The sequence below is a fragment of the Sphingobacterium sp. UBA7038 genome, from assembly GCF_002494055.1.
Classification (GTDB): domain Bacteria; phylum Bacteroidota; class Bacteroidia; order Sphingobacteriales; family Sphingobacteriaceae; genus Sphingobacterium; species Sphingobacterium multivorum.
Map to the genome: position 1 here is coordinate 1 of NZ_DLAV01000041.1, position 57,671 is coordinate 57,671.

A 57,671-nucleotide genomic window follows, 5' to 3' on the forward strand; every position below is an offset into this window, starting at 1 on the left:
ACTTCGCTACGGCTGTTAGACTGCGCATTGGTAGCTTGAATCTTTTGATTGAAATCAGCTGCAAACAACTGCTCTACTCCTGCTGATTCTCCCTCCGTAGTGACCGCAACATAGTGATCAAGTGCCAAGTCTGCTGTAGAAAGGTTAACGTTTGCTTTTGTTGCTTTTGCTCCAGGTCCTTCAGCTGCCATAGCGAAAGTTGATACTGCGATTAGAGCTGCTGCTGCGAATGTTTTTACTAGCGTGTTCATAATGTCTTTATTTATAGTGTTAGTTTTTAGTTCTTATTTGTTGACTCAAAACTACAACACAATAGACCCCTAGCCTATGGCCTTTAGACCAACGATCAGGAAAACTCGGTGAATGGCGGTAATGGGGAGAGGAAAGGGTTTAGAATAAAGCATTGAATTTTCGATAATCAGACTATAACAGCTATCTTTAATAGCAAAAGCTTCCACAAGTTAACCCCAGTCAAACATATTTCGCACAGATTCAGCAGCACGCCCAGGAATTTCTAAATACAAATGGTCAGAATTTAAAAGAATGGCTGGCCTTAAGATTAAATATTCAACTCGAAAATGGACTGTTTTTATTTCCCACAGGAGGTATAATGATAGAAGATAGTGAGGAATTGCCAGAAGAACCTAAAAGAATCCACCTAGCGGGAGTTGACACTAAAATAATTGAGGATTTTATTATCGAAAATCCTACAACAGCCTTTGTAGAATATCCTTGGGAAGCAATATCAATTGAGAAAAAATTAGCTTTCGAAGATATGCTGTATAAAGAAATCGATTCATCAGGATCTATAGTCGATTATTTACGGAGCCATTCTACGAACACTATTTTAAAAGGAGCCACAGTTTCAGCCTTTTGCATAAATGTTAATTCATCTCAGGTTTTATTTGAAATACAAAGTAAAAAGATCGATCAACGCTTTGCATTAATAGCATTCAAGCAATCCGATCGAGATGGAACTCGTTTGTTAAAAGGTATTAAATTATTTAATGATTTTGACGAATTCAAAGATCTCAAGATGTATCCAGACAGAAACGAATGGGAGAAATAAATTGAAATGAAAAAGGAAGGCAAGATCTTCATACAGTATAAATAAGCCAATACAAGTTATCAAAAAAATTTACTCCGATAAAACTATTTGGAAATGGCAATTGTTCTTATAATACAAAGCGGCTCCAAGCTATCTTTCGAAGGAAAGGTTCAACATAAAATTGGCGTCGTACAGTGAAAATCCAATTGTCTTAAAAAACATTGGATGACGAAACAAAAAAGAGGAAACGATAGGAAACATAAAAATTGCTGTACAAGTAAACGCTAAGAGAAAGGGTCTGATGAGAATCAGACCCTTTTGACGTAAAAAGCCAGATTTCAGGATCTGGCTTCTAAACTAAACTGAAAAAGTACTGCCCCCTAGTTTTCGGGATCCTTTATTTGCTCCAATAAGCATATCATCCGCTAATAATCAGCCTTTGTTATAAGCATCCATCTCATTATATTGAAAATGAAAAATAATGCAAGCCAAGCAAAAGAAAACATATCCGGGTATTGTAGGACAGCATGTAGGCTATAAAGACCTGCTATCCCTATAACTATCGAAAATATCCTATCTAATGTAGTTCCCAGTCTTCTTTTTATGATATATAACGAATGCAGTAAAACTGTTGTACAGATTATAATATAAATAACCGCCAGTAGAGCTTGAACAACTAAGTCCCACATATTGATGAAATCAACATAATTCAGGCAAGTAAAAAATTGAAATAGAGCAAGAAATAACACCATAAAAAAAAGGAGCGTAAACTTTTCACCCGGTAGAGGTAAAAGCAACAAAAGCAATATTGTAATGATATTAATAAACGCTTTATATCTTACTAGTCTTTCCATTAAGAAACTATGCTTTTTCATAATTGATTTATTTAATATCCCAAAGCTACCCTTCTTTTAAGATCAAAAATTTGATAAAAGGCAAAAAAAAGACATATCTCTACCATGGATGTTGTCTATACGCCAAAACAAAAAAGCCACATCTTCCGATATGGCTCTACAACATATATATTTATTTGAGATGGCTTCTACTTATACGAATTGATTGATTTGGAAACTTTCCAGTCATTGCCTACACGCTCCAAGGTAACTAGATCAGTCTTGGTGAAGTTTTCAAATTTTAAGGTTACTTTAGCAACCATGTAGTCTGCAGATTCCTCGATGATATCAGTGCTTACTGTACAGTTCAGCTTTTCGCCTTTTTGTTTTTTCAAGGATTTAATCACTTCGCTACGGCTGTTAGACTGCGCATTGGTAGCTTGAATCTTTTGATTGAAATCAGCTGCAAACAACTGCTCTACTCCTGCTGATTCTCCCTCTGTCGTTACCGCAACGTAGTGATCTAAAGCCAAGTCCGCTGTGGAAAGGTTAACGTTTGCTTTTGCCGATTTTGTTCCCGGTCCTTCAGCTGCCATAGCGAAAGTTGATACTGTGATTAAGGCTGCCGCTGCGAATGTTTTTACTAATGAGTTCATAATGTCTTTATTTTATATTGTTAGTTTATCTGTTCTTATTTGTTGACTCAAAACTACAACACAATAGGCCCCAAGCCTATGATCTTTAGACCAACGCTCAGAAAAACTCGGTGAATGGCAGGAATGGGGAGGTGAATTTTAATTTTGTGATGTAGGTCACGGTAAATTACCATACAAAATCAAGAAATTTGTTCCAACAGGAAGAAAATCAAAGCAATATGAAAGCAAAACAACTCTTTAGGCAAATAGGAATATTTTCGGCTTTATTAATCTTAATAGTAACGCATTGCTATGCAACAAACCGAAAACCAAAAATTCTATTTGTAGTAACTAGTCACGATACAAAAGGTAATACAGGCGAGAAAACAGGTTATTATCTCGGGGAAGTCTCACATCCCTGGGAGGTTTTAACAGCGGCTGGATATGAGATTGATTTCCTTAGTCCACAGGGAGGGAATCCACCTGTGGATGGATTTGACCTGACTGATCCTGTTAACAAAAAATTCTGGGAGGATAAATACTACCACAATAAAATCACCCATTCACTCAAACCTTCTCAGGTAAAACCGGAAGATTACAAAGCCATCTTTTACGCCGGAGGACATGGTGCGATGTGGGATCTGCCTTTCGACCCATCAATCGCAAAGATTGCCACCAAGATATATGAGGCAAATGGGGTCATTGCAGCTGTATGTCATGGACCTGCAGGCTTAACCAACATCAAACTGAGCACCGGCGAATATTTGATAAAAGGGAAAAAAGTTAATGGCTTTAGCAACGAAGAAGAAGAGCTTGTCAAGCTCAGCAATGTTGTTCCCTTTTTACTAGAAGATAAACTAAAAGCAATAGGTGGGATTTATGAAAAATCCGAACCTTGGCAGTCCCATGTCACTATTGACGGCAGATTGATCACTGGGCAAAACCCGCAATCAGCCAAAGCTGTAGGCATAGCCATCGTCAAAGCATTAGCTGAATAAGGTACACCCCAAAAATAAAAACATTGCCTTTTGAAAACCATAGGGTCTGTCCAATATTTACTGTACAATTAAACGCTAACAGAAAGGGTCTGATGAGAATCAGGCCCTTTTTTTGGCTTCTAAGGGGTTTACAAATACGTCCCTGCTTCTGCAAACTGACACGATTAGATGTCTGCGTATTTCTGAAAGTCAGCGATCACTCCCGGAGTAGTAGTGGAAAGCTGGTGAAGATTTACGGACTATTTTCTAGAATCGCCTCTACTTTACGCCCGATTATTTTAAGCATCCTTTCAAATCCCACATCTGTAGGGTGGGTGCCATCCACTGTTCCTTCCGAATCATCACCTATCAAATGGTCTGTAGGTATGTAATACAAATTTTTGTAACCTGCCTGTAGCAGTCTTTCATACTGTAGCTTAAAATTCTTATTCTGCTCGGTCAATTGCGCGCTCCATTTTAAATTATAATTGCCGACCTGACGGGTAATACTCTCTATCAGCAATATGGGTACCTGAGGATGGGATTTACGAATCCGTTTCACAAAATTAAACGTTCGTTCTTTGACTTCTTCGGGACTACTATTTGGCACACAATCCATGATGAGTAGACCCATAGAATCAATATCACATAGCATATCAGCCACGGCAGGCTCCATCCGGGCATTGCCACTCACGCCCATGTTGATCACATTGGCGTTCAACCGCCGCCCTAATTGCGCTGGATAAGCTAATCCCGGGCGGCTTGCGGAAGCTCCATGGACAATGCTGGAACCATAAATCACGACCTTTTTGTTAAAAGACTGTCTGGTACCAACAAAGGTGGCTTTGTCATCAATAATCAGGTCAAAATCCAATAGCTCTTTATACAAGGGAAAGTAAACAAGAAATTCTTTTTCTGTTTTCGCCATATCTTCAACAAGCGTAGCTTTACTTTCCGCCATGTTCAGATCGGGACGAGCTACCCCTGCAAAGCGCCACCCACTGGGCTCTTTTACATATACATCAAAACCCCGTGACATAATCGGCGTGGAATTATTGCCTAGCGCCGCATCCGCCGTCTTCCATCGTAAAGATAATTTGCTCGTATTGCTCTTAAACGTAATAAACATTCCTGCAGCATGGGTATATAATTTCTTTACCGCAGCAGGAAGTTGCCTGTACTTTGCTGTATCTATCCGATGAAATTTTGGTGCGTTTTCAAAAGCTCTTCCCTGCAGCTCAAATTTGGCCGACGAAATAACCTGCTGGGCGTATAAAGATACTGAGCCACAAACAAGAAGGAGGAAAAATAGGATACTTGTCTTTTTTCTCATGATGTTTCAATTAATAGCAATAGAAATGATTCTAATTGAATAGTGGCCATCTCATATTATCCATAAGATGGCCATCTACTTATAAAGGTATCGAATTTATTTCACTGTAAATACCGTAGCTACAGCGCGTTCACCTTCATGGTCAAACTTTCCATTATCTGAAGGATAGTTAACCACGCCTTCGCCCTTCACCCAAGCTGTGGAGGAACCGCCACCATCATAGTTTAACGCGGAAGTGCAGCCCAAGGCAGCCATTAACTCGCCCAGCTGGGGTATCGTCAGTCCCTGTGATTGTGATGAGCGGCCATCAATAACAGCTACAATAAGTTTATTGTCCTTGGTAAGCCCCACTGCTGTACGGGGATGTCTGCTGGTATTGAAATCTACATTCAACTGCTCCAGCACCTGACCATTCTGCATCAATAACGGGCCGCCAGCCAGTGCAGCGGTGGCGCTCAGCGTCCCCCAGCCTCCTGCGGGTTTCGGCACAATCTGATAGCTTTGCCCCGTAAAGGTAAATGCACCATTTTCACGGTAGCTATTAAATCCATTCACAGTCTGATTGATTACCTGGCCATCGTATTTGAAAAATACGGTTGATCCGCCTGTACTGGTATTAAAGTAACTGCCGTTAAATGCCACCAAAGCGCCCTTAGCCGTCGCGGCAGCACTTGTTTTTAGAAATCCGGTCTTCACATAGGGAATTTCCAGCTGCATGCCTTTCTTCAGATCGATCTCAAATACATTGACATATTGTTTGGATTCAAATATCCGTGGAAATTGGTAATATTTCCACAGCACACCGTCAGCAACCGTTTTTGTATTCCAAGCTGCCGTATTGATAATCTCCGCCAAGTTTTCTTCCTGGGGAATACTGTAGTCATAGGGCAGCTGCGTTCCGCCCTCATTTTTCTTGCATGAAATAACAAGAAAAAGCAGCAATAAGCTATATATAAAATTTCTTTTCATCTGTTTTACTTTATTTCGCCGATCCACTTTAATTTTAATGGAACCACTTTTTCAATTGTTTTCTGGTTAATAGTGTATACGGCCGATTCCATATTGCGGTAAAAGACGACCTTGTTTTCTGATGGCAGTAATCTTGCCGCACTTACGTTGCCCGTCCCCCAGCTATAGGGCCAGTGGCAAAATAGTGTTGCGGCACAGTTTCCCGCTCATACTGAAAGGCCTTTCCTTTTCGCTCAGCCAATAGCACCTTGTCCTTTCCGATCAATACCAATGATTTTCCCTGGATATACCCTGTATTGATTTGGCTCCAGTTCAATGTGTCTGGCAGCGTCAGCCATTTCTGAATCGGTTGTTCATCCAGCACCTTAAAATCTTTTTTTGAAACTTTACGGCAATAGCCATCAAAGAGGATGTACCATACGACCACGTCGTCAATATATATCGGTGGATTAAACTCTGAACTCCCTTTCAGAAAAGGAAACAGCTTCTCCACTGGACTGACACTATAGCTTGTGTTAGCTACATCCGTTGTGTAGACCATATCCTGTGTGAGATAATAGGTGCTGTCTTTTTTTGTCCATACCGCTTCCGGTGTCAGCCAGGTGCCTTTTAACGTAAAAAGATGATTGTCATCGTAAGCGTTAAATATTCCGCCATAATCAAGACGGTCTTCCTTTTTGGGCTGAATAGCACCTTCAATAAAAAATTTCGCTGTCACCCCATCGTATTTTTCCAGGCGTGCAGCAACAGCGATCGCATGCCAGTGGTTGGAAACAACATACACCGTATCTCCAGGCTGGATGATTCGCTCTCCAGCGTTATTTTTGAGGCGTCTGCTGAAAATATAATTCTGCACCGTCGTCTTGGAGTTTTCCTCCTTGAAGATCAATGCCGCAGGTACCCCCTTGCTGACCAATTGCAGCGCCATGGACGAAGCTTCACAAATCTTGGAACCGTGCGCACCACAACCTCCAGACACCACAATAGCATCCATCGGCCGGATATGGTAGAGCTGGGCAGCAACATCTACCCGCTGGGCCAATACCTCAGGATCGGCTGAACCCAATAATAGCAGGATATTCTTGTGCTCAGCAGCTCGGCTGTTGCCTAATAGAAGAAGGGTAAGGATAAATAAACAGCTTAATTGTTTCATCTTATTTCACTTTTGCACCCATCCAAGTAGAAGAGCGCGGGTTATTATTGATATCTTGTTGCATGCGACTATCGTCCAATGCCGGCTTATATTTCTTGGCAAGCTCCAGCAATCCGGATGAGCTTAAACCATAACTCATGGACGGATTTTCGGCACCGATGGGCAGGTAATCCGGATTCAGCATGGTCGCAGGTTCAAAGCTTAGCTTTGGAACAATGCTTCCATCAGCGCCATACACCGCCTTCGTAGCAACAGTGTGCTGGATTAATGGAACAACAGCAATGTTATCAGAATAAGCATCAACATCGCTTGAACTGCCCGCCTGAATATTGCCCGAAACGATTGAATTGATCAAAGTCAAGTTGTTGACATTGCTGCGGCGATAGACACCTCCGCCGGGACCAACAACGGCATTCTTGGTAATGGTTGTACTGATTACGTCTGCCTGACAGTTATCATACAGCATCAGTCCGCCACCGCCGTTGGCTGATGTACTTGAATTTTCAGCCAGCAGGCAATTAACAAATACCCCTTTTGATTTTTCACGCAGATAAACCCCTGCTCCATAGGATGTATTTGAATTGCCAACCACCTCACAATTATAGAGTGTAATAGCTGCATTTGGATAAGCGTGTAAGCCCCCTGCGGTGCCTTTGGCACTATTGTGATTAAACTGGCTATCGTAGGCAATCAGTGACCCATCGGCGATCCATAGTCCGCCACCGTTATTTCCGCTGTTGCTATTATTGTTGATGCGACAATTTTCCAACCTGAGCTGGGCACCTGAAAACGCATAGATGCCGGCAGCAAAACCTGCAGTTCCCTTATCTGCGGTCGCTTTATTATCAATCACCTCCACATTTTTGAGCAGAACCCTGGCCATACCAATTAACATACCGCCACCTTGGCCACGGCTGAATTTTACGTTATCGATCGTTGTACTGGCACTGCGGTCGGTGGCATTTCCCCCTTTGATGCTGATATTTTCCAGCATAACCTGATTTTCAGGATCCGGGGTTGCCGTCACTGTGACTGTGTGAAACACCGATTTTCCACTGGAAAGCTTCCCCTGAAAGATGGTTTTATACAAGGCCGGATTGGGCTGATCTCCAGGTTTGACATTGGCCGCGTATCCGCCTATTAGGCTGACATTTTTTGCGATCTCTATGGTTTTATCGGATTCCTCATTCACATCACCATTGCGAATGGTTCTAGTTGGAATATAGGTTCCCTCGGCCAAGAATAGGGTACTGCCTGTCGTTGCTTTTTCGAGTGCCTGATCGAGATCTGTAGCACTACTCCACGAACTGCCATCTCCCTTACCTGCGGGAGTCACATAAAAAACGGGCACTTTTCCGGATTCCTGCAAAATCAAGATCTCCTGCGATACATTATCGTTCAGCCTGAGCAGCAAAGTCGCCGAACGTTCATCCTCCGAATTTTTCGAAACAGAAAACCGGATCTTATTTTTCCCTTTGGGATACACCGTACTATCCAGTTTGATCCAGTCTTTGTCGCTACTGACGGTAATCGTTGCATTCGCTAAGATGTCCAACTGATAGGTATCGGCCCTACTGCCGACCTCCATATAATCCCGATCGACCAGGAGCCGCTGCTCACTTTCGATTTTATCTTTTTTACAGCTCTGTATGCCTAAGGCAGACAAAAGAACCATAAAAATATATAACGATTTTTTCATTATAATCAATGTTTTTTGAACCTACTTATTGTTTTGTGTTGCTATAAATCTGCTGCAGCTGACGGTAACATTCAATCAGCTGGGCTGTGGTTTCATAATGACACTCAAACATGAATACACCTTTATATTTAATTTTTTCCAGTGCGGCCAATATGGTATTCCAGTCATTCTGCCCTTTACCATTACAAGGCAGGTAGTGACTTTCCTTTGTTCCATCCCCATCCGCGACATGAAGCGTCTTGACGCGCGGTCCAAAAGCCAAAAGCAGCCGCTCGGGATGTGCAATATGGTTCATATCCACTGCAATGCCAACCTGATCAGGAAAGCGGGCAAAAAGTTCCTGACATTCTTCTACGGTCCGCAGTAGGGGTCGTTCCCGCTCCCCTACCGTCAGCGAAGGCCCGAGCATATTTTCGATGACGAGTTGAAGCCCTGCCCCCGATACCGCCGTGTACAACTCCTTGACAGAACGTACCAGCTGCTCCTTGCGGGCCTCGCGTCTGTTGGGTTCGAGATAATAGGATGGGTGAAACAGAATCACCTGCGGATGAAGACGGTAAAGACCTTCCAGTAGCTGCAAATGCATTCGCATCACCTGCTGCCGCTGCTGTTCGTCCAGCGTAGAGATATCTATTTTGGCGGAAAAGGGCATATGGATAGACCATACCTTCACCGCAGCTTTTTTCAGTACAATGGCCAACGAATCGCATTTAAGCAACCATTCAGCCTGCGGGATTTTTAAACTGAGGTCTGCATTGACGAAGCTTCCGAGACCTGCAATCTCTATATAATCCATACCAGCTTCTTTGTCTGCTTTTAGCTTTTCAAATGCTATCTTCCGGATATCAAGAGAGTAGCCAACGGCATAATCAGGCCGATCCTGTTTTTGACAGTACGTATATCCAGGGATCAAAAGATAACAGAGGATCGAAATAAAAATAAGTTGTTTCATGTTATCTGTATAATTTCTCCCATTCAGGATTTTGTTTCAAATTTGGGTTTAACTTGATATCTTCGATTGGGATCGGTGCATAGTAATCACGTTTTTCATCAAACTTACCCCGTTGATAAAATGGATCAAGTGACCCCTTATTGGCATTCTGTGTATTCGAAACTGGGTCCCAAAGTGTCCGCTGATTGATATTGATCAAGGTGGTCACCGTACCCGGTGCACCCGATGTATTACCTGTATGGACATACACATCCGCCTTGCCATCTCCTGTAAAATCATAAGCTCCGATACCGGGAAAATAAACCCCGACAATAGGCTGATTCAGTTTGGATCCGGCTTTCCATCGCATTAAATCATCCCAGCGCTGCCCTTCGTTGAACAATTCAATCCGTCTTTCGCGCCGTATTTCCAATAGTACTCCCCTGAATGCTCCACCATCGACGTTCGGATACATGGCCAGCAGATAAGGGTCAGGGTTGGCATTCGCTTCCGCTAGAGATAGCATCGGCATCCCCGCGCGGCTACGCAGCTTATTGACGGTCAGGTCAAGGTCGCTTTGGCTGATCGTCCCCAGTTCGGCTTTTGCTTCGGCATTGATCAGCAGTGCTTCTGCATACCGGAATAAGATGACATCGAAATAGGAGGCCGATACGCCCCATTGCAATTTGTCAGGCAAGGCCTTGATCAGGCGATAGCCTGTCGTGGTGATCGTCAAGTTGACAGGCTCATTTGCTGTTTCTCCATTAGCACGGAAGTCAGGTCCCGCTGTTGTCTGTGTAAGCCTTGGATCTCTATTCTGCATTTCCTGATAGAATTCCATGGTCTTGTAACCTGATCTATCCGTAAAACGGCTTCCATCCTTCATCAGATAGCTATTGATCATATCTTTGGCGATACCATAGGCCCCCGAAGTTGCTGAGGTGAAGGAATAGCCAAGGCCATGCACACGCATGCCTAGTTCAAAATCAATGGAGAGAATAGTCTCCACCTGATCCTGATTATTTCGGGCGAACAGATTTCGATAGGCTTGATCTGCTCCGCCCTGGCTGTACAAGGTATAGGCCCCACTATTCATCAATTCGGTCGATGCACTAACAGCCTCATTCAGTAACTTTTCATGTCCTGCGATCTGATGGTATTTTCTAAATGTTCCTTCAAAGAGTGCCACCCTTGCTTTCAGCAGCAGCGCCGTGTATTTAGTGATCAAGTTAAGCTGTTTTTCAGCTGGTATATTTTCGATCGCATAGTCCAGATCGGCCATAATGGAATCCATCACCAGCTGCCGGGTGTCCCTAGCCTTGAAAAGGTCTTCATCTTTGGCACTCAGCACCTTTCCGTACCAGGGCACGTCACCGAAAGTTTTCACCTTATCGTAATAAAAATTCGCTCTAAAAAAACGGGCTATGCCGCCGTATTTCTTTTGTGCTACAGCGTCGGGCACTTTATGGTAGTTGGCCAGAAAATAATTGATCTTGCGCAACTGGCTCCAGGACCAACCGCCCGAACCGCTTCCCACGGGGACAGTTCGATTGCCCTTGATCCGGTCGGCAACCGTAAGGGGTATCATATTATCCGAATTACCATCGTTTGTATACCAGGATTCATTGGGTAAAAAGGTGTAAAAATCATTGGTGGCCACCTCCAGATCCTTTGCTGTATTGAAAAAATAAGGCGCTTCCACCTGGTCCTCCGAGGGACGGTCCAAATAATCTTTCTGACAAGCTGCCAGCGATAGCAAGATCAACAGACCAAGTAGTTTATAGGTGTTTGTTGTAAGTTTCATTATCATTGCGTTGTCAAGTATTAAAGCGTAAGCATTAAACCAAAAGAATAAGTTTTACCCATGGGATAGTCCCGTAGCAGTCCCCGCTCCGAGGAATCCGCAGGATCATTGGCACTTGCAGGCGAATTATAATTGATCATTGCACCTGCTTGTTCGGGATCTATATACTTCGTCAGATGGCCAAAGTTCCAGGTCAACAGATTCTCGCCGCTGAAGTAAAACCGTAATTTTTCAACTTTATAGCGCCTTGTCCATTTCTGCGGTAAGGTGTATCCCAACGTAAAATTTTTCATCCGTAGGAACCCAACATTGGTCAGGTAATAGTCGTTCAATTCGTACAGCGACCTTCCACTCTGCAGCGACGAGTATCCCCGATAGATCTGTGGATACCTGTTCCCTTTATTGTCCGGCGTCCATGCATTATCTACCAAGTCTTTGCGTACAAAGGAAAGATATGGGCGCTGGTAGGAACCCCAGTATAAATCTCCTGTCGGGTACCAATCCTGTTTGGCAACACCAGCAAAGGCTGCCGAGAGATCAAAATTATTCCAGGAAGCACTCATATTGATTCCAAATGGAAATTTCGGCATGGCATTACCAATGGGTTTAATATCACCGTGGTTGGCAAGCGTATTATCGCCTTTGTCGATGCGTCCATCACCATTGAGATCCACGTATTTCACATCGCCGCCGCGCAACATATTCCATTCACTATTTTGCGACACACTCAGAATATCATTATATACTTTGGAGAGGGACAATTGTGGATCCTGGAAACTATTCTGGTAGCTCAATGCCTCCGCATCGGACTGAAACTGTCCGTCGATATGGTATCCCCAGATCTGCCCTAGCACCTGTCCTTCGTAATAGGAGCTCAACAAGCCTTGTGGATTATTATATTTCGTAATGATCCCTTTAAAATTAGTGGTATTTGCGGCGATGTTGAAACGAAAGGGTGAGCCGGCAAGGTCAAATTTATCCTGGTAGCTTACCCCCACTTCAAAACCTTTATTGCGCAAAGCAGCATAGTTTTCACGCGGTTCATTAGCTCCAAATACCGCTGGAAGTGGCTGCCCCGGAAGATACATGCCTTCAACATCCTTCTGATACCAGTCAAAGTTGATATTTAGCTTGTTCTGGATCAGCCCAAGATCAACGCCAAAGTCAATGCTTTTGGTCCGTTCCCAGGTGACGACATTCGGCAACGGTGCCGGTGTACTCGCCCCGATAAGACGGGAGCCTCCATTTAGCCAAGCCAACTGCTGCACCGTCATCAATTCTTTAAAGGTATTGACACCTACAGTCTGGTTGCCGAGCTTGCCATAAGAAGCTCTGAGTTTTAAGGTAGGTATACTGCCTTTGATCGATTCCCAGAAGTGCTCACGATCTAGCTGCCAGCCTAATGAGACGGAGGGAAAAAATCCCCATCGGCTCCCGCTTGGAAAGCGTGACGAACCATCATACCGTGAATTTATTTCCAGCAGGTATTTATTATCGTAGGCATAATTAAAACGGCCAAATACACCCTGAATAGCCCAATTTTCAGCTGTTCCACTCAGGCTATACATGGAAGTCCCCAGCGCCAGGTTGGATAGATCTTCGATCAGCAGGTCGTCCATGGCCCCGGCGATACGGTCCCGGTCAAAGGATTCCTGATTGTAGCCTACCAATAATTTGAACTGATGTTTTTGCGCCACACTTTTTTCGTAGGTCGCAAACAGGTTCATCGCGTTATATTTGTCTTTCCAGCGGTATTCTGTCAGACGGTTGAGCCCTGCTGTCGTATAATTGAGCTTGTTGCCCGAATAGTAACTAAAGGGGTTGAGGCGTGTGCTCCGTGAAAAGTTTTCGATACGGTTGCTATAATCAAAATTTACCTGTAGGCCTTTCATTGGCTTGAGCAGGACACGGAAGGTATTGGTAAACTCTTCACTATTGCGTACCTCCCAGCTTTTTCCGGATTCCAGCCCTGCATTGGCTCCCTGACCGCCAGTACCCACACCGATATCCGTTGGAATACCATCGACAAAATTGGGGTAAAAAGGCATTAGATTATACCAGGTCGTCGTGCTCCAAAGTCCCCCCAGACCATTACTGTACCCCCCATATTCTTTATCCTTTTCGTTGATGAACTGCGTATTGTTTGAAATTTCCAACCAGCTGTTGGGCGTGAATACCAAATTGGATTTTATATTCTGGCGATCCATATTCGCATCGTCATTGATATTGTTGATCGTTTCCCGTTTGAATACACGTCCAGAGAGATAGGCTTTCAACTTTTCACTGCCACCTGAAATGGCGATATTATGGAAGTTGGAGGGCTGATATTTTTTAAATAGGTAATCCCACCAGTTGGTCTTATAGAAAAATTTATAGGTTCCGTCTGTCTGTTTCTCATGAAAGGGCGCAATCTCACCTGCAGCCACCATTTTAATTGCGTCCCAGTCCATTGCATTGTAACGTGTATAGGAACTGCCGTTATAACCATACAGTGCGGCATCTACTGTTTTACCATAGACATAGGGATCGGAGATATAGTCGGTACGGGAGGCGGGTGTAGTCCAGGCAAAATTATTGACATAATCGACCTTAACTGTTCCTGCCTTTCCTTTTTTGGTGGTGACCAAGATGACTCCAAAAGCACCACGGGCTCCATAAATGGCCGCCGAAGCAGCATCTTTCAGGACAGAAACACTTTCAATATCGTTGGGATTAACCCGTGTGATATTCCCTTCGATCCCGTCGATCAATACCAGCGGGCCGCCCTCATTGATGGAATTGAATCCCCGCACATTGATATCGGGTGTTTTGGATGGATCACCGCTGTTGAGCTGTATATTCAAGCCCGGCATAAGTCCCTGGAGTGTACCTGCAATATTTGCACTTGGACGCAGCGCGATATCATCCGCATTGACCTGCGACACAGCTCCCGTCAGATTGGCTCTTTTCTGTACACCGTAGCCCACGACGACAACTTCTTCCATTGCATTGATAGCCGGCTTCATGGTCACATGCAATGTCGACTGCTTTGCCAGCGCTATTTCCAGCGGCTGATAGCCAACCATCGTAAATACAAGTATGGCATCCGGGCTGCTGACCTGGATCTGAAAGCTGCCATCCTCCCGACTGAGTGTTTTCTCCTTTTTGCCTTTTTCACTGATAGTAACATTGTCCAACGGTCGGCCCTGATCGTCTTTGACAAATCCTTTGACCGGGTACAGCTGCGGAGCCTCCGTAACCGATACCTGGCGAACGGGCTGATCCACTTGTTTATTCAAGACAATATTTTTATCCGCTTTGACATAAGATAACTGCAACTGGGCCAATAGATCTTTCAAGGCTTCTTCAAAAGAAATATTGTGGTAGCTCACGCTGATACGGTCGTCTTTTGCGATCAGCGATTCGTTGTAAAAAATATTGTATCCGCTTTGCTTCTGCAGTTCTTTCAAGACAGCACTCACTTTCACATTATTCCGCTTCAGATTGACGGTCTGGCCAAAAGAAAATGCATGCAGCTGCAAATTGGCTGCGAATAAGAGAGGAATTGCTAATGACAATTTCATAGAAATTGGTATTTTCTGGGATCTTACCTGACATAATTGGGTCGGTCCGATCAATTTTTTTTTATTAAATTGCATTCGGTTGAGATAAAATTTAACGGTTTTACTATTCATCCATGTCGAGAAAAAGACAAAACTTTCAGGGGCGTTGGCGCGCTCCTGATTGTTATATATGCTTCCCTTCTCATCAGCGTTAGTTTAGCACATATATCCTCCTTCCTTTACGTTCGAAATGTACGCCACCGGCGAGAGAAATTGTTTTCAACAATTTATCGATATTTTCATAGCGGGAGATTGTCCCGGAGAAGTGCTGTCCCTGCAGCTGATCTTGGTAACTGATCTCGACATCATACCAGCGTGCTACCTCGTCCATGACCGTTTGAATGGATGCATTATCAAAAGCAAAATTTCCATTTTTCCAGGCAAGACTATAGAACGGATCCACTTGTTCCTTTTTCACGCTCTTGCGGCTTTTATCAAAAACGACCTGGTCATTGGGCGCTAGGACCTGTTCTTTCAAGGCAGCATCGCCAAAAGATAGCTTGACTTTTCCTTCTACCAACGTGGTAACGATTTGATCCCCAAAACTCCTGATGTTAAAATGTGTTCCAAGAACCTCGAGTGTCTGTGCTCCACTTTGCACGATAAAAGGTACCCGTTTGCCTTTATTGTCCATTTTAGCCACTTCAAAATAGGCTTCACCTTCGAGCTGCACCGACCGCAACTTCGCATCAAATTTTACAGGATATTTGATCTTACTGCCTGCATTGAGCTGCACAAGACTTCCGTCGGCCATCTTTAATGTATACTCTCCACCTCTAGGGGTTACGACCGTATTGTAGACGATGTTATTTGTTGGTGACAACATGTCTTTGAGCTTATAACTGATTTGACCTTTATTATCTTTGGTGATCAAATATTCGCCTTGGTCAAGGACTGTATCCGCATGGAGCAAACTGAGGTCGATCTGTTTTCCATCTTCAAGAATGATTATGGCTTTATCAGAACCCGGTACGATCGACACCGTAGACAGCTGCTCTTTTGGCTGCATATCCACGGTATAAAAGTTGTAGTAGCCCCATAGCACGGCTACGCAGAACGCAAGAAAGATTGCCGCCACCTGCCACCATCTACTCCTGAAATTAAAATGTCCATCTGTAGTTCTTTGGTACGTAGATGCAGGTGTTGCTAATCTCGGATCGGCTAATATATTTTCCATCATCCGATGTGGATCGGGGTATGTTGCGGGCTTTGCAGGGTACGAGTTCTCTCGCCAGACTTTCTCCCAAGCCTGCAGAAATGCAGGATCATCCATTAATCCTACAAGCAGTTCCTGTTCTTCTTTGCTGGCTTGATCAGCAAGATATTTACGTATTAATTGGCTGTATTGTTCAATTTGGTTCATTCCTTTGGATCGATTTCAACTACATAATCGCACGAAGCCGGAAAAAGTACCAATAGAAAAAATTTTTTTTTACGGATTTTAGGCGACCTAACTTTTTAGCCCCCTGAGATGGCTAATTACAACTACAGGAAAAGAGGTGGCAACCCGAGTTGCTTAGAAAAAAAAGATGGACAGGATTTTATCCAGCTTGAACCGGACAAATTTTGAGGCGAGACTGAGGTGATTACGCACGGTATTTTTGGAGAGCCCTTCTTCATCGGCAATTTCCTGATAAGATTGATCTTCAAACTTGCTCCGCCGGTAAACTGCCTGCTGCTGTGGAGGCAATTGTGCAATAATAGATTCTAAGATGACCTGTAGCTCTTTGCCATCCAATTCTTCCTGGAGCGAAAAAGAACTTTCAGGCCAACTGTGCTGAAGCGACTGCAGATAGTTGGATCGGACCAGCGATTTACGGAAATTGGATATGGCCATTCTCTTTGAAATAGCAAATAGAAAGGGAAAAATGGCTTCCGGACCGGAGAGCTGCATTCTTTTTAAATAAAATTCAATAAAAACTTCCTGTGTGACCTCCTCCGCATCACTGTCACTTTTGCAGAGTTGTCTGACTTTAAAATAAATAATCGGCTGATAATAATTGAACACAATACCAAAAATAGACTGATCTCCAGCTTGTAATAAGAGAAAATCGTCCATTGATATGGAAATATGTTTCAGTCCAACGATCATGAATTCGGTATATTTAATTGATGCAAATTAACCTAACAGATGTTAATTTCATATAAAATTAACATTAATATCCATAATTACGAGCTCAGTCGCCTTATAAAAAAACAGAGCTGTCCAAGTAGATTGGATCGCTATTATTACATGAAGTAAGGCTATTGAAGTTACTTGACCAACTAGCTCTCGATTTTACCGGATAAACTAATATCGAATAAGTCAGCGCGAATAATAGATAAACCCTCGCGAATACCAATCGTTTACGTCAGTCAATTTCCATGTCCTTATTTTTATTAATAGATAATTACAACATGCTCAAAAGGCATATATGGTTTAACAAAAAAACTTAAAAACAATGAAAAAGTTATTGATGAGTCTGATAGCCGTAGCTGCGCTATCGACAGCGGCTTTTGCAGGCACGGAGACAAAAGCACCAAAAGAAAATGCAGAAGTAAAAACAAGTACTTCCGCAGCAACTGAAAACACAAACAAAGTTGAAGTTGCCGAATTAACAAAGGAAAACAATGCAAAGTTTTTAACAAAGTGTGTTTATACGCTAACTGTCTACAATAGTAGTGGCCAAGTGATTGACACTTTCACTTCGCAAACCTATGTCGAAAATTCCTGTTCAGGATTCTTCGACAACTGCAGAACAATTTACAGACATATGCTTGCCCATGGTGAATTAGGAATATAGTCTGCAAATTATATTTCATTCGAATTATAATTGCTAAAACATAGCGGGGCTTAGGCCTCGCTATGTAGTCATGCGTTGATGTCGGCCTATTCCAAAAGATTTATCAATGCTTACCTTCTTTGACATGTGTGCAATTTCAGCTGCTTACATGCAATTCAAAAATCCTTAATGGAAAACAGCTACCAATCAATCATTTGATAGCTGTTTCTAACAATCTCTGCTTAATTTTATTGTACCTGCACCTTCAATAGTTTTAACCATCCGGTATTGGTCACATCACCATTTACGGCAAGTTTTATGCCCGGCTGGTTTTCATTTGAGGTATCGATAATAGCAATGGCCCAAGTATAGTTTCCAGCGGGAAGGCCAACCTTGGCTTTTAATTCGTACGCTATTGGATTATTCTTAAGCCAGGTTGAAGGTTCTCCTTTATCATCTACAAAAACTTCTTTCACCTTATTTTCTTCATCCAGCAGTGCAAAAGCTACCTTATATTTATAGTTCCATTGGGGAATATTGTTCGGAAAATACCCCCAGCCCATATTCCGCCAGCGATGGTTAATCGTCGTTTCGGTACCGGTATTGACTTTCTCCGGTAAATAGACCCGATCGGGATATAAACGATAACCACCTTCAGAAATAAAACGTTGGCATAATGTAAAGGACTTGGTGAACCAGCTTTCAATTTCACCGATACGGAAATCCATCATGTTTACAGCGGCTTCCAAAGAGCTGTCAAATTCGCCCTGCCGAACATCTTCGGGATGGTTTTCCCTATATTTACCACTTGAGTCAGTCCAGTAGCGATGGGTACCTGTGGTAATCCAACCGCCTTCCATAATAATCGGACGTTTAAAATTCCAAACCTTAGCAAAATTTTTCTCCCAGCTTTGATAATAATCGGTCATTCCAAAGGCATCCTGACGCAGGCTGTATCCTTTGCTGATCATCTTATTCAACAACTTCTCCGAATTCGGATTTGGAGCTCCATTGCCCGCTGGGTCGCCAACTACGCGATGATAATTGATTAGCAAGGGGACCTTTGTAAAATTCTTTGAATAAACATCCGAAATCCAATCGACGACTTCTTCTTTGATGGCCTCAATATTTTGACCAGAGGGGTTATTGGGATCTTCATATATTACACTGTGCCCCTCGCCCCACAATCCGAGTCCATAGGCATCTACAAAGGATGTTTTATTTAAATCATTAAAATCCTTAGCTAATTCTTCGATCAGCTTGCTATAATATTTCCTAAAAACAGGGTCTTGCAGCACCGGCGTTTTTCTGTCCGGAAAAGATGCATTGGCCACATAATACTTGGCGCCTGCATCAAAAACAAACTGCGGCGTATTTGCTCCTTGATCGCGACCGTCGACCACGATACGAAAGGCGATTGGCAATCCTTTATCTTGTGCCCCTTTGATCATTTTATAGATTGCGGTGCTGGGATCCCTCCAGGCATATACGCCATCTACAGGATTAAAAGTTCGCCAGCTGGTACGGATATAACAGGCAGATGCATAGTCAATTGCTTTGACCGTTTTACCTAAGTCAGGTACATAGAATTGGGTGTCCCAATAAGAGGGATTGCCCGAAGCTGAGGCATACATGACCCAACCATTTAAAGGGTTACGAAACATGGCACTCCTGTTGTAACTGGGCTTCACCAAGGTGCCCGACAGTGCTCTTTCAGTATCGGCGCCTTCTTTCTTACATGACACTGCTAGAAAGCAAAGCATAACAGTAAATGCTTTGAAACAGGCTTTTTTGTAATTTATATTTTTCACTTTCAAAAATGTTAAAGTTAATTTATGCGTTTGGATACGGTTGCTTACCGTTTTAACGCCAGAATCGTCATATTTCTTAAATCAAAAATCAGCACATTGGTCGTCGCCGGGATAGTGAAATAAGAATTGCGATTTGCACTCGAATTGCCCCCGCCCAGTTCAGTTACTTTTCCCAGAGTGAGCGTCAAGGTCTGGGCCACCCCCGCAGACGTGAGCGGAGCACTAAATGCGTAAGCCAGGTTTTTGTTATTACTGTTATCTCCAGTCACGATAAACTTCGTAGTCCCTACTTTACCACCGGTATAAACCAAAACTTGCGGATCGGCCAAACTTACTTGGCAATCCATTTTAACCGGAGTTCCCCAGCCATTGATACTTCCGTGCATCCATAAATCTGTCACCGTTGTCGTATAAGGTTGATCACCTGTCCAGGTCACGGTCTTTGCTGCAAGCATTTTTGTCGGTGAATAGATTGTTGCTGTGGCCTTTTGCATGTTGACCACGACACGGTATTCTCCAGCAGTTTCTATTTTCCAGGAGAACACACGTTCCCTCATCTTAATACCAACAGCATTCCCATCGCTTAATGAGGTGCTTCCATCGGAAGTAACGACGTAATTGGTCTCACCGTTAAATTCTACCGGAATTTCGAGTTCGCCCGGCTGCAAATTCAAGACATAGGCATACTGATCCAAATTTTCCAGTGTTTTTGGCATCTCCACCTTGTTTCCGCCAACGGCACTTCCGCTCAAGAACACTTTATCGGCATCAAAAACAACCGCCTTGATCGGATTTACTGTAATTCTTACGGTACGTACTTCGGGTGCCTCAAAAGTAGCACCGCCCTCCCATTGGGCGACCACTCTAAACTCCAGCGTAAAGCTCTTATTTGCTGGTATGCCCCACTTTTCATTTGCCCAATTTTGTAATTGTTCGGAAGTAAAGCTTCTGCTCAATACGTTATCGTCTTCATAGTTAAATATGGCTGTACCGGTACCAAAATTGTTCCCCACCACATCTAACATCGTACTGTAGCTGACCAAATGATCATCTGACTGTACCCTAGCGGGCTTCCAGTTAAATGTGACGATATCTTTGGTCAAATTGACCTCGTCCAGCGTAATGTTTTCCGACGAAGGCTGAAGGTCCATCGTTTCATTGACTTTGGGTATATCCTGAATTTCCTGTTTGCAGGATAACTGGCAAAGTACCATGCTTAAGAAAAATAAGGTTTTGTATAAATAATTGATGTTTTTCATTGATTTATAGTTTTGCTAACGTTTGGATAGAATCATGCGCTTGACTAGCGCAACTGCTTTTTTGTCATCAGATGGGAAAGCTGCCGAAAATACGATTAGGATTCGGACAGCCTCCCATAACCATTAATTATAACCCGGATTCTGCGGGAACGGTGCCCCTGTATTGGCATCCCTGATCACCTGTGGAATAGGCCATAAGATATTGTTGTCCGTAATTTTATCCTTGATCGCATTATTATATTTTTTGACCCGCTCCACCAAAGTATTGGTACGCACCAGGGTAAATCTTCTGCTTTCTTCACCAACTAATTCACGGATACGCTCATCGAGCAGGAAATCCATATTCATCTGAGCGCCGGTAATTTCGGACGCTCCAGCTCTTTTCCGCACTTCATTGACGGCTTGGGCAGCTTTATCTGGCATATTTTGTCCCAAATAGGCTTCAGCAAGCAACAGATAGGTTTCAGCCAAACGGAATTTCATACGATCTTTATAACTACCGGTCAAACTTAAATTTTCAGTACGTCCGTAAAAGAATTTTGTAATCGCTGGAAATAAGCTTTTTGTCGTAAACCAGGTCTGTTCGGTAATATTGGCTTTTTTACCATATAGCGAGGTCTCATTCGCGTTGTTGTAATACCAGTTGCGTTTAATGTTATAACCTGAATTACGGATATCATTTGCTTCGAAAATACCAGCGACATTGCCTGTAGCATTGGTACCTGTGGTGCCTACCCACCACTTCATTGGCACTAATTGTGCAATACCACGGCCGCCCAATGTGTCAGCCAAAACAAATCCTGTAATCGTCGAGTAATTTGGTATCCAAGCCCTACGCGTCCAGTCATCCGAATTGGTACCACCACCGATCGTGTTAAACTGGAACTGCAATACCCAGATACTTTCTTTATTGCCACTTTTTCTATTTTGGTTATTTTCCAGAAATAAATCGCTAAATACATCGCCTGGTTTGCTGCCATTTACGCCATATCTGTTTTTCATAAGGTTATAATACCCACTATTGATGACCGCCAATGCGGCCTTTTCTGCTTCGGCATGATTGCCCTGCAATAGGTAGATTTCACTCAGCAAATGACTTGCGGCCCATTTGGTCAGCTTTCCTTCTTTTACGTCATCCGGATTTGTAGGCAGGTTATCCACCGCAAACTTCAGGTCGTCTACCATGTGGCCGATGACTTCGGCTTTTGGTGTACGGGTAAAATTAAGCTGAAAATCATACAGGATAGTTTCTACATAGGGTACATCGCCATAGAGATAAACCAAGGTACGGTAAGCATAAGCCCGAAAGAAGCGGGCTTCAGCCTGAAAACGTGCTTTATCTTGGGGGGTATCCCAATTGGTGTTTTTTTCGGAATAAACCAGCATCAGGTTTGCCGATGAAATAAGGTTATAAGCCCAATTCCAGTAGGTGCCCACAAACCGCTCTGAGGCAGTAAGTGTAAGGTTGGCAAAAGCCGTCAATGAGCCATCGCTATTAATGGCATCGGCGATATCCGTAGATACCTGTAAGGCTTCATATGGACAGGCACCATTGTGGATAAAGGCTCCCCCCTCACCATAAGTATTATATTCTGAACGCGTGAGTGCATACAGACCTGCGCTCCCCACCTCGAAACCGTAGGTGCTGGTATAGGTATTGGATGGCGCCAGTTCGGTTTTTAGCTCTTCTTCCAGAAACTTTTTACAGCCTCCTAAGGTGAACAATACGATAAGCCCTAAACTTGTTGTGATAATATTTTTCATTTTCATGTCCTAATCGATTAGAAGTTTACATTTAAGCCAAACATATACGAACGTGCCGTCGGATAGGAGGCCATCCAGGTGTTGTCGTAATTGAGGACCTCTCTGATATTAGAAATCGTATTCAGATTGTTGACGCTGGCGTTTATATCAATACCATTTACACCGACCTTTTTAGCAATTTTGTGTGGCAATTTATAACCAAAGGTGATGTTCTTCACCTGTACGTAGCTCACCTTTTTATAGTACCCGTGCCCCAATGGATTGAGATAGCCGGGTGAAACGATCGTCGCATTGGGATTCTCCGGTGTCCAATAATTGGCATCGTGGACGTAGTTGGTAATCCCGAAAGTCCAGGCCCCAAGATTGGCCATGTGATCATCGCGCCATACATCAAAAACCCCGGTTACCAACGCAGATGCATAAAAATTTTTGTAAGAAAACCGATTGGCTAAAGATGCTGTATAGCGTGGATTTTTAGATCCGATGACCACCCTGTCACTCGCTTCTATCTTGCCGTTACCGTCGCGGTCGTACAGCTTGGCAGCTCCGGGTGCTGCCCCATCCACAGTAACGGTTTCTCCATTTTGCCATACACCGATCATTTTATAATCGTAGAATACTCGTAATGGCTTACCAATAAACCAGTTGTTGGCAATATCATCGATACCGTCCCCCCTCAACTCGACAATTTTGTCTCGGTTTAAGGAAAACACAGCGGTCGTATTCCATTGAAAATTTTCCCCTTTCACGTTCGTCGAGTTTAAGGTGACTTCAATACCTTTATTTTGGGTGGCGCCGATATTGTCCCAAATGCGATTATACCCGTTCATGATAGGTACGGTGCGGGTCATCAGTAAATCTTTCGTTTTAGAAAGATAGGCATCGATAGTTCCTCCCAATCTGTTATTAAATAACTGAAAGTCCAGCCCCAGGTTGGTCGAATAGGTGGTTTCCCATTTCAGATTAGGGTTGCCCACACCATCACCGGCCAAATAGGCTGTCGTAACGGCAGTACCATCATCGCCCCAGATATATTTTACATTGGAGTATAAGCGGTCTAACGTGCGGTATGGTGTAATCGCCTGGTTACCGTTGGCACCATAAGAAAGGCGGATTTTCAGCATGTCCAGCCATTTGGCGTTATCTTTCAGAAAACGTTCCTCCCCGATTTGCCACGCCGCCGCTGCGACAGGAAAAAATGCATATTTATTGTTGATACCAAATACCGAGGCTCCATCTGTACGTCCTGTCAGGGTCAATAGATACTTGCCTTTGTAGGCATAATTTATCCGGCCCATGTATGACAGCATCGCAGATTCCGATAAGGAAGCGCTGTTGGAAACAAGACGGCTGGCCGAACCGATCATAAAGTATTCGGTATCATCGGTTACAAAACCTGCACCGCTCTGGGCTGTTGACCAGCTTTTCGTTTTTTGCATACTGAATAAACCCGTCACATCAAAACGATGATCGCCGATCTGCCGCTCGTATTTGAGCAGGTTCTCCCAGGTATAATCGTTATAATTGGAATTATTAATGGAAGCACTACCTCCGGCCTGCGTACCCTGATCCCTGCCTTCAAAGGTATTGCGCCCGTAATAGGTTCCGGTAAATCCGTTCCGATAATTATAACCAAAATTTGATCGTAAGGAAAGACCCTCCACCGGCAGCAAAATATTGGCATAGCCAGAAAGAAAGAAGTTGTTATTATACCTATCCTGAATCGCATTAACGTTGCGCATCGGATTGACGATCAATGAATACTCCATGGGTTCGGGCACATACTTCCCCGATTCGTCTTTATAGCTCCCATAAGGACTTTGTTTTATGGCATGTTCCAAATTTGGCGTAATACCACCGTCGCTTTTCCGGGTATATTGCAGGCCAACACCAGTGGTTAACCATTTATTAAAAGTCTGATCCACATTTGTGGTAATATTTAAACGGGACAACTTAGAATTGTATACCACACCCTCTTGATCCAAAGCTGCAAGGGCAGCCATATATTTTGTATTCTCTGTACCACCGGAAATGCTCAGCTGATGATCCATGGTCATGGCTTTTCGAAAGACGTAATCCTGCCAATTGTTAGTAATGCCTTTCGCATAATTACCGCGCTCTGTTACGCTAATAATATCCCCGGCGATAGGATCTAATAGCGCTCCAGTATAGCCTTGCCTAATTCGGGCAATATCTTGTTGAAAGCGGATGTATTCATTTGGCCCCATCACATTGATGCGTTGCATAGGCTCGGCCATGCCGATCAAACCTTTATAGTTTACCTGAGCTCTACCCAGCGCCCCCCTTTTGGTTTGTATCAGAATAACCCCATTGGCCGCACGCGAACCGTAGATGGCCGAAGCCGAGGCATCTTTTAAGATCGAAAGGTTTTCGACGTTGTTGGGATCGATATCTGCCAGGGATCCGCTGTAGGGAATACCATCTAAAATAATCAACGGACTATTGTTGGCCGATATCGAATTTTCACCGCGTATCAACAGGGTCTGTGATGCTCCCGGCGCAGCCTCGCCGGTCGTAATGGAAAAACCGGCCACCTGCCCCACCAAGCGATCCATCAGGTTTGAGGTAGATACCATGCTGAGCTGCTCTTTTCCAACCACGGCCAAACCTCCTGTTAAATCTTTCTTCTTGGCTGTACCATACCCTACGACCACAACCTGATCCAGGACATTATTTCCTGACATCTTCACATTGATGATTCCTGATGGATTGACCTTTAATTCCTGGTTATTAAAACCAATGTAGGTAAAAAGTAGCGTAGCCGTGCGTGGCGCCAGAATGGTATAACGGCCATTTGCATCTGTCTGAACACCGGTTTTCGCTCCTTTAATCATGACCGAAACACCCTTAAGTCCTTCTCCTGCATCATTGGTGACCTGACCTTTGACATTTATTTGATCTGTTGCTTGCGAATAAGCATAATTAGCCGCCACCACCGATAGGGTAGCACTCATTATCCAGCTCCTGAGCCAGAAATGTATTTTTTGTATCATTGATTTATAATGGTTAGTTTAAAATTTACTTGCGTCCTTTACTTTCCCTTTCTCGTAAAGAATATGAGTTTAAAATAGGTCTGCTTCAATAGGCTTGGATTTTTAATTTAAATTTTGTGATACATACTATCTCATTGCTGCAAATGCATGCGCAATGCAGACGGCAAGACTTCGTTTTCGTCCTTATTGACGAAACCTAAAATTCCGTTGCGCGTTGCTATTGATTTTTGTAGAGTTCGGATTACCCTGCGTGAGCCTAATCACGTGGTCGGGAGGAATTTTCATACACATATTTTGCTTTTTTAAAATTGGTTAAGACAAAACTATAATCATCACCAATTCGTAGGGTTCGTTTTTGTACGAAAATGGTTTGATTTTGTACAAAAGGCAAAAACATGTGTTTTTCGCTGTAAAATGGGGATTAGAAGCGCTTTATTATTCTTTTTTTATACACATTAGATGATCTAGGATAACCGTATCGCTTGGTTGCACATCGATAGCTTCACCCCGACCTTTATAAATGATATCGCGGAAACTGGCCTGCGAGATACCTTTGGCTTTTATCGGTTGATGACTGATTAAATTTCGTACAAATAAGCCCTGGACATGCTCGCCATACTCGACCACCAAACCTTGTTGTGCTAGCGGACTGATGACCATATTCTCGATAAAAACATGACTTATACGGAGCTTACCCACAGGCATAATCCGTATGGATCGGTGTGAAATTGAATAGAAGTCCTGCCAGTTCTGGAGATAAATAGTTGAAATGTTGTCGATTTCGCCCCTATAAATCGAACCACTTACCACATTTACATTTTCTTCACCTGCTCCCACTCCGGTATCTGTCAACCCTATATTAATAAAGTCGTCACCGCTTTTACCTTTGCAATTCGCAATAATAATATTTTTGCAGCCAAAACGTATGCCCATGCCGTCTTGGTTCAAAATCTGTTTGTCTACTCCATCAACAGTTACTGCCTGCCTCACATTAAAAGTAATATCGCTTACCTTACCGTTTGTACAGCGTTCCAATACCAGTCCATGCCCATGATAATCCTTTAATGTAATGCCGCTAACCTCAAATACATCGGTGTGCGCCAATATAATGGCGTGGTTCCGCCATCCACCTTTTTGGTTCTCTCCGGGCTTACCTGCATCCGTACCATAAGATTGTCCAAATCCGCTGGGATTTAAGGACAAGATTTTATTATGGTCACCGGTAGCTCTGGGATGATCAGCACCTTCTAAAAGAACATTTCCTTTTCCAATAATCCGGATATTCTTTGTGGGTGCTATATCTTTAATTGCCAGCCCTGCATTTGCAGAACGAATAAAATTATCCCGGCATTTATCCGATAGCTTAATGGTACAGTTATTCAATTCAAGTTCAAAATCACCCGGAAGCAAAATGGCCTGATCGATGAGCCAGACACTTTTTTTTGTTACCGCATCGTATTTAGGGATCACTACTTTCCCAGTCGACTTTTTTGCTTCATTTATGGCTTTTTGTATACGTTCTGACTGGGAACCACTTTTGTTTTTATTGGGGCTGATGTAAGTTTCATCTAGCTTTTGGGCGACAGCCGCTGTCAGATAAATTACGTTAAACAAGCAAAAGCAATATGTAAGCAGAAGCGTTTTTCTAAAAATTGTCATTTTCATGATCGTTAGGATTTCAAAAATATAGAATGGCCTTTCACCTATCTGAAAGGGTATATCGGTCAACTATTGGCTGTATTTTTATTTCTTTCCACTGGAAACCTTTTTCTTAAACTCTGAAGGGCTCAGTTCAAACTGTTTTTTAAAACAGACGCTAAAGTATTTGGCATTGTTAAACCCGGTTTGGTAAGCAACTTCCGCTATCGTCAAATCCGATTTTTCTAACAGATAAGCACTTCTTTTCAGCCGCATATTCAAAATAAATTCTTTGATGGACATTCCCACAATATCATGTATTTTTTGATAGAGTATGGTTCTACCTACGTTCATATCAGCCACAAAATCTTCTACGGAATAACTGGCATTGTCAATATTTTCTTCAATGACCTGAATAGCCTTAATCAGCAGTTCCTCGTCCATGGAGGTCACGGTTACATTGGAGGGATCTACCTGAACGTGTTTGCTGTATTTTTCTTTTAGTTCCCGCTGATTTCTTAGAATGGTTTCCGTCTGTTGCAACAGGTAGTCAACATGAAACGGTTTATCAATAAACACATTGGCGCCATATTCCAATGCTTTTATTTTATGCTGGTTGTCATCTCCCGTACCCGAAATCATAATAATAGGAATATGGCTAGTCTTAAAATTTTGCCTAAGGCTACGGCATACTTCCAAGCCATTGCGATTTGGCATGATCAAATCGGTAATAATAAGTTGCGGATAAATTTTTTCGGCTTTAATTAAGCCTTCTTCGCCGTCACTTGCTGTATATACATTATATTTTTCGGCCAGACGCTGCTCCAGGTAAACACGCAGCTGTTGGTCATCTTCAATGAGCAGGATATTATCTGTCTTTTTTATAGGGATCGATCCTGTTTCTGGGACTGCAGTATCCTGCGTAATAATATCGTCGATTTCAGAAACGGTGTAATCATACACATTAGGCTGCATGTCGCCTGCCCCGGCCTGTTTCCTTAACGGTAGTAAAATGGTAAATGAAATTTTATCGGTCTTATTGACCATCCATATTTTACCCTCCAGCACATCTACCAGTTCTTTCACAATGGCAAGTCCAAGTCCTGAACTTTCTTCAAAAGTTGGCCGATGAGAAGATAAGCGGTTGAAAGAAGTGTAAAGCATCGCGATCTGTTCTTCAGAAAAACAATCACCGGTATTTATAACTTCAATGGAGATGTATTCGACTTCCTTCGGATCTAACGAAGGAAACCGTTCTTTTTCTTCTGCTGTTGCACTATAGATACGTACGCCCACATACCCATTATCTGGTGTATATTTTAGGGCATTGGAGAACAGATTAGTCAATATTTTTTCGATAACATCGTAATCAAAGGCAACATATAAATTGTCCTTGTACGCGGAAATATTGGTTTCAACACCTTTTTTATTGGCATAGAGCTCAAATAAGCTAAATAGATCCCTTACAAAATTGATAAAATCACCAACCTGCGGATTGAGCGTAATTTTTTGGCTTTCTATTTCGCGAAAGCGCAGCAATTGGCTAATCATCCGCTGTATTCTGGATACATTTTTCTCTATTAAATCCATGTATACCAAAGCGGTATCATTGGCCACAATAGTGTCTTTGAGTTGTTTAAGCGGCTGTAAAACCAAGGTTAGCGGTGTTTTTAAATCGTGTGAGATATTGGTAAAGAAGTCGGTACGCGCCTGGTTCAGCTCTTGCATATTCTGTTCTTTTAAACGCTCGAGTGCTAATCGCTCTTTAAACACTCTTTTATTGCTGTAATATCTCATTATGAAAAAGAGCAGAGCAAAAACAAGTGCGGCATAGCAACAATATGCCCACCAGGACAAGAAAAATGGTGGATCGACATGGATATATAATCGTGATATTTGATCGCCCCATAGCCCATCATTGTTGGAAGCCTTGATTTCAAAGATATAATCTCCGCCCGGAAGGTTGAGAAACTGTACAGATTTCTGGTTGGCATGACTGATTTGCCAGTCTTCACCTAGCCCCAACATCCGGTAAGCGAACTGGTTCTTCTCTGCGGATAGATAACTATTTGCCGAAAACTTAATTTCTACATTGGACTGGTTACTGGAGAGCCTTATCTTGTCTTCTTTTTGATTGGAAAGACTGCCAATGTCTTTCGTTAAAACTGATGAGCCATCCGCTGGTTTCACGAGTTTATTGTTGACCAGAAATCCTGTAAAAAAAACTTTCGGTTTTTGCAGATTTTTATTGAGGTACGCCGGATCGAAAAGTAGAAATCCATTGGTACCGCCAAACAGCATTTCACCCCTGGAAGTTTTGTAAGCGGCATGAATATAAAATGAACCAATGTTATTTTCCTGATAAAATCTGGCTTTCTCAAATTTACTGGATTTCCAATTGAAACAAAAAAGACCATCACTGGTACTTAACCAGATATTTTTCGTGGCAACATCTTCTAATATGCCAAATACCATTTTCGCCGGGAATCCGTTACTTACACTATAGTTGACATATGTCCCATCTCTTTTGAGTACATTTACGCCTTTACCCAATGTCCCCAACCATACTTCGCCATTTGAAGTTACTGTATAACTACACAGGTAATTTGCTGAATAGGAAGCATCTTTGAGCGCGTAGTGTTTCAATACCTTTAACGTATGGGGATTTACAACAAAAAATCCTTGATGGCTAATTAAACAGAGCTGATCTTCGTTATTCACATATAATGCTTCGACTTCGAGTTTCATTTTTTTGCCCTGCGCATCAAGGACGCTCACCATCTCTATAGGGTCTAGCGGCTTCTTTCGATATAAAAATGATTTATCGGGATCTGTCATCCACCAGGTGCCTTCCTTATCGTTTACAAAATCATAAACGGTGAGCGGTTGCTGGCTCTCCGGAGAGCGGAAATTGAAACTGCTGAAATGCTGATTGTCCACATCATAACTACCAATACCGCCGTTATAGGCTGAAATCAACAGTTTTTTACTCGTTCGGTCAAATTTCAGGCGTTTAATCATATGGGGACTCGACGAACTACCCTGCGATTTTTCTGGAGGGTTAAACTGATCCTTTTTTCTATTCCAGTAATTCAGGCTCCCCCCCTCGGTACCGATCCATATATTTCCCAGATGATCTTCCTGAAAACTACTGACTATGGGGTGATTGAGTCCCCCTGGGCTGGGCTTGAAGTAACGTACTCGGGAATCGTAAAGCGAGCAATAAGCTATTTTACCACCGTAAGTACCTATCCAGGCCCCTTGGTCCGGATCCGGATAAATTGTCCATATCGAGTTATTCGGTAATGAATAAGCATCGTTCAAGTTCATTTGCAAGGTGCTGCTGCTTTCATTGGATGGATCATAAAGATACAATCCAGCTTGCGTAGCCACCCAGATCACCCCGGTTTGGTCCAAATATAATTTTTTGGTTAACACGGCTGAATTTCCCATTATACTTACTGGGATCTTCTGTTTTAAGGTACCTGTTAAATCTGTTACATGGATTCCCCCTCGTTGTGTTAAAAAGTAATATTCCCCCCCGTATGCGACCGCATCGTTCACCTGATTTATCGTACTACCAAAATCCGCGAACTGGATGAGGCGTTTTTTCGTCATTTCAACTTGATACACGACAGCCCCTTGGCTTAGAAACACCTGATCTTTAGCACTCAATATATTTTGGAAAGACTTGTTTTTGGGCAATAAAAAGCTTTCTGTCTGTTTATTTTGCGGATTATAGCGTAGTATGCTATTGTCTGACAGCATGTAAACCTGACCATCGCTATGTACACAAAGCGAACGGATCATTCCGGGAACCACGACATGAAAAGAAAACCGTTCGTAATCGAATTTTAATAAGCCTTGCCCAGAAGCTAGAAACAGATTTCCCTTTTTATCCCGAATTAAAGAACCATAACCCCATTTTTGCGTTGGTTTGATCGCAGAGACGATATCATTTAACTGATAAAAACTATTGCCATCGTACATGAAGAGCGCATCGGGCCCCGTGTACCAAATACGCCCTAAACTGTCTTTTGCGATACTTTGTATACCGCCATAGTAGGAAGTTTCGGGCATAAGATGAAACCTATACCTCGAAAGATCGATACCGAGAACACATTGCCCCCAAAAAACGACGAAACAAATTATCAGACTGTATTTATTCATTTACCGATGCTACTAAAACTGTTTAAATTTCAATCCAAGATTTACGTGGGCCAGTTACAATCAAAATATCCTGCTACTAATTGTTGATCAGTGGTTCTATAAACTTCGATTATCATACTATTAGGCAATGAGCTTCGTCGAAATTCTGGCCTTAGCGCTTTTTCAGCTGTTCAGATCCATTTGAAGCCCACAGTACCAATTTACTTAAAAACAGGCGTTGGGGACAAACTTATCTTCTTTTGCTGATTATTTTTGAGTTCGAAGATTACAAGTTCATTTTTTCCGGGTATTAAATCCTCCGAAGGAATTAACATCGACTGCTGTTTTTCTTCCTCCCAGTAAGATCCCAAATATTTTTGATTTAACCAGACCTCGCCCATTCCCCATCCTGTCATATTAAGATACTTGTTTCCGGACAGATTGTGTTCGAACTGACCTTTGTAAAAACCTGGGCTGTCATTAGCTGCTGATCTTTGTTCAAAAACCAAATCCTTCAGTGGATAATTACGCACCGTTAAGGGGATCATTTTCCAGTCTTGAAGGTCGTTTCCGTCTAAAGTAATGGTGCCAAATAGCCCTTTTGAATTATCTGTAATTTCTGGTCCGTAAGTGATCCGACCAATATTCTCGACATAAAATTGAAGCAAGTGTTTGCCTGGATTTGCTTTGATGGCTAGTTTTTTACTCTTATCTGTCAGGCTACCCTGTACCTTACCATCGACATAGACCACGGCATAATCGCGTACGTTTTCCAATTCCAGCTCTTCGCTTTCCGCATCAGTGTTTATCTCGGTCTGATAAAGTACATAGCCCGATTCGATGTCCAAATCATTAAAGGATAATACATTTTCCGCCTCGATAGCCTTATTATAAACCTGGTTTACAGACGCTTTCTCTTCCAACCTAATTTCCTGTGCCATGAGGGGCTGACCAAAAAAAACAGTCATCATAGATAATATCATTGTTCTTACCATTGTGTAAATCTTTCTTATTTCTCTAAAAATGATTGAATAAAAGTTTCGTCCACAGCCACTTGCGGCGAGAATTTCTCACTTTTTACATAATTATCGATACTGTACAACAATTGTTGGGTAGCGGGACGGTTATCCATATCATTTTTGGTATCCAATGCCAGTACCAGCAATTTCCCGCCGTGCAGTTTGGCTTCAAAACCAATACCCAATTTCTGGTTGTTGTCGTAGCTGTCGATGACCTGTATAAAGGGACGCAGTTGTTGTGGTGCATGTTGCATTTCAATTACTTTTGCATGGTTCAGGATATCCCACCACTGCCAATCGGTATGGTATGAAGTAAGAAAATCCTTAAACATGGCCTGCTTATGATGAACCAGGTTGCCGATGGTCATCGGTGCCCATGCAAACATAATGGGGTTCCAAAAATGATTGTGAAACAGTGACTTTCGACCCTTTACCTGGTCTGGAGAAGGATAAAGAACCACGGTTTTACCCTGGGCCAACTGCCTTTTTGCAGCATCATCGTAGACATCGGTGTACAATACATTAGCTGTAGACTGCATCAGATGTTGATGCTTTGGATATACCCAAATGTCCCAGCTATTCTTAATGCTATCGTTTACCGCAAGATGAACCGTAACTTTTTGGGTGCTGATATTTTTTAGGGAAATCTCAAATTCACCTACCGGCGATACATTTTCGTTGGCAATGGTTTGCCTTTTCAGCGTTCCCTTTTTCAATACGCTGCCAGCGGTATCGGTCAACCACCATTTAATTTTCGCATTTTCAAGTGCAGAATTGCTAAAGTTATATACCTCGGCTTTACCCCGAAATGTTTCTGTGTTGAAAAAACTGCTTTTATCGTAGCGCAGTAGAGCGACCGTTGGCGCACAAAACTCGCTGAATTTTTCTGCTGTTACCAATCCTTTCGAATCCCAGAAAGGATCGAAGATCCCCACGGGCGCATACCCTTGTCCCGGAAAGTCATTCATCGACAAAAGCTGAAAACCGGCCGATTTACCTGATCGCAACAGGGCTTCGATCACGGCTTTGTACTCCAGCACGGTCAACGCACCAGATGCTCTGAAGAAATCCTTTGCTTGGTCCAACATGCCATTTTTTTGTAATAGATCGCTAAATACTTCAAAATTGCGGGCCTCTACGGGACTGTTGGCATATTTCTTTATTTCATCAAAATTTGGATAAATACAACGTTGCCCTGACTCGTGTGAAATGACGGGCACATCGACATCAGATTCCAAATTCTTGTCCCAATCGGTACCGGGCAGACCTTCGTACACCTTCACCGGCCCTTTATTGGTTTGCTGGGAAACGTAATATTGATCTGATTTAACCCGTGTTCTTGCCGTAGAACCGCTGTAAAGATGGCGGGGATCAGCTTTTCTGCCTTCGGCAGTCAGCTCCTCGATAAAGTCGAAATTCCCGGTAATTTCATTTCCGTTGCAGTACAGAACAAAAGAAGGATGGTTGCCATATTCTTTTAAAATAGCTTTAATTTCCCTACGGAAGAAGTTATATCTGGACTCGTCGGGTTCGGCATCTTTGCCCCACATAGGCATTTCCACTTCAAAATATATTCCATGTTTGTCTGCCATGCGAAAGGCCGCCGCCGGCGGGCACCATGAATGGAATCGTAAATGGTTCATGCCATACGTCTTCATCAGCACCATGATTCGTTCCCAAGAGGCATCGTCGAGCGGAGCATGGCCTGTTTTTGGAAACACTGCATTTTCTACATTGCCTCTTAAATGGATGGGACGATTATTGAGCAGTACATGGTTTTTTCCTTGTTTTACTTCACGCATACCAAAGGTGGTAGCCTTTTCATGCCGATAGCTGTTTTTGCCGTCAGAGGTATTCAGTTGACAATTTATACGATAGAGGTTTGGGTTAAACTCATCCCACAATTTGATATGCTTACCTAATGGAATAGTGGTCTCTACGAAGGTCACCGAATCGGTACTTACCAATGCAACTTCATCCTTAAGGCTGTAATTTGTTCCCTCGATGACGAAAGACACTTTGCCCTTTACCTGTTTTTTGGTCGCATTATTTACCCGTAATTTTACTTTTATGGACTGATCGGCTATAGTTGGATATACCTGAAGATCTTCCAGATAAACTGGGTCTATGGCCAGCAGCTTTATTTCTCCTAGAATACCGTTCCAGTTAATCTGTGTAAATTCAGTATGCGCATGGTTCCATTTGTGTGTGTTATACTGAAATCGGTTATCGATACAAATGGTAATACGATGCTTTTTTCCGGGTTTTAAGGAAGTACTCAGATCGTGATTGTGAGGCACACTCACATAATCGATGCTGCTAACTTCCTTGGTATCTACGAAAATTGAACTTAACCAGTGGGTGCGCTCAAAATATAGGAATATTTTTTTTCCCTTCCAGTCAGCAGGAATATCGATATCGCGTTGGTACCATGCCGGCCCCATGTATTCGTATTTTCGGGTCAGACGGTCAATATATTTATAAGGATTTTGATATCCTATCTGATAATCGTCGGTAATACCCGGAAGTTTAATTGTTCCTTGTAAACCGTGATTATAGCGGGGAGACAGGGAGCCCCTTCGAAAATCCATCACGTCAGTTTGGAAGCCCCAAGTACCCGATAAATCGATGACATCTTGCGCCTTTAAAAAGGTTGCTTGCACTAGAAACCCCAGTAGGCATATTATTTTAACGTATTTGTATATACTTATCTTGTATTCGTCCATTTTATATTTCGATTATTTATGTACTTTCATTCTCTTCACCAACCTATTCTGTGCGCGCCAGGCCGAATAGCCTTTGTCAGTGTGAAATTGTCTTTAAGGGCTGTTTTCGAAGCGCTAAGATTGAAGTTCTATTTATTCTCATAATAATTCTTCATTAGATACCAGGCTTTTTTGCGATAGCCTTGATCCGACACCAGTCCTTTTCGGTTCCAGCCATCTTGATTGGTCGGATGAAAACGGAAAGGCGAACGGAAATCAAATAGCACCCAGGGTGAAGTTCCGCGCAGGTTTGGGATATGCTTAAACATTTCGAGGTTGTTTTTGTATAAAGTCTCTTGGTAATCTTCACTCCATGAACTGACGACATCCTTTTCGCCCGTTTTGCCATACAACGCCTCGCCTCCAAATTCAGAAATAATTAAAGGCTGGCCTTTTGCCACATCCCATACTGCTTTATTAGCAGAAACTGGCCAGGAATGGTACCAGCCTAAATATTTGTTGACAGCTACGACGTCCAATTCTTTCGTAAAAGGATCATCCATAACAAAGGTTTCCTTCTCCTTATTGAAACGAACAAGATCAAAAGCAGCGGTTATAAGCCTGGTCGTGTCAACGGCTCTGCATGTAGCAATCAAATGCCTGATAAAAGCATTTCTAGGCTCGGACGGTTGGGTTTCATTGGCTACCCCCCAAAAAGCGAGTGCGCAACGATTTTTGTCTCGAGCAACCATTTCCCGCATCATTTTACCGGCTTTATCTTTGGTCGATTCATTTTCAAAATCGATGCCCTGCCATATGGGAATTTCTTCCCACAACAAGAAACCCATTTTTTCGGCCGTTCTCACGATGTATTCATTTTGTGGATAATGCGCCAAACGAATCATATTACAGCCCAAAGCTTTCGCTTCTGAAAGCAGCATCACTGCATCTGCCTGTGAAAAAGCACGACCTTTGCGCTGAGGTATTTCCTCATGAAATGAAATGGACTTGAGAAAAATAGCTTCGTCATTCAGGAAGATATCTTCCCCTTTTACCCAAATATTGCGAAAACCTATTTCCTCTTCTATTTGATCATCGCGCGTTGAAATCTTCACGTTATACAGTTTAGGTGCAGTAGGCGACCAACGTTTGATTTCTCTCGATAGGAATGAAGTTTTCACTTCTCCCTGAGCATCTGTTTTAAGCGTTTGTTTTAGTTGTAGTTCCGGTATTTCGATAGTTACCGAGGAATTGGCTATCTTTTCCGAAAGTTTGACCTTCGCAGTGATTTTATCGGCTTTGGTTTTGTCCAATTGAACAAAATAATCATCGATAAAAACTTTTGGCGTGCTTACCAAAAAGACATCTCGGGTGATACCGCCATAGTTCCACCAATCAAAGGCCATTGCCGGAATGGCATCAACCTGCCGGCTATTATTTACCTCAACTGCCAAAAAATTATCGTTTTCTTTAGCTGCATCCGTTATTTCAATCTGAAAGGGAGTAAAACCACCTTCATGTTGTGCAATCTCTTGTCCATTGAGATAGATGCGACAACGGTAATTTACAGCAGCAAAATATAAGAACAGCCTTTCGTTACTTTCTTTCAATACATCGAACTTGCGGCCATACCAGATGGTACCTTCGTAATATTTAAGTTCAGGCATTTGACTGTTCCAATCCGAAGGTACATTTAAACGGAGACCATTCTCGAAAGCGTATTCATAAAAATCAGTCTTATTTTCGGCCTTTTTATTCAGATAGATTTGTTTTTTTCTTCCCTGGTCGTATAAGTCTACAATAGCGTCCCACTTTCCATTTAATGATTGAGTTCGCCTACCATACACATTGGCCATATTCTGCTGAGCAACAAGGTTGGAGGTTATCAGGCTAAAAAAAAGGGACAATATCAAAGATAGATTGATCAGCTTTATCATAATAGGTGTTAATTGTTTATAAAATTTTCTATTTTACCTGCAATGCCGAAAGCTTTGTCCAACCCTGAGCCGTCAAATCTCCATCAAGGGCAAGTTGAATTGCCGGCTTATTTTCCTTGGTTGTATCAACAATGGCGACTGCCCAGCTATATATTCCTGCAGGTAGATCTACTTTTGCATTTATTTTATAACTTGCAGCAGCACCTTTCAACCAAGCAGACGGTTCACTCTGAAGATCTACAAAAATCTTTCTAACATTCCCTTTGGCATCTAACAGTGCAAAAGCAACTTTATATTTGTAGTTCCATTGTGGAATATTATTAGGAAAATAGCCCCAGCCCATATTCTGCCAACGATGGGAGATTTGCGCTATCTTTCCCGACTTGATATCTTGAGGGAGATTGATTTGGTCTGGATATACACGGTACCCCCCTTCTGTAATAAACCGTTGAACCAGATCAAAGGACTTAAACCAGGATTCAGTTTCTCCCCCCGCTCTAAAGTCCATCATATTGACATGGGCTTCGGCCGACAGGTCGAACTCTCCTTTTCTAACATCCTCATCATGACCTTCTCTATATTTTCCACTCGGGTCTATCCAATAACGGTGCTTACCTGGAGCAATAATCCAGCCCCCTTCCATAATGATAGGACGCTTAAAATTCCATTTCCTGGCAAAATCCTTTTCCCAATTCTGGTAATAGCCAGTCATGCCAAAAGCATCTTGGCGCAAGCTATAACCTTTATCAATAGCTTTATCCAACAAGCGTTCACTGTTCGGGTTGACTGCTCCCCAACTTTCGGGATGACCTACAAGACGATGGTAGTTGATAACCAAAGGAACTTTTGTGAATGTGTTGGCATATAAACTGGTCACCCAGTCCAAGGTTTCTTCCTTTATTTTTTCAGTACTTTCGGGCGTTGCCATTTTGGGATCTTCATAGACAACATAATGTGCTTCACCCCATTTTCCTAAGCCATAGGCATCAATAAAAGAGGTCTTTTCAGGATCATTAAATTCCTTGGCCAAAGCTGTGATAAATTTGGTGTAGTATTTTCTAAATACCGTATCCTGAGGATAAGGGGTTTGTCTATCGGGATGATTTTTATTTTCCAAATAATATTTGGCTCCAAGGTCGAACACAAATTTGGGTGTATTTTGCCCCTGGTCGCGGCCATCTACCACTATACGGAGCGCTATGGGCAACCCTCTCTTTTGCGCGCCTTTTAAGAGCTTTCCTATTCTGGAATTTGGATCATCCCAGGCATAAACGCCTTCACTGGGATTCAGAGAAGACCAGCTCGTGCGTACATAGCATGCCGAAGCATAATCGATGACCTTTACCTTTTTACCCAATGCTGGCACAAAATATTCGATATCCCAATACGAATCGTCGGCATTACGGGGAGCATACATTACCCAACCATTTAAAGGGTTGCGCAAGACTGAATGTCCATCGTATTTTGGCTTTAATAAGATATACCCCGAGTTGCCGGCACCGCCTTGGGCTTTATTTTTTTGAGAGAAGCCAAGCGACGCGCAAGTACAAAATAAGAGGATAAAAACACTTTTGATTATCCTATTTGATATTATCTGTCTGTTTATTATTTCGTATCTGAACATATTTTTTAAGTCTATTGCTTGTTAGTTTTTGGATTTCCGTTTTATCAGCCCCCTTCTTATAGTTTATAATTTATTGGTGTGTTCAAATCAAATTGATTTATTGGGATGCATTACAAAAATAGCTATGTCAGGCTACCGCTATGGTATTGGTTTGTTCAGAAATGGTTCGTTTTTGTACAAAAATTGGATGTCGATGTCTTTCTTCATTTGTGATAGAGCTTTCCTGAGCGCTTCAATTTTTGCACAGGATAATATCTACTTTCTGCTTAATTTCAAACTATAGCACAATCTGCCTTACCGCTGAAGCTTTTCCAAAAAAAATCCAATCCAAAAAATAAAACTATTTTCAAATAGCCGTTGTTCTTACTGTACAAAACGTCTACAAGCTGCCTTTCGAAAGAAAGGTTCAACATAAAAATTNNAAACGATAGGAAACATAAAAAATTACTGTACAACTAAACGCTAAGAGAAAGGGTCTGATAAGAATCAGACCCTTTTGACGTAAAAAAGCCAAATCTTGCGACGTGGCTTCGAACTAAATTTAAACATATGATTCACTAGTGCTTTACTTGTAACTTAGTTTCGCAACGCACTAGTTGTTAGATATTATTTGTACGAATTGATCGATTTGGATACTTTCCAGTCATTGCCTACACGTTCCAAGGCAACTAAATCTGTCTTGGTGAAATCCTCAAATTTCAAGGTTAATTTAGCGACCATATAGTCTGCCGATTCTTCTAAGATGTCTGTGCTTACTGTACAGTTTAGTTTCTCGCCTTTTTGCTTTTTCAAGGATTTAACGACTTCGCTACGGCTGTTAGACTGCGCATTGGAAGCTTGGATCTTTTGATTGAAATCAGCTGCGAACAACTGCTCTACTCCTGCTGATTCGCCCTCCGTAGTGACCGCAACATAGTGATCAAGTGCCAAGTCTGCTGCGGAAAGGTTAACGTTTGCTTTTGTTGCTTTTGCTCCAGGTCCATCAGCTGCTATAGCGAAAGTTGATACTGCGATTAAAGCTGCTGCTGCGAATGTTTTTACTAGCGTTCTCATAATGTCTTTATTTTATTATGTTAGTTTTTTGTTCTTATTTGTTGACTCAAAATTACAACACAATAGGCCCCTAGCCTACCGGCTTTAGACCAACGATCAGGAAAACTCGGTGAATGGGGGAAATGGGGAGAGGAAAGGGTTTAGAATAAAGCACTGAATTTTCGATAATCAGACTATAACAGCTATCTTTAATAGCAAAAGCTTCCACAAGTCCAAATGATTGAAATTTACCATCAACACTATAAAGTATTCATCTATACGGATCACCAATATACAGTTGAGTCTACCGATAATTTCAGACTCTACAAACAGGTATATGTTGATGATTCTTGTGATCGATATAGCAACGTATCTAACATTGCCATTTTAGTAAATCATGGTCAAGATGAAGTGGCTAGTGCCATTCTTTGTGATACAGGGGTTTTCACAGGATTGAGCGAATCCTCCTTTATAATCGAGGAGAGTGTGCTTTATATTTGCGCAGGGAATAAACTATATTATTTAAATATACCAGACTTAACGCTCAAATGGACAGGACAAGTAGATCATATAACGAATTTCAGTGTTCAGAAATTAGAAGATGATCTGCTCGTTCATGGTGAACTCGAAATCACAAGAATAACAAAACTCGGAGAAATAAAATGGCGATTTGGAGGACACGATATCTGGGTAAATAATAATGGTCATCAAGAAGTGACAGTATTACCGAAAAGTATACAACTGGTCGACTTCAGATCGCATTGTTACCAACTAGATTTTGATGGTAATATAATTACTTAGAATTAAATCGGAATTTATATTCTACAATAGTGGGAAACAATACTCATAAATATTTTTAGGATTTTTTCTAGAAATCCCCATAGCAGTACATTCGATGTTAATATGGTCGATTATTGCTCACAGTACCTATAGGTTTTTTGATCAGAAAGCCTATTTAGATATAATCTTCTTTCGCCATAATAGCTATCAATCCGGTTAATCACAGCGATTGGGGAGTCAATTCCCAGTCTGCTATAGAGCGTATCATTCCGAACGAAATTATACGTATCATTAAACACAAGGATATCCTGCATGTCACTATTATCGCCACAATTTTTCCACACGGAATTCGTTAAACTCTTGTTTTTACAAGAAAAAAACAAAAAGCTCGGTCCCAAAATAACAAGGAGAAATTTTAGTCTCATCGTAAAACTACATTGCATAATATGTACGCTAACAATAATACATAATTTTCGCCGGATCAAGCAATCTAAAGAGTGTAATTCCTTTACTAATGACCATTATAGAACAATTATATCCACTTCCGTACAGTTACTATAATAACCCATTAGCTTTTCACTCTTAAAATCAACATAAAGGAACCTGAATCAGTACAAATCGTTGAAGCAGATGAAAATAGAATCAAAAAACATGAAAGATTAACCTTAAAGGAAAACAAGCTCATCGTCTGATTGATAAACAAGCCGAACCATCACTTATGGTTGTCGGGATATATCAAATATGTACCATGTAGGTTTGCCAAGTGGTGAATTTACGATAAAGCAACTTAAGGGTCGATATATTCAAATAATTGAATTTATCTTCTTGTTTTAAATAGCGTAGTTCATTATTTTTATGGAAATACAAAATTTAACAAAGACCATATAAACGAGATATCAAAACATGGGTATCAGAAAAACACTTCAACTTTTAAATTATAATAACCATGGGAATGACCCAAAGAGACATACGTGCATCTGAATTAATCCACATGAAAAAACTAATATTTACTATCCTTTTCGTATCATTATTTTCACTAGGTTATGCCCAGACTACAGTTCAGATCTCAAAGACATCAAAAGGAGCACCTATTATGTTTGTTGATAGTGTACAGATAAGCCAAGCAGACCTGCAAAAATTGAATCCTAACGACATAGCTTCAGTCAAAGTATATAAAGATAGTCAAGCATTTAAACACATTGACAGTAATGCAAATGGAGCCCTCTACGTTGAAACAAAGCAATTCTGCAGAAAACGCTTTCTTAACTACTTCAAATCTAAATCATCAGCGTTCAAGCATCTATTGGAGTCCCAGGGTAGCGATGACGGTTTTCATTACATCCTTCATGGAAAATTACTTGGCAAAGGCTATGAAGCAAAGCTCGCAGCTATTAATGACAAGTTTTTTAAATCCATAACAATCATCGAAAAAAAGGAACTTGTGGACAGATATGGCGCTACGGACAAGAATTTCGGAATATTAATTGTTTCGGATGAGCCAAAAATTTAAAATAATGGAAAATAAAACCGAGCATATAATTCGCTTGTATAGCAACAAAAAGAAAACATTGTTAATGCTAATTGGTTCGCTACTGTTTGTCGCAGGTGGTATTTTCTTTGTAATGCATCCGGAGAGTTTTGACGGTGAACCTCTAATAACGAGGATGATCGGTATCCTATGTATTTTATTTTTTTGTTTCGCCGCCATCGTATTCGTCCGATATTTGATTTCAAACCGGCTACTTCTTGAGATTACGGATCAGGGGCTACATATCGTCGATATACACAAAACTTTTATCGAATGGCAAGATATCAGTGGGTTTAAGGAAATAGCAATCTATTCAACCCCTATTATCATTATCCTAATTAAAAATAGTAAGGCAGTGATAGACGACGAGCCCAATATGATCAAAAAGAAAATGATGCAGTTTAATATGAATTATGGTTCGCCATACAACCTTAGTAGCGGCAATATGGCTATAAGGCATAAGGAGCTATTCAGACTCTTGAATGAAAAACTCATAAAATATTCGAATAACAACGAGTAACAAAACCGGATATTTCTCCGCTACGGCAAAAAGCAAAGCCATTTCAAAAACTGTCAATTTGTTAATTACAATCCTTTTTTACTAAAAGCTGATATTTCAACTATGAAGATTTCCTACACTATCCGTATAAAATTTTAGTGAAACACGGCTAGCATCAAAAACTGTTCTATTAGTGAAAATATATGTACTTCTGGGTTTCAATGAAAAGGAATTCATTTTACCAAACCGAAATGACTCATCTACCCTGTTTTTACTATAAATATCTTTTAAATCTACAGTCTTTTGATGTCTTACATTACCCTTCAATAGAAAGTAATACGAAGTATCATTTTCTTCTATTTCAAAACGTACAATGTCTCCTTCTTTTGATACTATTTTTTTTTCATTCAGATTAATGCAAATATTATTTCCAGCACAACCTACCATTGAATAAGCTATCATCACTAAATATAGAAAGAACACATCATTATTTATTTTCATCATCATTTTTATTAACTCCAATGCTCATTTAACAACAATCCCCTAGATTACTTACAATATCAAAAAGAATCTTTTCAGTAGAAATTATAACCTATACTTCCCTTGGTTAATATCCTTTTCAAAAATTTCCAAATTTGATTTTGCTCTAATTGACCCAAGTTCAGCCCCCCTTTTATATAATTCGTAACTCATCTTTAAATCTTGCCGAATCCCTTCGCCTCTTTCATAAAAATCCGCCAGGTTATTATAAGCCTCTGCATAGCCACCAGTAGCGGACTTTGTATACCAATAGATACATTTCTTTGGATTGTATAATGGGTTATTAACACCTAAAAAACTAATTGAATCAAACTGCTGCGCATAATCATATTGACCTTCCGGATTACCGCTATAAGCGCTTTTTTTTAGGTGATCAAATGCCAGCCAATATAATTTGTGCTTTTCAAAGTTCTTGTTCTTTCTCAAAATCTATGGTTTATTTCTTATTTCCCAATAAGGGATTTCTATTTTAAGCCAACACAATTTATAAAAAAAATCACATTGATAAAACTATTTCAAATTGGCTATTGTTCTTACTATACAAAACGGCTACAAGCTACCTTTCGAAAGAAAGGTTCAACATAAAAATTGGCGTCGTACAGTGAAAATCCAATGGTCTTTAAAAACATTGGATGACGAAACAAAAAGAGGAAACGATAGGAAACATAAAGATTACTGTACAACTAAACGCTAAGAGAAAGGGTCTGATGAGAATCAGGCCCTTTCGACGTAAAAAAGCCACATCTCCCGGCGTGGCTTTAATAAATAGATGATTCACTAGTGGTTTGTCTTTCATTACTGGCAAACCACCAGTTGTAAAATTCTATTTATACGAATTGATCGATTTTGATACTTTCCAGTCATTGCCCACACGCTCCAAAGTAACTAGATCAGTCTTGGTGAAGTTCTCAAATTTCAAAGTGACTTTAGCCACCATATAGTCTGCTGATTCTTCTAAAATGTCTGTGCTTACTGTACAGTTCAAGTGCTCACCTTTTTGCTTTTTCAATAGTTTAACTACGGCACTACGCCTGTTACTTTGCGCATTGGCCGCTTGGATCTTTTGATTGAAATCTTCGGCGAATAACTGCTCTACTCCTGCAGATTCGCCCTCTGTCGTCACCGCAACATAGTGGTCGAGCGCCAAGTCTGCTCTAGAAAGATTAACGTTTGCTTTTGTTGCTTTTGCTCCAGGTCCTTCAGCTGCCATAGCGAAAGTAGATACGGCGATGAGGGCTGCTGCTGCGAATGTTNNTTATTGTGTTAGTTCTGTTGTTCTTATTTGTTGACTCAAAACTACAACACACTACGCCCCTAGCCTACGGGCTTTAGACTAACAATGAGGAAAACTCGGTGAATAGCGGAAATGCGGAGGTAAACGTATAGTACAAATCCGGTACAGAATACCTCATAAAGTTTTTGGAATAGCCAGCCACATTCAAAAAATAAATGACTAATTTAATGCCGGGAAAGGCTTCCTATACGCGGGCAGTCGATCACCACTCAATAATATATTATACCTAATATTCTTTTATGGAAGATCTAACGACAATTGATGCACATCAGTCACATCCAAGAAATGCTTTTAAGGCAGGTGTATTTTCTTTAGTTTTTCCTGGCCTCGGGCAGGTCTATAACGGACAGATAAAAAAAGGTATTCTTTATTTTGCCCTGAGTTATCTCATTCCTGTAATTTTTGCTGTTACCCGTTGGGCAACCTCCTTTACCGGAATGGTCATTTTTATGACGATCGCGATTTCATTCCTTTTATGTATGGTAATGGATGCTATACGGAATGCAAAAAGACAAAAATTTTATATACTCAAACCGTACAACAAATGGTATAACTACATATTGATCGCCATCTTTATCTTAACAATGAACTTTGTGTTTGATATAAAAAAAATGATAGGCATACAATCTTACATTGCTCAAACAACAGCCAATACCCCAACGATTCTGGAAGGCGACTGGATTATAACAGATACAAAAGCCTACGAAAAAAATACACCTAAAACTGGTGATCTGGTTACGTTTACTAAAGAAGATGGTCAGTTATTCATGTATCGTATCGTTGGTCTGCCCAAAGACACGATCTCACTTAAAGACAATATTGTATCGATAAATAACAAGCTAAGTAAATCTAAATTTATTGCAGACAGAAATATAGAAGGTATAGACTTTTCTGAATTGGAAGAGACATTTCCAAATGGACACAGTCATCGCATCTATAAAAGTAAAGAAGAGTTTGATGATGGTATGATGAATATGAATGATTTCGTTGTTCCGACAGATAGTATTTTTGTATTGGGCGATAGCAGAGATCATGCGTTTGACAGCAGATACATAGGCTGCATCGGCAAGAATCAAATTACGGGACAGATTAAATACAGTTATTGGGGTAAGACTGGGTTCAAACGAATGAATATAAAATTCTGACAGGGAATCACGCCACAGGTATATACTCAGAAGGGGCAGAGTATACCCGATATGAAAGCCTAAACCAAGCTTTTAGAGCTTAAATAGTTAATAAAAATCCGTCCATGAATATGGACGAGGATAGGTCAGCTGATATATCATTTGTTCCCTTTCAGACAGATGATCATAAAAAGCACCGAATTCACTCAAATATTCCTCACCCAATCCCATTCTCCAAAACATATCCCTACTGTCCTTATCGGAAAACTTCGACCAAGGTGCTTGCATAGCGTTTTGAAGTGCTTGAAATTGCCCAAATTGATCTAGAAAATCTCGTACTTCCATCAATGCAAAGCCCAATAAATTTTGACCACGCCAACAATAGATGTTTTCAATATCGACGTCATCTTGTGCAAGTCCAATACCCCAGATGGCATCAACGGGGCTTGCCTCAACAAGAACTCTATTTTCTGTTTTTAACAGATATTCGGCCAGCGCCCAATGTTGATTAAACTTATGGATGTTTCCGTTCTTAACGATCTCAAATTTGCGTTCATTCCAAATCTGATCATCATAGCCTACAACTTGCCTTCCCAACTCTTTGGCCTCACCCGGTTTAATACAGTTGATGATTTTCTCAAAATTCTTCTTATCATCAAAAAGCAATGCTTTTTGGGCCATCATCCAATGTTCCGCAGTCCTATAGGTAATATTATCTACTGTAAACGGACTCTCATACCATTGACTGAAAACAAATTTTCCAACTTCCTGATTTTGCTTAGCTGTATGCCCCCAAAAGAAGAGAAATTTGAAGCTATCTCCATTTTCAAATCTATCTGTTAGCCACTTGATATTATATTTTATCATATGCTCAATTCAAAATTGATCGTCTATTATCCATAGACATACAATGATACGCAAAAAATTGAAGCCACATCTCTCGATGTGACTTCACAAGATAAATTGACCATTAGGCTGCTCGATTTTTTATTACTGCTCACAGAATCTATAGTTTTTTTGATCAGAGAGCCTTTTTAGATATAATCTTCTTTCGCCATAATAGGTATCAATCCGATTAATTACAGCGATTGGGGAATCAATAGCCATCCTCCGATAGACAGTATCATTCCGCACAAAATTATGCGTATCGTTAAAAACAAGAATATCTTGTAACCCGCTATTATCTCCACAATTTTTTCCAAATGGAATTTATTAAACTGTTGTTTTTGCAAGAATAAGGAAAAAGGCTTAAGCCCAAAATAACAAGGAGAGATTTTAGTTTCATCGTAAAACTAATTTGAATACTATGGCAATAGTAAGTAATTTTGCTAAACTATTCCAATCTCCGATTTACAGAAAAGTTTTCTGAAAATGGGTTATAAAGCTTTAAACCTTTGGAATCTCATCAGAATAAGTCCTCATAAGTAACAAGAAAAATTACGGTCAATGTTGAGCCACAGGTCAGACTGCGGCACAACATACATATTAGTTATTTTTTGTCACGAAAAGATCATCAGCTCCCTCATTGATAGGGATATACAATCTTTCCCAGCTTTTTGAATGAACCATTTCCCAGCTATGCCCAGTACCTTTCAAATCTTCAGCCAAAAGAATCGTCCCAGGTTCGATTAAAAAAGTTGAACCATCGCTGACTTTAAATCTGATTTTACCTTTCAGCGTAACCACGTATTGTCTTCTTGGAGCTGGATGAGCATTTTTCTCCCATTCTTCTGTTTTATTACTTGTCCAAAATGTACTCGTATTGGCGTGTTTCAATGTTGGAATAAAGCCTTTTTGAAACGAGCAGGTTCCATCCGGGTTGTTAATCAAACGTACTGCAGGCATTTTACCTTCGGCTTCCACGTTGACCTCCTTAATTTTTCCATGACCTTCTTGCGCTTTCACAGCGTTTAAGCTTGATGCTGCCAGTACGCAAGCAATAGCTAGTTTGGATATCATTTTCATTTTGTAATGTTGAAATTATTATTTTGTTGTTTTAATTTTAGAATTCATAAACCGTGTCGTGCACCATCATCCGTTCAAAATAAGGTTTGTATTTAGCGACAAGGGCGAGGTGTCCCGGCAGTTTACCATAAGCCTCTAGTTCCTCCAATGTCGCAAATTCCATGGATGCATTGTAGGTAAACGAGTTGTCCAATACCGCTCTTGGAGAAGAAGCAGCTGGCTTGCCATAACGTACATTTTTGACATAGGGAAGCTTTTTAAGACCTTCAAAAAACTGTTTAAATTCTTCTACCTGTTCAGCAGACAAGTCAGGTTTTAGCCAAAAAAGCAAATAGTGGAAATACACTTTTTTAGTTTTCGCTTTTTTCTCTTTTGCCATCAGTGAGGTAGCCGCAAAGCTCATAACACCAGCAGTACCTAGTGTAAGGATAAAATCTTTTCTTTTCATGTTATTGCTATTTAATTAAAATCAATTCTATATTTAAGCACAAATGCCCACTTGTGATCTGTTACCACAGCTTGATCCGCAGCATTTAAATTATAGATTGGACGATTTTGCGCATCAAAAGTCAGCCGGCTGCTATTACCGTGCATCAGTAGCGAGATACCTGCATCATAAATTAAACTTTTGTCTTTCAATACCTTGTAGTCCCCTACTTGTACAGAAACCGCTGGCTGCAGCTGTAAATTATGTTTAGATGGATTGAAATAAGGGAGTGTACCGCCGACCTGTGCGTAAAATGTATTTCCCGTGCCAGCATTTGGCAAGCTATTTCCCGCACCATTCAGGCTTGCATTGGCCGCATCGATACCTGTCGCGGGGTTGTTTGTCCCTGCAAAGCGGAGATAGTTAGGACCATAATCGCTGTGCATGGCCATACCATAGGCACTAATCGAAGTTCCATTCTCTTTATCGATTGGCGCATCATAGATGATATCCGCTGCAAAATTGCGCATATCGTCATTTTTGGTCATCTGCTGTTCATCCAGATGCCAAAGTGCATTGTGCATATACTCAAATCCAGCCCCTATGCTGAGCACATCTTTTTTACCGAGATATGTACCCGAATTGAATGGCGTTTCGTTACTTTCTTTATCGTGGAATGCGTAGCGGAAGTACCCTGACACATCTTTACGTGCTTCGTTTTTGCTAAAGGTGGCTTTATTTAATTTAGGATCAGCGCTGGCGGCGGAATATGGATCGGCAAGTACCACCCGATAGTCAAATTTTCCAAGCTGCCCTTTTGCATAGAAGCTCATTTCACGCACGACCATATCAGTCGCCCCAGTATTGGATGTCGCATACAAAGGCAAGTCGTAAAGAAGCGTATTAAGTGGTCCTGTTGTAAATCGGGAAAGACCGCGCCAAGTCGAACGGCCGCCACCGATCGCAAGTTTGGGGCTGAAACTATATTCCGCATAGGCATCCAAGAGATCCATATACGTATTAGTCTTGCTGTTGACGTTTACGTTAGTAGGACCCATCTGTAATACAAACAGTAAATTTTCGGTAGGCTTGTAGGTCATCTTTGCCCTAATACGCCGCAAAGAAAGATCAGATACATTCGAAACGGACTCGTTGTTTACCAAGCTTCCGGGATTAATCTGGCTATATCTCGCCCACAGCTCAGCGTATCCGCTGAAACTGATATAACGTGTATGCTCCTTATTTAAGAAATGAGTAAGTTTTGGATTTCCAAAATCATTGGTTTGCGCCTCGGCGAGCTCTGCGCTACCTAGTCCCAAACTGAGGAACAATGCCAAGGTAAGCTGTTTTCTATTCATGATTCAACCTAATTTTGTTTTTTTGATAAGTCAAAATTAGGCTGAATATGGAGGTGATATTATTAGAAAACCATTAGAATTTTTAGCTTAGTCAAGCCCCTTTGGATAGGCCAGTTTAAGTTCGACTGAAAACACAGTCCCTACATGGAGAGTTGAATTAACCGCTACATTACCCTGATGCATCTCAATAATTCGCTGAACAATTGAGAGACCGATGCCATGTCCCTCTTTTGAAGGCGTACCGGCCACACGGTAAAACAAATCAAAGATATGCGGGATATCCTTGCTGTCTATTCCGATACCATGATCTATTACCTGCACCTGCGCTATGGTTTTATTTCTGGAGAGCAGTACCTGGGCATGCCGATCGGCACTATATTTACAAGCATTCTCGATCAGATTAGCAAAGGCCACTTTCAAGAGGTAGGCATTTGCAGATACCAAGATTTCCTCTTCGTCGATTGCAGCATTAGCATCAAAAGAGATGCTTACCCGATAGTCTTTATTTTTCTCTAAGACCACTAACTTTGCTTCAAGCAGTATTTCATCCAGTCTGATTTCTTCAAAATTTACCTGCGAACTATCGTAGTTTGCCCGGGCAAAATCCAGCAAGGCTGTCGAAAGTACAGTAGCCTCCTTCGCATCGAGCAATGCCCTATCAATAGAGTTAAAATACTCATCCACATTGGTATTCAGCTGCTGCGCCAATTCCAGTTCGGCGATCATAGCTGCCAAAGGTGTTCTAAACTCGTGTGAAATAATGGATACAAAATGGCGCTGGTTATTGAAAGATTTTTCCAACCGATTGAATGTATTGTTGAATGTTTCGATAAGTTCTGAGAGTTCGTCTTTTGCATTACTATAGGAGACACGTGTGCTCAAGTTATGTTCGGACACATCCTTTATCTGATGTATAATGTAATTGATTGGCTTAAGAATATAACGTGCAAATAGAAATGAAGAGAAAAAAATAAAAAATAGGGCAACGATATAAATCGTTATCAAAATATTTTTCAGCCGTTCCATATGTGCAAAACCCGTTACATCGTACGCATGTCCGATCAAGAAAAAAGGCTTACCCTCAAATTGATAGTTTAAGCCCATATACAGTTCTTTGCCTTGCTCCCATGTAAAAAAATTAGACGTTTTGACAGATTCCAATTTAACATCGGGATACGTCGGTTCGCCTATATCGGAAAAAACAACCCTATTCTGCTGATCGAAAACAGTAATCTGGGCTTCGTTGATCAACTTTTTATTTTGTTCATGAATTCTTCTTATCTGATGTTCCTGCACCTGTGCATCAAAAATAAATTCTGCGCGCCAGATGATCTTATAGCGCAACCGATCAATAAATTCTTCCTGCCGATTTAATTCCGAGAAGAAATAAACCGCATAGGCGAATAGAAACAAGATGATAGCCGAAGAGAGCGTAAATACCCAGGAAGTTCTATTGACAATCTTCATTCTTTATTGGATAAAATAAATCCATGTCCGGATTTCGTATGAATCAATTTAGGTGAAAAATCCCGGTCTATTTTTTTACGCAAATAATTGATATATACATCAATATAGTTTGTTCCGGTATCAAAGTTTTTGCTCCATACATTACGTGCTATTTCATCCTTGCTGAGCATGGTCTCCCTATGTTTCAAAAAGAAGTGGAGGAGATCAAACTCTTTGGGAGTCAACTTAATAGGTTGTCCCTGACTATGAACCTGCTTACTCCGGAGATCAATACTGATACGATCATAGGTCAGCATCCCCTGAATCTCTTCTTCACTGATTTCCCTGTGCCGCTTGAGCAAGACAGCGATACGTGCAAAAAGTTCGCGTATTTCAAAAGGTTTCACCATATAATCATCGGCTCCCGCATCAAAACCAGATATTTTTTCATCGATACTGCCCAATGCTGTGAGCATGATGATTGGGATCCTGGGGTAAGCCGCACGCATCTGTTTACTGAGCCCAATCCCATTCATTCTTGGTAACATGATGTCTATGAGAAGTAAATCATAGTCAACAGATTTGGCTTCTTTGATCGCTGATTCCGCATCACCAAAAACATTGACCAGGTAGCCCTGACTTGCTAATCCTTTTTTCACACTCGAAGCAACGCGTTCATTGTCTTCTACGACCATTATTTTCACCATTCTAGCATGCTTGTATGTATCTACTAATACTGCAGGACAAAGTTAGTTATTTTTCAAAAAGGCTGGAGAGTTCGGTTTCAACTTATTAAATGTAACAGCAGTATAATCAAAATTCTATGCCCTCCTCATAGTAGCGCAGCCTCCATGAACTTTAGACAACGGTCAGGAAAACTCGGTAAATTTACCGTTATTGCTATTGCTAAAATGGCATTGTTACCACTCGTGCATTATATTTACCTTTTTTAATCTCAAATAAAACTGCATACCCACCAGCCCCATCGCCGTTAACAGTACTGATGTATAAAATATCATTTGAGTCATCATAGTAGCATGTTGCAAACTCGTTGTTTACATTAAATAGGTTTTCAATTTCCTTTGCCGGGATCTGGATAAATCTCCCCTTTATAGTAGCTTGAATAGAGGTGTAATGGCTTGTAGGGATTTCGCCATCTGTTCCCCAGACCTGCTGCCCTCTAAATTTGTCTACAACGGTATAACCATCATATTGAGTCGATGAAAAATCACCTTTATTTTTTTCATAATCGAAACTATCGGAATTTATTTGCACGGTTATATCTTTTGCAATAAATTTTACGGTGCCTTCATCAGAAAGTACAGTAGGGATCTGCTTGTAGGATTCTATATATTTAATTCTTGAATTGTGTACATACCCAGTAATGCTCTTATTTCTTTTGTCTGTATAATCAACAATTACCCAATCGCCAAACTTTTCATCAGGAAATGCATAAACAATTTCATCAGCAGCAATTTTTGAAACAACCACGCTATTCACTGTAGCTTGTTTTCTCACATTTACATAGCCGTCTTTGTCAATGATTTTTGCAAATTGGGCCGAGGCCAACTGGCATACAGTGAGAAAAAGTAGTACTAAAAGATATCTTTGATTCATTTGGTATAAAGTTATTACTGATAATATTTTGACCCCGACTAATAAGATCTTGGACCATACGATCTTCCTTACGATGATTCATATTTACGAATATGGGTGAAAGATAATAATTTCCCTACCTTTATATCATTTGTTGATTAAAAATCTTTTAAAATAGACGCTCGGACTAGCTTTTTATGAATTTATATAATGAAAATCCTTTTACCCGTTTTCTACTGAAAACTCGCTAGCGTTAATGACTTTTTGTAGATAAATTTCATCACTAAACAATTCTAAATGCTCTTGCAACAATCATTATGTCGTTAGAAGTGGAAGCGGTTTTAATAACAGAACAGTATAACTTATTATTAACTCATTCCATAAGATTTGAAATCATATTCCTCCTCCTTAATGGATTATTTATGATTTCCTGAATGAATAATCCCCAATCCTGTTCCAAATCATTTAGATCGTCAAATGGCGCTGGATAGTTGAATTTAGGAGCAAATGGAAAAGAAAATCTAACAATTAGGTCTTCTTTATGATAAATCAGAAGCTCCATTGTATTCTCCGCTAGTGGTATCAAATTTACTTTACAATGATCTCCCACATGGAACGTTGTTGTACCAAATAAAAAATAAAGTTCATTTTTCTCTACGTACAAAGCTGTCAAAACATCTTCAATCTGTCTGTACCATCCATAAATATTGGTGACTGGCTCCAAATTTTTAAACTCTTCGCCAGATTCTAGATCAAACAGTATATCGTGTAATTCAAAATTTCGTAGTAGTTTCATAGCTATCTATTTTTTAGAAAAGTTGGTATTTTTAACTACTAAATCCCCGGAGATTATTTCATTCAAACCAACGTGTCCCTGAATGGATCTAAATAATTTAATCCTCGTTCTTCAAATATTTCCTCAAGCTTTTCGGCACCATTTTCCTTTTTAAAAGCTACCTCCTCATCCGTAATCGGCAGCAACCAATAGAAATGGACTGACTTATTGTTATCGAGGGTAAGAATTTCGAGTTTGGGTCCGTCGAGATAAGGTAGCGAAATAAGGCCATAAGAGCAAGAAGAATCCAAGCGCCATCCTCTTCCCCAGCTAATGGTATGCCAATGGCCCAGACTCGCGCCAAATTTATGATAATGTGCTACGACTATTAATGATTCAACTAATGTTTCATCTTGCTCACTAGAAAACATATGCAGTTCGAGGGCAAATTCATCATGCAAGCCAGACATACCTATAGTCGCATAAGCCCACATGTTCCGTTCGGTTGTTGGGGGAAATTCCAGCACCCTAAAATGATCGCCTAGATCCTTATAGGGACCTTTTGGCCAAGTCAAAACGTTATATTCCTTTCCCCAATTACAGGTATAGTGTTCTAAAAGTTTCTGATAGTATAAGGCTGTATCCATTTTTTAATTTATTAAAAATAATCTACTCCTATAAAACTATTTCCATATAACTTTTGTTCTTACTATACAGAACGACAACAAGCTTCATTTCGGCAAGAACATTTAACATAAAAATTGGCGTCGTACAGTGAAAATCCAATAGTCTTTAAAAACATTGGATGACGAAACAAAAAAGAGGAAACGATAGGAAACATAAAAATTACTGTACAAATAAACGCTAAGAGAAAGGGTCTGATGAGAATCAGGCCCTTTTGACGTAAAAAAGCCACATCTCCCGACGTGGCTTCGAACTAAATTTAAGCATATGATTCACTAGTGCTTTATTTGTAACTTCGTTTCGCAACGCACTAGTTTTTAGATACTATTTATAAGAATTGATCGATTTGGATACTTTCCAGTCATTGCCCACAAACTCCAAAGTAATTAGATCAGTCTTGGTGAAGTTTTCAAATTTTAGAGTCACTTTAGCTACCATATAGTCTGCTGACTCTTCAAGGATATCGGTGCTTACAGTACAGTTCAGCTTTTCGCCTTTTTGTTTTTTCAAGGATTTAACCACTTCGCTCCTACTGTGATTTTGCGTATTGGATGATTGGATCTTTTGATTGAAATCTTCGGCAAACAATTGTTCTACACCTGCTGATTCCCCCTCAGTAGTTACCGCAACATAGTGTTCTAAGGCAAAATCTGCTGTGGAAAGGTTAACGTTTGCCTTTGCTGATTTTGCTCCTGGCCCTTCAGCTGCCATTGCAAATGTAGATACTGCGATTAGGGCTGCTGCCGCGAATGTTTTTACTAATGATTTCATAATGTCTTTTTTATAGTGTTAGTATTGTTGTTCTTATTTGTTGACTCAAAACTACAACACAAGAGGTCCCTAGCCTACGGGCTTTAGACCAACATCAAAAAAAACTCGGTGAATGGTGGAAATTGGGAGGTGAAAATATGTACGGATACCAAGTCTAATTTCTGAGCGGCTTTTAGTTTCCTGGATAAACTAAATATCAACTAAGTAAGGGCGAATATTAGACCAACTTACACGAATACGAATCGTTCATCCTAGCCAAATATCTTGTGATTACTTTTAGTATTAGATAATTAAAACATGCCCAAAAGGCATACATTATTTACAAATAAAACTTAAAAACAATGAAAAAGTTATTGATGAGTTTGCTAGCGGTAGCTGCGCTATCGACAGCAGCTTTTGCAGGCACGGACACAAAAGCTGCCAAAGAAAATGCAGAAGTAAAGACAGGTACTTCGGCAGCTGCCGAAAACACCAACAAAGTTGAAGTTGCCGAATCAACAAAAGAAAACAAAGCAACGTTTCTAAGAAAGTGTGTTTACACGCTAACGGTCTACAATACTAGTGGCCAAGTGATTGACACCTTCACTTCGCAAACCTATGTTGAAAATTCCTGTTCAGGATTCTTCGACAACTGCAGAACGATTTACAGACATATGCTTGCCCATGGTGAATTAGGAATATAGTCTGCAACTTATATTTCATTCGAATTATAAGTACTGAAACATAAGCGGGGCCTGGGCCCCGTTTTGTATTGATGTAAAGGCCGAAGGTCAGAAATAAAACATAATCAAAATCAAAAAAAAACTCCTATCGAAAGATCGATATCGCAATTATTTTTAGACTATAAATCCGAATATAAAATAGTATTATTGGATATACATTAAAATTTAAGCCATAGGGGAAGAAGCCTTTTTTTACTGTTTTTTGCCACTGTACTGTTAACAATCCATGTCAGTTGTTCCGGTCAGCCGAGTCAACACGACACTGCTAGTGACTCACTTAGAATTATAGCAAAGAATGCTGATAAATCCCAGGTATTCCCTAAAAGAATAACGCTTGGAAGTCCTGTTTCCAAGGAAATAGGATTATTAAAAAAAGTAGTTCTTGAGAATAAGAATGTAGATACGAAAGAAGAGTATGAAAACAGCTCATTTTCAGAGGTAAAATATTTTTTCGACCCTAAAAACTATATCATTTTAAAGGTCAACACAGACTATCCAGCAACTTTATTCGAAAAATACAATTATAATGCTAATCTTGACTTGACAAAAAACTATCATGAGTTCTATCAGCATCCAATGGTTGGTTTTATGCAAAACCATCAATTTTATGTAGGCGTAAATGCAAATACGGCTTATGAAAACCCCAGCTTATTTCCCATCAAATTTAACAGGCATAGTCATAGTCTCGTTGAAAAAATCGATGACAGACAAGTCAATAACTATCAATTATTAGATAAAGCTGCTGTTGATAGCTTGGAATTAAAATACGGTTCCAATAGAGTATATTTTCGTAACTATTGGAACTTATTAAAAGAACCCAATCCAAAAAATGAATTTTATGAAAAGGTAGTACGCTTAAAAAATTCACTTAAAGCTGCTGCTCAAAAAAAGGATATTAATCCCGAAGATATTGATTTATCCATCTCAATGGTAATCGATAAGGATGGAAAAGTTAATCAACTGGACGCATATTTGGAATACTCAATTCCGGAGAAACAATCTATTCGCATAGAAGATGTGGTATTAAAATCCTTTTTACAATCTTTAAAGATTGATCTTATCAACAATTATTCATTTTTTATTCCAGCTCAGAATAAAGATAAAAATCAAGTGAGCGCATACTTTTTAACCCGATTAAATATTGGATTACCTTATCGAAATTTTAAATAACGAAACAAAAGGGCATAAATCCGAAAAAGCCACATCGCTCGACGTGGCTTCACAACATATATATTTATAGGGAATAAGCATTATTGGTAGGAATGAATTGACCTGGACACCTTCCAATCGCCGTTCTCGTAAACCAAAGTCACGAGGTCTGTCATGCTAAAGCTGTCAAATTTCATTGCAATTTTTGCAATCATATAATCTACTGATTTTTCTACGATCTTGATATTTACTTTGCAATTTAGCTTTTCTCCGTGTTGATTTTTCAACGATTTAATCACAGCGCTACGACCATAGGTCAATATGCTGTTAGCCTGTATCTTTTGGTTGAAATCGTCCGTAAACAACTGCTCCACGCCTACCGATTCCCCCTTGGTGGTGACTGCAAGATAGTGATCCACTGCTAAGCCTGCCGTGGAAAGGTTAATGTTTGTCTTTTCTGATTTGTCTCCCCATCTTTCAGCTGCCATGGTGAATGTGGACAAGGCGATTAAAGCTATTGCAGTGCAATTTCTTACGAATGATTTCATGATATCTTTATTTTATTGTGTTAGTTATCGTGTTTCTACTTGTGGGTCCAAAACTTCTGTTTAATATGCATTTACCCCATGGTCTTTAGACCAGTGATCGAAGAAACTCGGTGATTGTCATTTACCTACAAGAGATTTCGATCCGGAAGCATGCCGAAGAAATTTAGGACACATTTCGACAACCACATGCCAAACATTATACCAGTTGGACCAAAGCGTACACTTATGCTTTCTGGGCCTTAAAATGGCCTTTTATTAATCTTCTTTTAAAAAGCAAATGTGCGCTTGCGAACAGTTTAGAAACGTATTGTCCGCATCCGTACAATGGATAAAGCGTTAAATAGAGACCGTATCAATTACGCAAACACGGCATTTACAGAAGCAAAAAAGGAATGAGAAGGAAGGGATAACGAACATAAAAAAGCCCGAGAACAATCGGGCTTTTCCAAACGGCAAGTGCTACAATGCCATTGCTATTCGGTATAAATGGACAAACATCCTCAAATCTGTCTTACGGACAAATCTACAACGTGTCACTTCAGTTTCTGTAAGCGCTCTTTCGCCGCGGGCACAATATCATCGTTTTTATCATAATTGTCAATCACACTTTTCAAGGTACTCTTCGCCTGGAAGGTATTGCCTTTGCGCGCATAGGCATCAGCAAGCAATAGGAAGCTCTTGGCAACCCAGTATTCTTGTGCTTCCCGATTGTTGATCACATCAAAGGCTGTTTCCAGCGCCTTATCATATTCTTTGTTATCATACTG

The 57,671-nt window shown here is 40.8% G+C and carries 46 protein-coding genes (1 of these 46 running past the window's edge); 9 read left to right on the forward strand and 37 right to left on the reverse strand.

All coding sequences use genetic code 11. From position 1 onward, the window contains the following. Positions 1-251: hypothetical protein (locus tag B3H30_RS24415; RefSeq protein WP_286834980.1), on the reverse strand; the 251-nt coding region annotated here is incomplete at its 3' end. Between the two features lie 359 nt (positions 252-610). Between B3H30_RS24415 and B3H30_RS24420 the strand changes: the two genes are divergently transcribed. Beyond that, positions 611-1,069 (forward strand): hypothetical protein, encoded by a 459-nt coding sequence (locus tag B3H30_RS24420; RefSeq protein WP_070566342.1) that lies wholly within the window; start codon positions 611-613, stop codon positions 1,067-1,069. Positions 1,070-2,090: 1,021 nt separating this feature from the next. On the opposite strand, the gene B3H30_RS24425 is transcribed toward B3H30_RS24420, so the two are convergent. Then, positions 2,091-2,537, reverse strand: a complete 447-nt coding sequence (locus B3H30_RS24425; RefSeq protein WP_286709360.1) for a nuclear transport factor 2 family protein — start codon at positions 2,535-2,537, stop codon at positions 2,091-2,093. Positions 2,538-2,755: 218 nt separating this feature from the next. On the opposite strand from B3H30_RS24425, the gene B3H30_RS24430 reads away from it, so the two are divergent. Continuing rightward, entirely contained in the window at positions 2,756-3,514 is a 759-nt protein-coding gene (locus tag B3H30_RS24430; protein WP_286834982.1) for a type 1 glutamine amidotransferase domain-containing protein, read from the forward strand. Between the two features lie 232 nt (positions 3,515-3,746). Here B3H30_RS24430 and B3H30_RS24435 read toward each other — a convergent pair whose 3' ends face one another. The 9 genes from B3H30_RS24435 to B3H30_RS24475 form a co-directional block, all read right to left on the reverse strand. After that, positions 3,747-4,826, reverse strand: coding sequence for an SGNH/GDSL hydrolase family protein (locus B3H30_RS24435; RefSeq protein WP_070566347.1), 1,080 nt, complete (start codon positions 4,824-4,826; stop codon positions 3,747-3,749). 96 nt (positions 4,827-4,922) lie between these two features. After that, positions 4,923-5,795 (reverse strand): phosphodiester glycosidase family protein, encoded by an 873-nt coding sequence (locus tag B3H30_RS24440; protein WP_070566350.1) that lies wholly within the window; start codon positions 5,793-5,795, stop codon positions 4,923-4,925. A 142-nt stretch (positions 5,796-5,937) separates the two neighbouring features. Next, positions 5,938-6,948: a YdcF family protein gene (locus tag B3H30_RS24445; protein WP_286834984.1), complete on the reverse strand. Its 1,011-nt coding sequence runs from the start codon at positions 6,946-6,948 to the stop codon at positions 5,938-5,940. A gap of 1 nt (position 6,949) precedes the next feature. Beyond that, positions 6,950-8,647, reverse strand: coding sequence for a right-handed parallel beta-helix repeat-containing protein (locus tag B3H30_RS24450; RefSeq protein ID WP_070566355.1), 1,698 nt, complete (start codon positions 8,645-8,647; stop codon positions 6,950-6,952). A gap of 25 nt (positions 8,648-8,672) precedes the next feature. Next, positions 8,673-9,599, reverse strand: coding sequence for a sugar phosphate isomerase/epimerase family protein (locus B3H30_RS24455; RefSeq protein ID WP_070566357.1), 927 nt, complete (start codon positions 9,597-9,599; stop codon positions 8,673-8,675). A gap of 1 nt (position 9,600) precedes the next feature. Next, on the reverse strand, positions 9,601-11,382 hold the full coding sequence (locus tag B3H30_RS24460) for a RagB/SusD family nutrient uptake outer membrane protein (RefSeq protein ID WP_070566359.1): 1,782 nt from the start codon (positions 11,380-11,382) through the stop codon (positions 9,601-9,603). A gap of 20 nt (positions 11,383-11,402) precedes the next feature. Beyond that, complete coding sequence (locus B3H30_RS24465) at positions 11,403-14,945, reverse strand: TonB-dependent receptor (protein WP_139144995.1); 3,543 nt, start codon at positions 14,943-14,945, stop codon at positions 11,403-11,405. A gap of 190 nt (positions 14,946-15,135) precedes the next feature. After that, the gene (locus B3H30_RS24470) at positions 15,136-16,347 is read right to left on the reverse strand and encodes a FecR family protein (protein ID WP_070566361.1); all 1,212 of its coding nucleotides are present in this window, start codon (positions 16,345-16,347) and stop codon (positions 15,136-15,138) included. A gap of 153 nt (positions 16,348-16,500) precedes the next feature. Continuing rightward, positions 16,501-17,076, reverse strand: coding sequence for an RNA polymerase sigma factor (locus B3H30_RS24475; RefSeq protein WP_070566363.1), 576 nt, complete (start codon positions 17,074-17,076; stop codon positions 16,501-16,503). Positions 17,077-17,425: 349 nt separating this feature from the next. Here B3H30_RS24475 and B3H30_RS24480 point away from each other — a divergent pair, with 349 nt between their 5' ends. Next, positions 17,426-17,767, forward strand: a complete 342-nt coding sequence (locus B3H30_RS24480; protein ID WP_070566365.1) for a hypothetical protein — start codon at positions 17,426-17,428, stop codon at positions 17,765-17,767. Positions 17,768-17,994: 227 nt separating this feature from the next. On the opposite strand, the gene B3H30_RS24485 is transcribed toward B3H30_RS24480, so the two are convergent. From B3H30_RS24485 to B3H30_RS24535, 11 genes are all read right to left on the reverse strand, one after another. Beyond that, on the reverse strand, positions 17,995-19,557 hold the full coding sequence (locus B3H30_RS24485; protein ID WP_254667712.1) for a DUF4832 domain-containing protein: 1,563 nt from the start codon (positions 19,555-19,557) through the stop codon (positions 17,995-17,997). 44 nt (positions 19,558-19,601) lie between these two features. Next, on the reverse strand, positions 19,602-20,816 hold the full coding sequence (locus B3H30_RS24490) for a SusE domain-containing protein (RefSeq protein WP_286834987.1): 1,215 nt from the start codon (positions 20,814-20,816) through the stop codon (positions 19,602-19,604). 123 nt (positions 20,817-20,939) lie between these two features. Continuing rightward, positions 20,940-22,586 (reverse strand): RagB/SusD family nutrient uptake outer membrane protein, encoded by a 1,647-nt coding sequence (locus B3H30_RS24495; RefSeq protein ID WP_286834989.1) that lies wholly within the window; start codon positions 22,584-22,586, stop codon positions 20,940-20,942. Positions 22,587-22,597: 11 nt separating this feature from the next. Then, positions 22,598-25,594, reverse strand: a complete 2,997-nt coding sequence (locus B3H30_RS24500; RefSeq protein ID WP_286834991.1) for a SusC/RagA family TonB-linked outer membrane protein — start codon at positions 25,592-25,594, stop codon at positions 22,598-22,600. Positions 25,595-26,029: 435 nt separating this feature from the next. Then, positions 26,030-27,208 (reverse strand): glycosyl hydrolase family 28 protein, encoded by a 1,179-nt coding sequence (locus tag B3H30_RS24505; protein WP_286834993.1) that lies wholly within the window; start codon positions 27,206-27,208, stop codon positions 26,030-26,032. Between the two features lie 129 nt (positions 27,209-27,337). After that, entirely contained in the window at positions 27,338-31,312 is a 3,975-nt protein-coding gene (locus tag B3H30_RS24510) for a hybrid sensor histidine kinase/response regulator transcription factor (protein ID WP_286834995.1), read from the reverse strand. A 290-nt stretch (positions 31,313-31,602) separates the two neighbouring features. Then, positions 31,603-32,352: a hypothetical protein gene (locus B3H30_RS24515; protein ID WP_286834998.1), complete on the reverse strand. Its 750-nt coding sequence runs from the start codon at positions 32,350-32,352 to the stop codon at positions 31,603-31,605. Between the two features lie 38 nt (positions 32,353-32,390). After that, positions 32,391-35,126 carry a sugar-binding domain-containing protein gene (locus tag B3H30_RS24520; protein ID WP_286834999.1) on the reverse strand — a complete coding sequence of 912 codons (2,736 nt, stop codon included), beginning with the start codon at positions 35,124-35,126 and terminating at the stop codon, positions 32,391-32,393. 128 nt (positions 35,127-35,254) lie between these two features. Further along, on the reverse strand, positions 35,255-37,042 hold the full coding sequence (locus B3H30_RS24525) for a glycoside hydrolase family 2 protein (protein WP_286835001.1): 1,788 nt from the start codon (positions 37,040-37,042) through the stop codon (positions 35,255-35,257). Between the two features lie 28 nt (positions 37,043-37,070). Further along, entirely contained in the window at positions 37,071-38,459 is a 1,389-nt protein-coding gene (locus tag B3H30_RS24530) for a DUF4832 domain-containing protein (protein WP_201639625.1), read from the reverse strand. 813 nt (positions 38,460-39,272) lie between these two features. Next, complete coding sequence (locus B3H30_RS24535) at positions 39,273-39,719, reverse strand: hypothetical protein (RefSeq protein WP_201639626.1); 447 nt, start codon at positions 39,717-39,719, stop codon at positions 39,273-39,275. Between the two features lie 216 nt (positions 39,720-39,935). Between B3H30_RS24535 and B3H30_RS24540 the strand changes: the two genes are divergently transcribed. The 3 genes from B3H30_RS24540 to B3H30_RS24550 all read left to right on the forward strand — a co-directional run bounded on the left by B3H30_RS24540 (position 39,936) and on the right by B3H30_RS24550 (position 42,526). After that, entirely contained in the window at positions 39,936-40,499 is a 564-nt protein-coding gene (locus B3H30_RS24540; protein ID WP_070566389.1) for a hypothetical protein, read from the forward strand. Positions 40,500-41,424: 925 nt separating this feature from the next. Next, positions 41,425-41,988 carry a hypothetical protein gene (locus tag B3H30_RS24545; RefSeq protein ID WP_070566393.1) on the forward strand — a complete coding sequence of 188 codons (564 nt, stop codon included), beginning with the start codon at positions 41,425-41,427 and terminating at the stop codon, positions 41,986-41,988. Between the two features lie 4 nt (positions 41,989-41,992). After that, positions 41,993-42,526 (forward strand): STM3941 family protein, encoded by a 534-nt coding sequence (locus tag B3H30_RS24550; protein ID WP_070566412.1) that lies wholly within the window; start codon positions 41,993-41,995, stop codon positions 42,524-42,526. Positions 42,527-42,622: 96 nt separating this feature from the next. On the opposite strand, the gene B3H30_RS24555 is transcribed toward B3H30_RS24550, so the two are convergent. The 3 genes from B3H30_RS24555 to B3H30_RS24565 all read right to left on the reverse strand — a co-directional run bounded on the left by B3H30_RS24555 (position 42,623) and on the right by B3H30_RS24565 (position 44,255). After that, positions 42,623-43,012, reverse strand: coding sequence for a hypothetical protein (locus B3H30_RS24555; protein WP_070566396.1), 390 nt, complete (start codon positions 43,010-43,012; stop codon positions 42,623-42,625). 78 nt (positions 43,013-43,090) lie between these two features. Continuing rightward, positions 43,091-43,471 carry a tetratricopeptide repeat protein gene (locus tag B3H30_RS24560; protein WP_070566398.1) on the reverse strand — a complete coding sequence of 127 codons (381 nt, stop codon included), beginning with the start codon at positions 43,469-43,471 and terminating at the stop codon, positions 43,091-43,093. A gap of 397 nt (positions 43,472-43,868) precedes the next feature. Further along, positions 43,869-44,255: a hypothetical protein gene (locus tag B3H30_RS24565; protein WP_286835004.1), complete on the reverse strand. Its 387-nt coding sequence runs from the start codon at positions 44,253-44,255 to the stop codon at positions 43,869-43,871. Between the two features lie 323 nt (positions 44,256-44,578). On the opposite strand from B3H30_RS24565, the gene lepB reads away from it, so the two are divergent. Next, entirely contained in the window at positions 44,579-45,484 is a 906-nt protein-coding gene (gene lepB, locus B3H30_RS24570) for a signal peptidase I (RefSeq protein WP_070565288.1), read from the forward strand. Between the two features lie 87 nt (positions 45,485-45,571). Here lepB and B3H30_RS24575 read toward each other — a convergent pair whose 3' ends face one another. The 10 genes from B3H30_RS24575 to B3H30_RS24620 form a co-directional block, all read right to left on the reverse strand. Continuing rightward, positions 45,572-46,330 carry an NADAR family protein gene (locus B3H30_RS24575; RefSeq protein ID WP_070565286.1) on the reverse strand — a complete coding sequence of 253 codons (759 nt, stop codon included), beginning with the start codon at positions 46,328-46,330 and terminating at the stop codon, positions 45,572-45,574. Between the two features lie 618 nt (positions 46,331-46,948). Then, positions 46,949-47,422 carry a hypothetical protein gene (locus B3H30_RS24580; RefSeq protein WP_236586113.1) on the reverse strand — a complete coding sequence of 158 codons (474 nt, stop codon included), beginning with the start codon at positions 47,420-47,422 and terminating at the stop codon, positions 46,949-46,951. 43 nt (positions 47,423-47,465) lie between these two features. Further along, a complete protein-coding gene (locus B3H30_RS24585; RefSeq protein WP_070565284.1) occupies positions 47,466-47,876 on the reverse strand; it encodes a Dabb family protein in 411 nt (136 codons plus the stop codon). 11 nt (positions 47,877-47,887) lie between these two features. Then, entirely contained in the window at positions 47,888-49,213 is a 1,326-nt protein-coding gene (locus tag B3H30_RS24590; RefSeq protein ID WP_070565282.1) for a hypothetical protein, read from the reverse strand. An 87-nt stretch (positions 49,214-49,300) separates the two neighbouring features. After that, positions 49,301-50,680 (reverse strand): sensor histidine kinase, encoded by a 1,380-nt coding sequence (locus B3H30_RS24595; RefSeq protein WP_286709355.1) that lies wholly within the window; start codon positions 50,678-50,680, stop codon positions 49,301-49,303. Then, positions 50,677-51,366, reverse strand: coding sequence for a response regulator transcription factor (locus B3H30_RS24600; protein WP_070565278.1), 690 nt, complete (start codon positions 51,364-51,366; stop codon positions 50,677-50,679). Before B3H30_RS24600 ends, B3H30_RS24595 begins: the two co-directional genes overlap by 4 nt. Positions 51,367-51,565: 199 nt before the next feature. Further along, on the reverse strand, positions 51,566-52,276 hold the full coding sequence (locus B3H30_RS24605) for a hypothetical protein (protein WP_070565276.1): 711 nt from the start codon (positions 52,274-52,276) through the stop codon (positions 51,566-51,568). 352 nt (positions 52,277-52,628) lie between these two features. Next, positions 52,629-53,051, reverse strand: coding sequence for a hypothetical protein (locus B3H30_RS24610; RefSeq protein ID WP_070565274.1), 423 nt, complete (start codon positions 53,049-53,051; stop codon positions 52,629-52,631). A 62-nt stretch (positions 53,052-53,113) separates the two neighbouring features. Continuing rightward, entirely contained in the window at positions 53,114-53,677 is a 564-nt protein-coding gene (locus tag B3H30_RS24615; RefSeq protein ID WP_070565272.1) for a suppressor of fused domain protein, read from the reverse strand. Between the two features lie 361 nt (positions 53,678-54,038). Next, the gene (locus B3H30_RS24620) at positions 54,039-54,485 is read right to left on the reverse strand and encodes a nuclear transport factor 2 family protein (protein ID WP_139144967.1); all 447 of its coding nucleotides are present in this window, start codon (positions 54,483-54,485) and stop codon (positions 54,039-54,041) included. Positions 54,486-54,826: 341 nt separating this feature from the next. On the opposite strand from B3H30_RS24620, the gene B3H30_RS24625 reads away from it, so the two are divergent. Then, positions 54,827-55,168: a hypothetical protein gene (locus B3H30_RS24625; protein ID WP_286709354.1), complete on the forward strand. Its 342-nt coding sequence runs from the start codon at positions 54,827-54,829 to the stop codon at positions 55,166-55,168. 627 nt (positions 55,169-55,795) lie between these two features. Further along, complete coding sequence (locus B3H30_RS24630) at positions 55,796-56,377, forward strand: hypothetical protein (protein ID WP_139144965.1); 582 nt, start codon at positions 55,796-55,798, stop codon at positions 56,375-56,377. Between the two features lie 80 nt (positions 56,378-56,457). Here the strand turns inward: B3H30_RS24630 and B3H30_RS24635 are convergent, their stop codons facing one another. After that, positions 56,458-56,904: a nuclear transport factor 2 family protein gene (locus B3H30_RS24635; RefSeq protein WP_139144964.1), complete on the reverse strand. Its 447-nt coding sequence runs from the start codon at positions 56,902-56,904 to the stop codon at positions 56,458-56,460. Between the two features lie 533 nt (positions 56,905-57,437). Then, positions 57,438-57,671, reverse strand: the 3' end of a protein-coding gene (locus B3H30_RS24640; protein WP_070565264.1) for a tetratricopeptide repeat protein. 2,313 nt of this gene lie beyond the right edge of the window; only the last 234 of its 2,547 coding nucleotides appear in the window; the start codon falls outside the window, past its right edge; its stop codon occupies positions 57,438-57,440.

Bases quoted from the DNA above. Each gene is read 5' to 3' on its own strand.
- B3H30_RS24420 (WP_070566342.1), top strand. From the start codon at position 611: ATGATAGAAGATAGTGAGGAATTGCCAGAAGAACCTAAAAGAATCCAC.
- B3H30_RS24425 (WP_286709360.1), bottom strand. From the start codon at position 2,537: ATGAACTCATTAGTAAAAACATTCGCAGCGGCAGCCTTAATCACAGTA.
- B3H30_RS24430 (WP_286834982.1), top strand. From the start codon at position 2,756: ATGAAAGCAAAACAACTCTTTAGGCAAATAGGAATATTTTCGGCTTTA.
- B3H30_RS24435 (WP_070566347.1), bottom strand. From the start codon at position 4,826: ATGAGAAAAAAGACAAGTATCCTATTTTTCCTCCTTCTTGTTTGTGGC.
- B3H30_RS24440 (WP_070566350.1), bottom strand. From the start codon at position 5,795: ATGAAAAGAAATTTTATATATAGCTTATTGCTGCTTTTTCTTGTTATT.
- B3H30_RS24445 (WP_286834984.1), bottom strand. From the start codon at position 6,948: ATGAAACAATTAAGCTGTTTATTTATCCTTACCCTTCTTCTATTAGGC.
- B3H30_RS24450 (WP_070566355.1), bottom strand. From the start codon at position 8,647: ATGAAAAAATCGTTATATATTTTTATGGTTCTTTTGTCTGCCTTAGGC.
- B3H30_RS24455 (WP_070566357.1), bottom strand. From the start codon at position 9,599: ATGAAACAACTTATTTTTATTTCGATCCTCTGTTATCTTTTGATCCCT.
- B3H30_RS24460 (WP_070566359.1), bottom strand. From the start codon at position 11,382: ATGAAACTTACAACAAACACCTATAAACTACTTGGTCTGTTGATCTTG.
- B3H30_RS24465 (WP_139144995.1), bottom strand. From the start codon at position 14,945: ATGAAATTGTCATTAGCAATTCCTCTCTTATTCGCAGCCAATTTGCAG.
- B3H30_RS24470 (WP_070566361.1), bottom strand. From the start codon at position 16,347: ATGAACCAAATTGAACAATACAGCCAATTAATACGTAAATATCTTGCT.
- B3H30_RS24475 (WP_070566363.1), bottom strand. From the start codon at position 17,076: ATGATCGTTGGACTGAAACATATTTCCATATCAATGGACGATTTTCTC.
- B3H30_RS24480 (WP_070566365.1), top strand. From the start codon at position 17,426: ATGAAAAAGTTATTGATGAGTCTGATAGCCGTAGCTGCGCTATCGACA.
- B3H30_RS24490 (WP_286834987.1), bottom strand. From the start codon at position 20,816: ATGAAAAACATCAATTATTTATACAAAACCTTATTTTTCTTAAGCATG.
- B3H30_RS24495 (WP_286834989.1), bottom strand. From the start codon at position 22,586: ATGAAAATGAAAAATATTATCACAACAAGTTTAGGGCTTATCGTATTG.
- B3H30_RS24500 (WP_286834991.1), bottom strand. From the start codon at position 25,594: ATGATACAAAAAATACATTTCTGGCTCAGGAGCTGGATAATGAGTGCT.
- B3H30_RS24510 (WP_286834995.1), bottom strand. From the start codon at position 31,312: ATGCCCGAAACTTCCTACTATGGCGGTATACAAAGTATCGCAAAAGAC.
- B3H30_RS24515 (WP_286834998.1), bottom strand. From the start codon at position 32,352: ATGATGACTGTTTTTTTTGGTCAGCCCCTCATGGCACAGGAAATTAGG.
- B3H30_RS24520 (WP_286834999.1), bottom strand. From the start codon at position 35,126: ATGGACGAATACAAGATAAGTATATACAAATACGTTAAAATAATATGC.
- B3H30_RS24525 (WP_286835001.1), bottom strand. From the start codon at position 37,042: ATGATAAAGCTGATCAATCTATCTTTGATATTGTCCCTTTTTTTTAGC.
- B3H30_RS24530 (WP_201639625.1), bottom strand. From the start codon at position 38,459: ATGTATGCTCCCCGTAATGCCGACGATTCGTATTGGGATATCGAATAT.
- B3H30_RS24535 (WP_201639626.1), bottom strand. From the start codon at position 39,719: ATGAGAACGCTAGTAAAAACATTCGCAGCAGCAGCTTTAATCGCAGTA.
- B3H30_RS24540 (WP_070566389.1), top strand. From the start codon at position 39,936: ATGATTGAAATTTACCATCAACACTATAAAGTATTCATCTATACGGAT.
- B3H30_RS24545 (WP_070566393.1), top strand. From the start codon at position 41,425: ATGGGAATGACCCAAAGAGACATACGTGCATCTGAATTAATCCACATG.
- B3H30_RS24550 (WP_070566412.1), top strand. From the start codon at position 41,993: ATGGAAAATAAAACCGAGCATATAATTCGCTTGTATAGCAACAAAAAG.
- B3H30_RS24555 (WP_070566396.1), bottom strand. From the start codon at position 43,012: ATGATGATGAAAATAAATAATGATGTGTTCTTTCTATATTTAGTGATG.
- B3H30_RS24565 (WP_286835004.1), bottom strand. From the start codon at position 44,255: ATGGCAGCTGAAGGACCTGGAGCAAAAGCAACAAAAGCAAACGTTAAT.
- lepB (WP_070565288.1), top strand. From the start codon at position 44,579: ATGGAAGATCTAACGACAATTGATGCACATCAGTCACATCCAAGAAAT.
- B3H30_RS24575 (WP_070565286.1), bottom strand. From the start codon at position 46,330: ATGATAAAATATAATATCAAGTGGCTAACAGATAGATTTGAAAATGGA.
- B3H30_RS24580 (WP_236586113.1), bottom strand. From the start codon at position 47,422: ATGATATCCAAACTAGCTATTGCTTGCGTACTGGCAGCATCAAGCTTA.
- B3H30_RS24585 (WP_070565284.1), bottom strand. From the start codon at position 47,876: ATGAAAAGAAAAGATTTTATCCTTACACTAGGTACTGCTGGTGTTATG.
- B3H30_RS24590 (WP_070565282.1), bottom strand. From the start codon at position 49,213: ATGAATAGAAAACAGCTTACCTTGGCATTGTTCCTCAGTTTGGGACTA.
- B3H30_RS24595 (WP_286709355.1), bottom strand. From the start codon at position 50,680: ATGAAGATTGTCAATAGAACTTCCTGGGTATTTACGCTCTCTTCGGCT.
- B3H30_RS24600 (WP_070565278.1), bottom strand. From the start codon at position 51,366: ATGGTGAAAATAATGGTCGTAGAAGACAATGAACGCGTTGCTTCGAGT.
- B3H30_RS24605 (WP_070565276.1), bottom strand. From the start codon at position 52,276: ATGAATCAAAGATATCTTTTAGTACTACTTTTTCTCACTGTATGCCAG.
- B3H30_RS24610 (WP_070565274.1), bottom strand. From the start codon at position 53,051: ATGAAACTACTACGAAATTTTGAATTACACGATATACTGTTTGATCTA.
- B3H30_RS24615 (WP_070565272.1), bottom strand. From the start codon at position 53,677: ATGGATACAGCCTTATACTATCAGAAACTTTTAGAACACTATACCTGT.
- B3H30_RS24620 (WP_139144967.1), bottom strand. From the start codon at position 54,485: ATGAAATCATTAGTAAAAACATTCGCGGCAGCAGCCCTAATCGCAGTA.
- B3H30_RS24625 (WP_286709354.1), top strand. From the start codon at position 54,827: ATGAAAAAGTTATTGATGAGTTTGCTAGCGGTAGCTGCGCTATCGACA.
- B3H30_RS24630 (WP_139144965.1), top strand. From the start codon at position 55,796: ATGCAAAACCATCAATTTTATGTAGGCGTAAATGCAAATACGGCTTAT.
- B3H30_RS24635 (WP_139144964.1), bottom strand. From the start codon at position 56,904: ATGAAATCATTCGTAAGAAATTGCACTGCAATAGCTTTAATCGCCTTG.